General features: G+C 60.1%; 67 protein-coding genes (2 of these 67 cut by a window edge). 39 read left to right on the top strand and 28 right to left on the bottom strand.

Going from position 1 to position 54,159, the window contains the following annotated elements:
• The 20 genes from ACQAYK_RS01935 to ACQAYK_RS01840 form a co-directional block, all read left to right on the top strand.
• Positions 1 to 507, top strand: the 3' portion of a protein-coding gene (locus ACQAYK_RS01935) for an LPS-assembly protein LptD (RefSeq protein WP_215871528.1). Its footprint begins 1,635 nt before the window's first position; 507 of the gene's 2,142 nt are visible here — the last part of the coding sequence; the start codon falls outside the window, past its left edge; it ends in the stop codon at positions 505 to 507.
• A complete protein-coding gene (locus ACQAYK_RS01930; protein ID WP_215871529.1) occupies positions 507 to 1,916 on the top strand; it encodes a peptidylprolyl isomerase in 1,410 nt (469 codons plus the stop codon). The genes ACQAYK_RS01935 and ACQAYK_RS01930 overlap by 1 nt, the downstream gene beginning before the upstream one ends.
• Position 1,917: 1 nt before the next feature.
• Positions 1,918 to 2,754, top strand: a complete 837-nt coding sequence (locus ACQAYK_RS01925) for an ABC transporter permease (protein WP_215871530.1) — start codon at positions 1,918 to 1,920, stop codon at positions 2,752 to 2,754.
• 43 nt (positions 2,755 to 2,797) lie between these two features.
• The gene (locus ACQAYK_RS01920) at positions 2,798 to 3,040 is read left to right on the top strand and encodes a BolA family protein (protein WP_226827529.1); all 243 of its coding nucleotides are present in this window, start codon (positions 2,798 to 2,800) and stop codon (positions 3,038 to 3,040) included.
• A gap of 28 nt (positions 3,041 to 3,068) precedes the next feature.
• A complete protein-coding gene (gene grxD / locus ACQAYK_RS01915) occupies positions 3,069 to 3,389 on the top strand; it encodes a Grx4 family monothiol glutaredoxin (RefSeq protein ID WP_215871531.1) in 321 nt (106 codons plus the stop codon).
• A 9-nt stretch (positions 3,390 to 3,398) separates the two neighbouring features.
• The gene (murA, locus tag ACQAYK_RS01910) at positions 3,399 to 4,673 is read left to right on the top strand and encodes a UDP-N-acetylglucosamine 1-carboxyvinyltransferase (RefSeq protein WP_215871532.1); all 1,275 of its coding nucleotides are present in this window, start codon (positions 3,399 to 3,401) and stop codon (positions 4,671 to 4,673) included.
• Positions 4,670 to 5,317: an ATP phosphoribosyltransferase gene (hisG, locus tag ACQAYK_RS01905; RefSeq protein ID WP_215871533.1), complete on the top strand. Its 648-nt coding sequence runs from the start codon at positions 4,670 to 4,672 to the stop codon at positions 5,315 to 5,317. Before murA ends, hisG begins: the two co-directional genes overlap by 4 nt.
• On the top strand, positions 5,314 to 6,612 hold the full coding sequence (gene hisD, locus ACQAYK_RS01900; protein WP_215871534.1) for a histidinol dehydrogenase: 1,299 nt from the start codon (positions 5,314 to 5,316) through the stop codon (positions 6,610 to 6,612). The genes hisG and hisD overlap by 4 nt, the downstream gene beginning before the upstream one ends.
• On the top strand, positions 6,609 to 7,679 hold the full coding sequence (hisC, locus tag ACQAYK_RS01895) for a histidinol-phosphate transaminase (protein ID WP_215871535.1): 1,071 nt from the start codon (positions 6,609 to 6,611) through the stop codon (positions 7,677 to 7,679). Before hisD ends, hisC begins: the two co-directional genes overlap by 4 nt.
• On the top strand, positions 7,676 to 8,272 hold the full coding sequence (gene hisB, locus ACQAYK_RS01890; protein ID WP_215871536.1) for an imidazoleglycerol-phosphate dehydratase HisB: 597 nt from the start codon (positions 7,676 to 7,678) through the stop codon (positions 8,270 to 8,272). The genes hisC and hisB overlap by 4 nt, the downstream gene beginning before the upstream one ends.
• The gene (hisH, locus tag ACQAYK_RS01885) at positions 8,269 to 8,940 is read left to right on the top strand and encodes an imidazole glycerol phosphate synthase subunit HisH (protein ID WP_215871537.1); all 672 of its coding nucleotides are present in this window, start codon (positions 8,269 to 8,271) and stop codon (positions 8,938 to 8,940) included. Before hisB ends, hisH begins: the two co-directional genes overlap by 4 nt.
• A gap of 16 nt (positions 8,941 to 8,956) precedes the next feature.
• Positions 8,957 to 9,697 (top strand): 1-(5-phosphoribosyl)-5-[(5-phosphoribosylamino)methylideneamino]imidazole-4-carboxamide isomerase, encoded by a 741-nt coding sequence (hisA, locus tag ACQAYK_RS01880; RefSeq protein ID WP_215871538.1) that lies wholly within the window; start codon positions 8,957 to 8,959, stop codon positions 9,695 to 9,697.
• On the top strand, positions 9,687 to 10,448 hold the full coding sequence (gene hisF, locus ACQAYK_RS01875) for an imidazole glycerol phosphate synthase subunit HisF (protein WP_215871539.1): 762 nt from the start codon (positions 9,687 to 9,689) through the stop codon (positions 10,446 to 10,448). Before hisA ends, hisF begins: the two co-directional genes overlap by 11 nt.
• Before the next feature lie 36 nt (positions 10,449 to 10,484).
• Positions 10,485 to 11,168 (top strand): bifunctional phosphoribosyl-AMP cyclohydrolase/phosphoribosyl-ATP diphosphatase HisIE, encoded by a 684-nt coding sequence (gene hisIE, locus ACQAYK_RS01870; protein WP_215871540.1) that lies wholly within the window; start codon positions 10,485 to 10,487, stop codon positions 11,166 to 11,168.
• 69 nt (positions 11,169 to 11,237) lie between these two features.
• Positions 11,238 to 11,471 carry a Sec-independent protein translocase subunit TatA gene (gene tatA, locus ACQAYK_RS01865; RefSeq protein ID WP_215871541.1) on the top strand — a complete coding sequence of 78 codons (234 nt, stop codon included), beginning with the start codon at positions 11,238 to 11,240 and terminating at the stop codon, positions 11,469 to 11,471.
• A 3-nt stretch (positions 11,472 to 11,474) separates the two neighbouring features.
• Positions 11,475 to 11,867, top strand: coding sequence for a Sec-independent protein translocase protein TatB (gene tatB / locus ACQAYK_RS01860; protein WP_215871542.1), 393 nt, complete (start codon positions 11,475 to 11,477; stop codon positions 11,865 to 11,867).
• A gap of 57 nt (positions 11,868 to 11,924) precedes the next feature.
• Positions 11,925 to 12,749 carry a twin-arginine translocase subunit TatC gene (gene tatC / locus ACQAYK_RS01855; protein ID WP_226827530.1) on the top strand — a complete coding sequence of 275 codons (825 nt, stop codon included), beginning with the start codon at positions 11,925 to 11,927 and terminating at the stop codon, positions 12,747 to 12,749.
• A 60-nt stretch (positions 12,750 to 12,809) separates the two neighbouring features.
• A complete protein-coding gene (gene glgB / locus ACQAYK_RS01850; protein ID WP_215871543.1) occupies positions 12,810 to 14,996 on the top strand; it encodes a 1,4-alpha-glucan branching protein GlgB in 2,187 nt (728 codons plus the stop codon).
• Positions 14,997 to 14,999: 3 nt separating this feature from the next.
• Positions 15,000 to 15,467: an NfeD family protein gene (locus tag ACQAYK_RS01845; RefSeq protein WP_215871544.1), complete on the top strand. Its 468-nt coding sequence runs from the start codon at positions 15,000 to 15,002 to the stop codon at positions 15,465 to 15,467.
• The gene (locus ACQAYK_RS01840; protein ID WP_215871545.1) at positions 15,431 to 16,384 is read left to right on the top strand and encodes an SPFH domain-containing protein; all 954 of its coding nucleotides are present in this window, start codon (positions 15,431 to 15,433) and stop codon (positions 16,382 to 16,384) included. The genes ACQAYK_RS01845 and ACQAYK_RS01840 overlap by 37 nt, the downstream gene beginning before the upstream one ends.
• A 28-nt stretch (positions 16,385 to 16,412) precedes the next feature.
• Here the strand turns inward: ACQAYK_RS01840 and pgl are convergent, their stop codons facing one another.
• Together pgl and ACQAYK_RS01830 are read right to left on the bottom strand one after the other, a co-directional pair.
• A complete protein-coding gene (gene pgl, locus ACQAYK_RS01835; RefSeq protein WP_215871546.1) occupies positions 16,413 to 17,114 on the bottom strand; it encodes a 6-phosphogluconolactonase in 702 nt (233 codons plus the stop codon).
• The gene (locus ACQAYK_RS01830) at positions 17,111 to 17,830 is read right to left on the bottom strand and encodes a VIT1/CCC1 transporter family protein (RefSeq protein ID WP_215871547.1); all 720 of its coding nucleotides are present in this window, start codon (positions 17,828 to 17,830) and stop codon (positions 17,111 to 17,113) included. Before ACQAYK_RS01830 ends, pgl begins: the two co-directional genes overlap by 4 nt.
• 109 nt (positions 17,831 to 17,939) lie before the next feature.
• On the opposite strand from ACQAYK_RS01830, the gene cysM reads away from it, so the two are divergent.
• From cysM to radA, 18 genes are all read left to right on the top strand, one after another.
• Positions 17,940 to 18,824 carry a cysteine synthase CysM gene (gene cysM, locus ACQAYK_RS01825; RefSeq protein WP_215871548.1) on the top strand — a complete coding sequence of 295 codons (885 nt, stop codon included), beginning with the start codon at positions 17,940 to 17,942 and terminating at the stop codon, positions 18,822 to 18,824.
• 2 nt (positions 18,825 to 18,826) lie between these two features.
• Positions 18,827 to 20,809, top strand: coding sequence for a hypothetical protein (locus ACQAYK_RS01820; RefSeq protein ID WP_215871549.1), 1,983 nt, complete (start codon positions 18,827 to 18,829; stop codon positions 20,807 to 20,809).
• Positions 20,810 to 20,812: 3 nt separating this feature from the next.
• A complete protein-coding gene (locus ACQAYK_RS01815; protein ID WP_215871550.1) occupies positions 20,813 to 21,490 on the top strand; it encodes a DUF1318 domain-containing protein in 678 nt (225 codons plus the stop codon).
• An 18-nt stretch (positions 21,491 to 21,508) separates the two neighbouring features.
• Positions 21,509 to 22,831: a 23S rRNA (uracil(1939)-C(5))-methyltransferase RlmD gene (rlmD, locus tag ACQAYK_RS01810; RefSeq protein WP_215871551.1), complete on the top strand. Its 1,323-nt coding sequence runs from the start codon at positions 21,509 to 21,511 to the stop codon at positions 22,829 to 22,831.
• Complete coding sequence (locus tag ACQAYK_RS01805; RefSeq protein WP_215871552.1) at positions 22,800 to 23,342, top strand: L,D-transpeptidase; 543 nt, start codon at positions 22,800 to 22,802, stop codon at positions 23,340 to 23,342. Before rlmD ends, ACQAYK_RS01805 begins: the two co-directional genes overlap by 32 nt.
• Positions 23,343 to 25,415, top strand: a complete 2,073-nt coding sequence (locus ACQAYK_RS01800; RefSeq protein ID WP_215871553.1) for an APC family permease — start codon at positions 23,343 to 23,345, stop codon at positions 25,413 to 25,415.
• Positions 25,399 to 26,436, top strand: a complete 1,038-nt coding sequence (gene nagZ, locus ACQAYK_RS01795; protein ID WP_226827534.1) for a beta-N-acetylhexosaminidase — start codon at positions 25,399 to 25,401, stop codon at positions 26,434 to 26,436. Before ACQAYK_RS01800 ends, nagZ begins: the two co-directional genes overlap by 17 nt.
• A 101-nt stretch (positions 26,437 to 26,537) precedes the next feature.
• Entirely contained in the window at positions 26,538 to 26,921 is a 384-nt protein-coding gene (gene rpsF / locus ACQAYK_RS01790; protein WP_215871554.1) for a 30S ribosomal protein S6, read from the top strand.
• A 10-nt stretch (positions 26,922 to 26,931) separates the two neighbouring features.
• The gene (rpsR, locus tag ACQAYK_RS01785) at positions 26,932 to 27,210 is read left to right on the top strand and encodes a 30S ribosomal protein S18 (protein ID WP_215871555.1); all 279 of its coding nucleotides are present in this window, start codon (positions 26,932 to 26,934) and stop codon (positions 27,208 to 27,210) included.
• A gap of 24 nt (positions 27,211 to 27,234) precedes the next feature.
• On the top strand, positions 27,235 to 27,681 hold the full coding sequence (gene rplI, locus ACQAYK_RS01780; protein ID WP_215871556.1) for a 50S ribosomal protein L9: 447 nt from the start codon (positions 27,235 to 27,237) through the stop codon (positions 27,679 to 27,681).
• A gap of 24 nt (positions 27,682 to 27,705) precedes the next feature.
• The gene (dnaB, locus tag ACQAYK_RS01775) at positions 27,706 to 29,067 is read left to right on the top strand and encodes a replicative DNA helicase (protein WP_215871557.1); all 1,362 of its coding nucleotides are present in this window, start codon (positions 27,706 to 27,708) and stop codon (positions 29,065 to 29,067) included.
• A 67-nt stretch (positions 29,068 to 29,134) separates the two neighbouring features.
• Positions 29,135 to 30,442, top strand: a complete 1,308-nt coding sequence (locus ACQAYK_RS01770; RefSeq protein ID WP_483167771.1) for a paraquat-inducible protein A — start codon at positions 29,135 to 29,137, stop codon at positions 30,440 to 30,442.
• Positions 30,402 to 32,060, top strand: a complete 1,659-nt coding sequence (locus ACQAYK_RS01765) for a PqiB family protein (protein ID WP_215871559.1) — start codon at positions 30,402 to 30,404, stop codon at positions 32,058 to 32,060. Before ACQAYK_RS01770 ends, ACQAYK_RS01765 begins: the two co-directional genes overlap by 41 nt.
• Positions 32,061 to 32,062: 2 nt before the next feature.
• Positions 32,063 to 32,662, top strand: a complete 600-nt coding sequence (locus ACQAYK_RS01760) for a PqiC family protein (RefSeq protein WP_215871560.1) — start codon at positions 32,063 to 32,065, stop codon at positions 32,660 to 32,662.
• A gap of 6 nt (positions 32,663 to 32,668) precedes the next feature.
• On the top strand, positions 32,669 to 33,379 hold the full coding sequence (locus ACQAYK_RS01755; RefSeq protein WP_215871561.1) for a hypothetical protein: 711 nt from the start codon (positions 32,669 to 32,671) through the stop codon (positions 33,377 to 33,379).
• Between the two features lies 1 nt (position 33,380).
• Entirely contained in the window at positions 33,381 to 34,394 is a 1,014-nt protein-coding gene (locus tag ACQAYK_RS01750; protein ID WP_215871562.1) for a lysylphosphatidylglycerol synthase transmembrane domain-containing protein, read from the top strand.
• A gap of 41 nt (positions 34,395 to 34,435) precedes the next feature.
• The gene (gene alr / locus ACQAYK_RS01745) at positions 34,436 to 35,539 is read left to right on the top strand and encodes an alanine racemase (RefSeq protein WP_215871563.1); all 1,104 of its coding nucleotides are present in this window, start codon (positions 34,436 to 34,438) and stop codon (positions 35,537 to 35,539) included.
• Entirely contained in the window at positions 35,536 to 36,891 is a 1,356-nt protein-coding gene (radA, locus tag ACQAYK_RS01740) for a DNA repair protein RadA (RefSeq protein ID WP_215871564.1), read from the top strand. Before alr ends, radA begins: the two co-directional genes overlap by 4 nt.
• A gap of 12 nt (positions 36,892 to 36,903) precedes the next feature.
• On the opposite strand, the gene ACQAYK_RS01735 is transcribed toward radA, so the two are convergent.
• Complete coding sequence (locus ACQAYK_RS01735; protein WP_483167770.1) at positions 36,904 to 39,756, bottom strand: bifunctional diguanylate cyclase/phosphodiesterase; 2,853 nt, start codon at positions 39,754 to 39,756, stop codon at positions 36,904 to 36,906.
• Between the two features lie 240 nt (positions 39,757 to 39,996).
• Entirely contained in the window at positions 39,997 to 40,449 is a 453-nt protein-coding gene (gene ssb / locus ACQAYK_RS01730; RefSeq protein ID WP_215871565.1) for a single-stranded DNA-binding protein, read from the bottom strand.
• Between the two features lie 81 nt (positions 40,450 to 40,530).
• On the opposite strand from ssb, the gene uvrA reads away from it, so the two are divergent.
• Entirely contained in the window at positions 40,531 to 43,344 is a 2,814-nt protein-coding gene (gene uvrA / locus ACQAYK_RS01725) for an excinuclease ABC subunit UvrA (protein ID WP_215871566.1), read from the top strand.
• A gap of 41 nt (positions 43,345 to 43,385) precedes the next feature.
• Here uvrA and rplQ read toward each other — a convergent pair whose 3' ends face one another.
• The 24 genes in view from rplQ to rplV are tightly spaced (at most 44 nt apart) and all read right to left on the bottom strand, a layout consistent with a single transcriptional unit that may run on beyond the window.
• Entirely contained in the window at positions 43,386 to 43,757 is a 372-nt protein-coding gene (gene rplQ, locus ACQAYK_RS01720; RefSeq protein ID WP_215871567.1) for a 50S ribosomal protein L17, read from the bottom strand.
• 32 nt (positions 43,758 to 43,789) lie between these two features.
• Positions 43,790 to 44,800 (bottom strand): DNA-directed RNA polymerase subunit alpha, encoded by a 1,011-nt coding sequence (locus ACQAYK_RS01715; RefSeq protein WP_215871568.1) that lies wholly within the window; start codon positions 44,798 to 44,800, stop codon positions 43,790 to 43,792.
• 22 nt (positions 44,801 to 44,822) lie between these two features.
• Entirely contained in the window at positions 44,823 to 45,449 is a 627-nt protein-coding gene (gene rpsD, locus ACQAYK_RS01710; protein ID WP_215871569.1) for a 30S ribosomal protein S4, read from the bottom strand.
• Between the two features lie 18 nt (positions 45,450 to 45,467).
• Positions 45,468 to 45,863, bottom strand: a complete 396-nt coding sequence (gene rpsK / locus ACQAYK_RS01705; RefSeq protein WP_215871570.1) for a 30S ribosomal protein S11 — start codon at positions 45,861 to 45,863, stop codon at positions 45,468 to 45,470.
• 18 nt (positions 45,864 to 45,881) lie between these two features.
• The gene (gene rpsM, locus ACQAYK_RS01700) at positions 45,882 to 46,238 is read right to left on the bottom strand and encodes a 30S ribosomal protein S13 (protein ID WP_215871571.1); all 357 of its coding nucleotides are present in this window, start codon (positions 46,236 to 46,238) and stop codon (positions 45,882 to 45,884) included.
• 44 nt (positions 46,239 to 46,282) lie between these two features.
• Positions 46,283 to 46,396: a 50S ribosomal protein L36 gene (gene rpmJ, locus ACQAYK_RS01695; RefSeq protein ID WP_215871572.1), complete on the bottom strand. Its 114-nt coding sequence runs from the start codon at positions 46,394 to 46,396 to the stop codon at positions 46,283 to 46,285.
• 11 nt (positions 46,397 to 46,407) lie between these two features.
• Entirely contained in the window at positions 46,408 to 46,626 is a 219-nt protein-coding gene (infA, locus tag ACQAYK_RS01690) for a translation initiation factor IF-1 (RefSeq protein ID WP_215871573.1), read from the bottom strand.
• A gap of 4 nt (positions 46,627 to 46,630) precedes the next feature.
• Complete coding sequence (locus ACQAYK_RS01685) at positions 46,631 to 47,281, bottom strand: adenylate kinase (RefSeq protein ID WP_215871574.1); 651 nt, start codon at positions 47,279 to 47,281, stop codon at positions 46,631 to 46,633.
• Positions 47,282 to 47,283: 2 nt separating this feature from the next.
• Complete coding sequence (gene secY, locus ACQAYK_RS01680; protein WP_215871575.1) at positions 47,284 to 48,621, bottom strand: preprotein translocase subunit SecY; 1,338 nt, start codon at positions 48,619 to 48,621, stop codon at positions 47,284 to 47,286.
• Positions 48,622 to 48,623: 2 nt separating this feature from the next.
• Positions 48,624 to 49,061, bottom strand: coding sequence for a 50S ribosomal protein L15 (rplO, locus tag ACQAYK_RS01675; RefSeq protein ID WP_215871576.1), 438 nt, complete (start codon positions 49,059 to 49,061; stop codon positions 48,624 to 48,626).
• Positions 49,058 to 49,243 (bottom strand): 50S ribosomal protein L30, encoded by a 186-nt coding sequence (rpmD, locus tag ACQAYK_RS01670; protein WP_215871577.1) that lies wholly within the window; start codon positions 49,241 to 49,243, stop codon positions 49,058 to 49,060. The genes rplO and rpmD overlap by 4 nt, the downstream gene beginning before the upstream one ends.
• On the bottom strand, positions 49,236 to 49,769 hold the full coding sequence (gene rpsE / locus ACQAYK_RS01665) for a 30S ribosomal protein S5 (protein WP_215871578.1): 534 nt from the start codon (positions 49,767 to 49,769) through the stop codon (positions 49,236 to 49,238). The genes rpmD and rpsE overlap by 8 nt, the downstream gene beginning before the upstream one ends.
• A gap of 13 nt (positions 49,770 to 49,782) precedes the next feature.
• Positions 49,783 to 50,136 carry a 50S ribosomal protein L18 gene (rplR, locus tag ACQAYK_RS01660; protein ID WP_215871579.1) on the bottom strand — a complete coding sequence of 118 codons (354 nt, stop codon included), beginning with the start codon at positions 50,134 to 50,136 and terminating at the stop codon, positions 49,783 to 49,785.
• A gap of 11 nt (positions 50,137 to 50,147) precedes the next feature.
• Positions 50,148 to 50,672, bottom strand: a complete 525-nt coding sequence (gene rplF, locus ACQAYK_RS01655; protein ID WP_215871580.1) for a 50S ribosomal protein L6 — start codon at positions 50,670 to 50,672, stop codon at positions 50,148 to 50,150.
• A gap of 9 nt (positions 50,673 to 50,681) precedes the next feature.
• Positions 50,682 to 51,077, bottom strand: a complete 396-nt coding sequence (gene rpsH / locus ACQAYK_RS01650; RefSeq protein ID WP_215871581.1) for a 30S ribosomal protein S8 — start codon at positions 51,075 to 51,077, stop codon at positions 50,682 to 50,684.
• A 7-nt stretch (positions 51,078 to 51,084) separates the two neighbouring features.
• The gene (locus ACQAYK_RS01645; protein WP_215871582.1) at positions 51,085 to 51,270 is read right to left on the bottom strand and encodes a type Z 30S ribosomal protein S14; all 186 of its coding nucleotides are present in this window, start codon (positions 51,268 to 51,270) and stop codon (positions 51,085 to 51,087) included.
• 13 nt (positions 51,271 to 51,283) lie between these two features.
• On the bottom strand, positions 51,284 to 51,826 hold the full coding sequence (gene rplE, locus ACQAYK_RS01640) for a 50S ribosomal protein L5 (protein ID WP_215871583.1): 543 nt from the start codon (positions 51,824 to 51,826) through the stop codon (positions 51,284 to 51,286).
• A 14-nt stretch (positions 51,827 to 51,840) separates the two neighbouring features.
• A complete protein-coding gene (gene rplX / locus ACQAYK_RS01635) occupies positions 51,841 to 52,161 on the bottom strand; it encodes a 50S ribosomal protein L24 (RefSeq protein WP_215871584.1) in 321 nt (106 codons plus the stop codon).
• 9 nt (positions 52,162 to 52,170) lie between these two features.
• Positions 52,171 to 52,539 carry a 50S ribosomal protein L14 gene (gene rplN / locus ACQAYK_RS01630; RefSeq protein ID WP_215871585.1) on the bottom strand — a complete coding sequence of 123 codons (369 nt, stop codon included), beginning with the start codon at positions 52,537 to 52,539 and terminating at the stop codon, positions 52,171 to 52,173.
• On the bottom strand, positions 52,536 to 52,811 hold the full coding sequence (gene rpsQ / locus ACQAYK_RS01625; protein WP_215871586.1) for a 30S ribosomal protein S17: 276 nt from the start codon (positions 52,809 to 52,811) through the stop codon (positions 52,536 to 52,538). Before rpsQ ends, rplN begins: the two co-directional genes overlap by 4 nt.
• Positions 52,808 to 53,005, bottom strand: coding sequence for a 50S ribosomal protein L29 (gene rpmC / locus ACQAYK_RS01620; RefSeq protein WP_215871587.1), 198 nt, complete (start codon positions 53,003 to 53,005; stop codon positions 52,808 to 52,810). Before rpmC ends, rpsQ begins: the two co-directional genes overlap by 4 nt.
• The gene (gene rplP, locus ACQAYK_RS01615; RefSeq protein WP_215871588.1) at positions 53,002 to 53,418 is read right to left on the bottom strand and encodes a 50S ribosomal protein L16; all 417 of its coding nucleotides are present in this window, start codon (positions 53,416 to 53,418) and stop codon (positions 53,002 to 53,004) included. The genes rpmC and rplP overlap by 4 nt, the downstream gene beginning before the upstream one ends.
• An 11-nt stretch (positions 53,419 to 53,429) precedes the next feature.
• Positions 53,430 to 54,092, bottom strand: coding sequence for a 30S ribosomal protein S3 (rpsC, locus tag ACQAYK_RS01610; protein WP_215871589.1), 663 nt, complete (start codon positions 54,090 to 54,092; stop codon positions 53,430 to 53,432).
• Positions 54,093 to 54,103: 11 nt separating this feature from the next.
• Positions 54,104 to 54,159 carry the end of a 50S ribosomal protein L22 gene (rplV, locus tag ACQAYK_RS01605; protein WP_215871590.1) on the bottom strand. It continues 277 nt past the right edge of the window, so only the last 56 of its 333 coding nucleotides appear in the window; its start codon lies off the right edge, out of view — the gene reads right to left on this strand; its stop codon occupies positions 54,104 to 54,106.

The raw sequence follows: 54,159 nt of genomic DNA, 5'->3' as shown, positions 1-54,159 counted from the left end.
CGACAGATCGACCTTGCCGGCAATATCGTGGCGCAGAACAGCCGTTCCAATTATTTCTGGCAGGCCCAGTACGCTCCCTTGGCCAATCTCAATTTCCTCGCCAGCTCCGAAACCGACTCCGACTGGCAGCGTTTCGAGCGCATGGATTTCCGCGCGCAATGGTTGGCCCACAATGGGACCGTGCTCAATCTCGATTATCGCTATACGCGCAACTACGTAGATCAGGCGGGCGTCTCTGCAGCGCTTCCCATCGGCAAGCAGTGGCGGGTTCTGGGCAGCTACCAATACGATGTTCAGGATAACAAGCCCTTGGAGCAGCTGGTCGGGATCGGCTATGATGGCGGTTGCTGGACGGCTCAACTGATGATGTTCCACCAGATTCTACTGGGGGGGCAGACGAACAACGCCGTCTACCTGGAAATCGTGCTGCGCGGTTTGACCAGCATTGGCAATAGTTCCAACGGTTTCCTCGATCAATATGTGCCCGGCGCCAGCATGGAGTTCTGATGTCTCGATACCGCTCTGCCCTTTTCCTCGCCGCTTTGGCTAGCAGTTGCTCTGCCTGGGCCGCAACCCCTTTCGTCAACCGGGAGACACTCCTGGCTGCTCCACCGCCCCCGCAGTCGCGGGTCTTTTCTGCTCGCTCCACGGTGGCAGCGCAAGCCGCGCCCCTGCCACAGAACCTCGACACCCTCAACAAGGTAGTGGCAGTGGTGAACGAGCAGATCATCACCTCGCTGCAACTCAATCAGAAGGTCGGCGCCATCAAGGCACAACTGCAGCAACAGGATCCCGGCCAGTTGCCGCCGGATGCGATTCTGCGCCGTCAGGTGCTGCAACAGATGATCCTGCAGGACATCGAGGTGCAGATGGCCAAACGCATGGAGATCAACGTCGATCAGGCCACGCTGGACCAGGCCATTGCCAATATCGCCCACAGCAACAACCTGACCCCCGATCAGCTGCGCGAGGCACTGACCCAGCAGGGACAGTCCTGGTCGGAGTTCGAGGACAATCTACGTGAACGGATCCTGGTGGACCGTCTGCAGCAACAAGAGGTCGAGGCGCGGGTGCATCTCGGAAAAGACGAGATTCAGACCTTTGCTCGCCAGCTCAAACAAACTGCAGGGGTGAGTTTTGAATTGCAGCAGATCTTCCTGCCCTTGCCCGGAGACCCCAGCCCGGATGCCGTGACTCAGGTGCGCCAGGACATCGAGCGCGTGCACGAGCAACTGGTAAACGGCGCCAGCTTCACCCGTCTGGCCACCGAGGTCAGCGCTGCCCGCGATGCCCTGCAGGGCGGTCGCCTGGGCTGGATCAAGGCCGCCGAGCTACCCAGCGCTGTCACCCAGGCCCTACTCAAACTGCAGCCTGGCGATATCAGCCCGGTGATCCCCAGCGCCACCGGTTATCACATTTTCAAGCTCCTTGATGTCAAGCATCAAGAGCCGTCGGTGACGGAGGTCAAGGCAGCGATGATCGTGTTGCACGCCGGCAAAGGGATTGAGGAGCAGGAGGCACAATCCCAGGCCAAGGACATCGAGTCGAGCCTACAATCGGGGGTAAATTTCAGCGCACTGGCTCGGCGCTACAGTCAGGATCGTGCCACCGCAGCCAATGGTGGCGAATTGGGCTGGGTGGCACCGGGAAGCCTGCCAGACGAGCTGGAACGCGCGTTGATGAGCTTGCCGGTGGGCAATGTCAGTGCCCCCATCCAAATCGGCGATGCCATCTACATCGTGCAGTCGCAAGGCCATCGCGAGGCTGCCCTGAGTGATACGCAGCTGGAGTCGGTCGCGCGCATGCAGCTGTTCAACCGCACCGTTCGCGAGCGTATGGAAGAGTGGCAGCGGCGCATCCGGGACGGCGCCTATGTCGAAATTCTCGACCCGGATCTGCGCTTGCGCAACGCCTGAGATGAATAGCTCCGTTTCGACTGGAAAGGCGCAACAGAGTCCAGAGTCGCTCCTGGGACACCGGCCTTTGCCTGCTATCGCCTGGACACCGACCTGGACCCTGTTTCGCAAAGAGGTCTTACGTTTCGCCCGCGTCTGGTTACAGACAATTGCCGCGCCCTTGGTTACCACACTGCTGTATCTGCTGGTTTTCGGTCATGCCCTGGGGGGGCACATCCGTATCTACCCTGGGGTCTCCTACATCGCCTTCATCGTTCCCGGTCTGATGATGATGTCGGTGCTGCAGAATGCCTTTGCCAATAGTTCTTCCAGTCTGATTCAGGCCAAGGTGACGGGCAACATCATTTTTCTTCTGCTCAGCCCGCTGCGGCCGACGGAGATCTTTTTGGCGATGACCGCAGCGTCCATCGTCCGCGGTATCGTCGTGGGATTGGCCATCCTGCTACTGGCCCTGCTGTTCCTCCATCTACCCCTGCAACATCCAGTCTGGATATTGCTGTTTACCGTCTTCGGTGCGGGAGGAATGGGAGCGCTGGGCATCATCGCCGGGCTTTGGGCAGAAAAATTCGACCAGATTGCCGGCTTTCAGAATTTTCTGATCATGCCTTTGACCTTTCTTGCCGGGGTGTTCTATTCCGTGCAGTCGTTACCGGGGATCTGGCGTCACCTGTCCATGGTCAATCCTTTCCTCTACATCGTCGATGGTTTCCGTTACGGTTTCTTTGGCGATGCCGACGTCTCGGTCTGGGCTTCTCTCGCCGTCGCTCTGGCCTTTTTTCTACTCAGTTCTGCGGTCGCCTGGCGCCTCCTGGCCAGCGGGTACAAGCTGCGTCCCTGAGCGACGGGATCACAGACACGACAATTTCAGGTAAGATGAAAAAATGATGCAAGCAGATACGATCCGTTCCCTCATCGAGTCCGGTCTTCCCGGCGCCGAGGTGCATGTATACGGTGACGATGGCGCCCATTTCGAGGCCGTGGTCATCGCTGGGCAATTTCAGGGCCAGAGCCTCGTCAAACGGCACCAGACAGTGTATTCCTGTCTGGGCGAGCGCATGCGTGAGGAAATCCACGCCCTGCAGCTACGCACCTTGACCCCCGACGAAGCTGCGGCTCGTTCCTGATTTTTTCACTCTCATTCGAGGTACAGTCATGGCCGACATTCAAGACATTATCCAGGATCAGGTAAGTAAGCACCCCATCACCCTCTACATGAAGGGCAATCCGCGGGCGCCGCAGTGTGGCTTTTCCGCCCGCGCAGTGCAGCTCCTGCAGCAGGCGGGCGTGAAAGAGCTCTTCACCGTCGACGTGCTCGCTGACCCGCAGATCCGCGACGGTATCAAGAAATTCTCCAACTGGCCGACCATTCCGCAGCTCTATATCAATGGTGAATTCGTGGGTGGCTCCGACATCATGACCGACCTGTTCCAGCAGGGCGAGCTGCAGAAGCTGGTCAGCAAGGTCCAGGGCTGACGCAACACCGTGGACAAGCTGCTCCTGCGTGGTAATGGCCCCCTGCGTGGTGAGTTGCGGATCTCGGGGGCCAAAAATGCTGCCCTGCCGTGCCTGGCAGCGAGCATCCTGGCGCGGGAGCCGGTTGGCCTGCGCAACATTCCGCACCTGCGCGACGTCACCACCACTCTCGAGCTTCTGAGTTGTCTGGGCGCTCGGGTACTGGTGGACGAGCAGCTGGGGGTGGAGATCGATCCGCGCAGCGTGCATTCCCTGGTGGCACCCTACGAACTGGTGAAGACGATGCGCGCCTCGATCCTGGTACTCGGGCCGTTGCTCGCTCGGTACGGAAGCGCCGAGGTCAGTCTGCCCGGCGGCTGTGCCATCGGCAGCCGTCCCGTCACCGTGCACCTCAACGGTCTGCAGGCCCTGGGCGCGGAGATTCGCCTGGAGGATGGCTTCGTCAAGGCGCGGGCGCAGCGACTCCGTGGGGCCTCCATCGTGATGGAAATGGTTTCCGTGACCGGCACTGAAAACCTGCTGATGGCCGCGACTCTGGCGGAAGGTCATACGCGCATCGAAAATGCCGCGCGCGAGCCGGAGGTAGTGGATCTGGCGCGCATGCTCACTGCCATGGGGGCTCGAATCAGCGGTGCCGGGACCTCGGTGATCGAGGTGGAGGGAGTGGATTCCCTGCACGGCTGCGAGCACCAGATCCTCCCCGATCGCATTGAAACCGGTACCTATCTCGTCGCAGCGGCCATGACCGGAGGCGATGTCTTTTTGCGACGTACCGATCCGCGTCTGCTTGACAGCGTCTTGGCCAAGCTACGCGAGGCGGGCGCGGAACTACAGGAAGACGGCGATGGCATTCGTCTGCGTATGCAGCAGCGACCACGCGCCGTAGACATTCGCACCGCCCCCTATCCCGCCTTTCCGACCGATATGCAGGCGCAGTTCATGGCCCTGGATGCCATCGCCGAAGGTAGCGCAAAGATCACCGAAACCATCTTCGAAAACCGCTTCATGCACGTTTCCGAGCTACAGCGTCTGGGGGCGCATATCGACAGCGACGGCAAGACGGCGGTGGTACGCGGTGTGCCCCGCCTGCAGGGAGCGCCGGTCATGGCTACCGATCTGCGCGCCTCGGCCTGTCTCGTTCTGGCCGGTCTGGTTGCCGAAGGCGAGACCCTCATCGATCGCATCTATCATCTCGATCGCGGCTACGAGGTGATCGAAGAAAAGCTGGGCGCCCTGGGGGCAGATATTCGACGGGTACGAAATCAGAGCGGAAAGGCGGCATGAACGACAGTCTCACCATTGCCCTGTCCAAGGGGCGCATTCTCGAAGAGAGCATTCCACTCTTTGCCGCGGCCGGTATCGAGCTGGCCGAAGACCCCGACAAGTCGCGTAAGCTGATCCTGCCGAGTACTGATCCGCAGGTGCGCTTTCTCGTGATCCGCGCCAGCGACGTTCCCACCTATGTCAGTTGGGGCGCGGCCGACCTCGGTATTGCCGGCAAGGATGTGCTCCTCGAGCAGGAGAATCTCGCCCTCTACGAACCTCTCGACCTGCGCATTGGCGTCTGCCGCATGTCGGTAGCGGAGCCTGCCGCCTTGGCTGCGGGTGACCGACCGGAAAGCTGGGAACGCGTCCGCATCGCCACCAAATATCCGAAAATCACCAAGCGCTTCTTTCAGGCGCGCGGTATCCAGACGGAAATCATCAAGCTCTATGGCAGCATGGAATTGGCGCCGCTGGTGGGTCTGGCAGACCGCATCGTCGATCTGGTCTCCACCGGACGCACTCTGCGGGAAAATGGCCTCGTCGAGGTGGAGGAGATCATGCCGATCTCCAGCCGCCTGGTAGTCAACCCGGCAGCCATGAAACGCAAGGGTAAGGCCATCGAGGATCTCATTCGCAAACTGGAAGCGGAGATTGGGCAATGAAGCGTCTCGACACCCGGCAAGAGGATTTTGCAGCGACCTTTGCCGCTCTGCACGGCTGGGAGGCCAGCGGAGATCAGCAGGTGGAAGAACGGGTGCGGGAGATCCTGCAGGCCGTGCGCAAACGCGGCAATGCCGCGCTGCTGGAGTATACCGCCCGCTTCGATCGCCTGGAGCTGGCCGACGCTGCGGCCCTGGAAATCCCACTGGGCGATTGCGCCGCTGCCCTGGCGGCCTTGCCAGCAAAGGGGCGCGCTGCTCTGCAGGCCGCCGCCGAGCGGATTCGGGAGTATCACCAGCAGCAGCTCGTGCCGAGCTGGGAAATCACCGATGCCTTCGGCAATCAGCTCGGCCAGCGGGTTCTGCCTCTGCAGCGGGTCGGGATCTATGTGCCAGGGGGCAAGGCGGCCTATCCCAGCTCGGTACTGATGAACGCCCTGCCCGCCAAAGTGGCCGGGGTGCAAGAAATCATCATGACCGTGCCCACCCCAGGCGGGGAGGTCAATCCCTGGGTCTTGGCTGCCGCTGCCGTAGCCGGGGTCGATCGCGTCTTTCGCGTCGGTGGCGCGCAGGCCGTAGCCGCCCTCGCCTATGGTACCGAGTCGGTGCCGGCAGTCGACAAGATCGTCGGCCCTGGCAACATCTACGTGGCTACCGCCAAGCGAATGGTCTTTGGCAAGGTCGGCATCGACATGATTGCCGGCCCGAGTGAAATCCTGGTGCTCAGTGACGGCTCGGCACCCGCCGAATGGCTGGCCTGGGATCTGCTGTCGCAGGCAGAGCATGATGAGATCGCCCAGAGCATCTTCATCACCTGGGACGCCGCCCACCTGGAGGCGGTGGCCAGCGCCGTCGACAAGGCCCTGACGGAACTCGATCGTGCCCCCATCGCCCGCACGAGTTGGCAGAATCGCGGGGCCCTGATCCTTGCCCGCGATGCGTTGGAGGCCTGCACCCTGGCCAATCAGGTGGCACCAGAACATCTGGAACTGGCCGTAGAGGAACCGCGGGCCCTGCTGCCGCAAATTACCAATGCCGGCGCGATCTTCCTGGGCATCCATACCTGCGAGGCCCTTGGGGACTATGTGGCCGGCCCCAATCATGTGCTGCCTACCGGCGGCAGTGCCCGCTTTTCATCGCCCTTGGGGGTCTATGACTTCATCAAGCGTACAAGCCTGATTGAAGCCAGTCCCGCGGGAGTGACCGAGTTAGCGAGCCTCGCCAAGACCCTGGCCGAGGCCGAGGGTTTGACGGCGCATGCGCGTTCGGCCGCAGCACGGATTCAGAGCGGCCAATGAGCACAAGATCCCTGCAGGAACAACTACTGCGTCCGGCGCTACTCGCAAGCCACGCCTATGCGGTTGCCGAGAGCGCGGGCTTGATCAAGCTCGATGCCATGGAAAATCCCTACGGCCTGCCCGACAGCCTGCGCAGCGCCTGGCTGGAAAACCTGCGGGAGGCCGAGCTCAACCGCTATCCCACGCCGCGCCCGACGGAATTGTTGCATGCCCTGGCCGAGCACGGGGGTATCCCGGCGGGCATGGAGCTCATGCTCGGCAATGGTTCCGATGAGCTGATCCAGATTCTGATCAGTGCCGTAGCCGGTGCCGGACGACCGATCCTGGCCGTCGATCCATGCTTCGTTATGTATCGTGTCATCGCCGAACAGCAGGGACTCGTCTATCACTCCGTGCCCCTGGATGACAACTTTCAGTTGGATCTCCCAGCCTTTCTGGACGAGATGGCGCGCCGCAACCCGGCCATTGTCTTCCTCGATTGGCCGAACAACCCCAGCGGACAGATGCACCCCGTGGAAAGCCTGGAAGCCATCTGTGCCGGGGCGCCCGGCCTAGTGGTGGTCGACGAGGCCTATCACGCCTTCAGCGAGGAGAGCTTTGCCGGACATCTCGGACGCTGGCCGAATCTGCTGCTTCTGCGCACCCTCTCCAAAGAGGGGCTGGCCGGGCTGCGTCTGGGCTATCTCGCTGGCCCGAAGGCCTGGATTCGGGAACTCGACAAGCTGCGTCTGCCCTATAACATCAACATCCTCACGCAAAAGAGCATCGCCTTCGCCCTGCAGCACGCCGAAGTCTTGGCTTTGCAGGCGGCAGAGATCCGCGCCCAGCGCGAGGTCGTCCTGCAGCGCCTACAGGAGCTGGGCGTGCAAGTCTGGCCCAGCCGCGCCAATTTCCTGCTCTTTGCCGTACCCGGTCGCGCCGCTGCCATCCACTCGGGACTGAAAGAGGCCGGGGTACTGATCAAGGCCTTTACAGGACATCCCCGCCTCGGTGACTATTTGCGTGTGAGCATCGGCACACCCACCGAAAATCGCACATTTCTTGCTGCCCTGGAAAAATTGCTATGAGCCGTGTTGCGGAAGTCCGTCGTGATACCCTCGAAACCCAGATCGCCGTGCGTCTGGACCTGGATGGCTCAGGTCAGGTCAAAATGCAGACCGGTCTGCCTTTTCTGGAGCACATGCTGCACCAGATCGCTCGCCACGGTCTCTTTGATCTGCAGATCGAGGCACACGGCGATCTTGCAATCGACGCGCACCATACCGTTGAGGATATCGGCATCACCCTGGGGCAGGCCTTTGCCCGGGCGGTGGGGGACAAGGCCGGCCTCACCCGCTATGGCCATGCCTATGTCCCCCTCGACGAAGCGCTATCAAGGGTAGTGGTAGATCTCTCCGGACGTCCAGGGCTGGTTTACGCGGTCGAGTTTCCCCGTGCCCAGATTGGCACTTTCGATGTCGACCTCTTGCATGAATTCTTTCAGGGCTTCGTCAATCATGCCCAGGTCACCCTGCATCTCGATGCCCTGCGCGGCAACAACGCCCACCACATTGCCGAGACCCTCTTCAAGGCCTGTGGCCGGGCGCTGCGCATGGCAGTCAGCGCCGATCCACGGGCTGGGGACAGCATTCCCAGCACCAAAGGGACCCTGAATCGATGAGTTATCGCAGTTCCGTCGGTATCGTTGACTATGGCATGGGGAATCTCTACTCGGTAGCCAAGGCGATTGAGCATCTGGGGGGCAAGGCAGTGATCAGCGCCAAACCCAACGAATTGGCCGCCTGCGATCGCCTCATCTTCCCCGGCGTAGGGGCCTTTGGTGATTGCATGGCGGCCCTGGAAGAACGTGAACTGGATGAATTTCTTCGCATTGCCGCGCAGAACCGGCCCTTTCTCGGCATCTGTCTGGGTATGCAGGCCTTGATGGAATCCAGCGTCGAACATGGTGAACACACCGGTCTCGGTATTTTGCCAGGCCAAGTCCTGCCCTTCCCTGAAGAGGCGCTGCAAACTCCGCAGGGACAGCCCCTGAAGGTTCCGCACATGGGCTGGAATCAGCTCCACCAGCTGGTACCCCATCCTCTCTTTGCCGGCGTCCCGCAGGATGCCCATTTCTATTTCGTGCATTCCTTCTATGTCGAGCCGGCGCATCCCGACCTACTCGCTGCCTTTGCCGACTACGGCTTTCCTTTCTGTGCAGCGATTGCCGCCGACAATCTCTTTGCCCTGCAGTGCCATCCGGAAAAGAGTGGCACCGCGGGCCTGCGCTTGCTGGGCAATTTTTTGGAATGGTCTGGCGAGTGCGGCAGCGGCTGCGAGATTGGGTAAAAATGGAGAGAAGAGCATGTTGTTGATACCTGCCATCGATCTCAAGGGCGGTCATTGCGTGCGGCTGCGGCAAGGGCGCATGGATGACGATACCGTCTTTTCCGAGGATCCTGTGGCTACCGCCCAGCGCTGGGTGGAGGCCGGGGCGCGGCGCCTGCACATCGTCGATCTCGACGGTGCCGTCAGTGGAGAACCGGTGCATGCCGAGATCATCGGGGAAATCTCCCGCACTTTCCCCGACCTGGAAATTCAGGTGGGCGGCGGCATCCGTAGCGAAGAGCAAATCGAACGCTACATCCTTGCCGGGGTAAACTTTGTCATCATCGGTACGCAGGCGGTCAAGGCGCCAGGTTTTGTTGCCGAGGCAGCGCTGGCCTTTCCCGGACATATCATTGTCGGCATCGATGCCCGCGATGGCAAGGTGGCCACCGAGGGCTGGTCCAAGCTCTCGCGGCATGACCCCATCGACCTCGCACAACACTTTGCCAACGATGGCGTCGAGGCCATTATCTACACCGACATCAGCCGCGACGGCATGCTGAGCGGCCCCAATATCGAGGCCACGGTTGCCTTGGCGCGCAGCATCCCAGTGCCGGTGATCGCCTCAGGAGGCATCGCCAACCTGGAGCAGGTGCTCGCGCTACAGGCCCATGAAGAAGACGGCATCCTCGGCGCCATCAGCGGGCGTGCCATCTATGAAGGCACCCTCGATTTTGCCAGTGCTCAGCGCCGCTTGGATGCAGGCCATGCTCAGTAAGCGCATCATTCCCTGCCTCGATATCGACCAGGGACGCGTGGTCAAAGGGGTGCAGTTTCTTTCCCTGCGCGATGCCGGCGATCCGGTCGAGACCGCTGCTCGCTACAACGCCGAGGGCGCCGACGAACTAACCTTCCTGGACATTTCTGCCAGCCACGAAGGGCGGCAGACCATGGCCGATGTGGTGGCGGCGGTCGCCGCCGAGGTCTTCATTCCCCTGACGGTGGGTGGTGGCGTGCGCAGCGTCGACGACGTCCGGACCCTACTACTGGCAGGGGCCGACAAGGTCAGCATCAACAGCGCGGCGGTCGCCAAGCCCGAGCTGGTGCAACAGGCGGCGCAGCGCTTTGGCAATTCCTGCATCGTAGTGGCCATCGATGCGCGCCGTAGTGGCGAGCACTGGGAGGTCTTTACCCATGGCGGACGCCGTCCCACTGGGCTCGATGCCATAGCCTGGGCCCAACGTATGGCCACCCTCGGTGCCGGCGAGATTCTGCTGACCAGCATGGATCGTGATGGCACCGGCGAAGGTTTCGACATCGAACTGACCCGCGCCGTGGCCGATGCCGTGCCCGTGCCGGTCATCGCCTCGGGTGGGGTAGGCAAGATCGAGGATTTTGCCGCCGGTATCGTGCACGGCCATGCCGATGCCGTGCTCGCTGCCAGTGTCTTCCATTTTGGCCAATTCCGCATTGCGGAAGTGAAAAATACCCTGGCGCTGCAGGGCATTCCCATGCGTCTGGATGCCTGATGCATCCGCGAAGCGCCCGTTTGCGTAGAGAAATTTATGGATAATCAGTACGAAAATCTGCTTGCTGCAGTGCACTGGAATGAGCAGGGCCTGGTTCCTGCCATTGCCCAGGATGCGCGCAGCGGACAGGTATTGATGCTCGCCTGGATGAATGCCGAGGCCCTGCGCCTGAGCCTTGCGGAGGGGCGTGGCATTTACTGGTCGCGCTCGCGTCAGGCCCTATGGCGCAAAGGCGAAAGTTCTGGGCATGTGCAGCATTTACAAAGCATTCATCTGGACTGTGATGGGGATACGCTGCTCTTGCGCGTACTGCAGGAGGGCGCTGCCTGTCACACTGGGGCCGTCACCTGTTTCTTTCGCGACGCTGGCGAAGAGGGTTGGCAGGACAGCAGCCCGCCCGGGGGCAGCGTGCTCGACACGCTGCAGGCCACCATTCAGCGCCGACGCCAGTCCGACCCAGGACAGTCCTACGTGGCCAAACTGCTCCATGGGGGCCGCGATCGGATCCTGAAAAAGGTGGGGGAAGAAGCGGCAGAATTCCTCATTGCCTGCAAGAATCCTGAGGCGCAACCGGTGCTTGGCGAGGCTGCGGACTTGCTGTTCCACCTCTTGGTGGCGCTGGAGGAACGAGATTTGCATATTGATGAGGTATTGGGCGAGCTGCAACGCCGCGAAGGGATGTCCGGTCTGGTCGAAAAGGCATCGCGCAAGTCGGCTTGACGCTGTTCCATTACTTGACTATGGTCAAAAGAGTATCGCCGCATCGTCCCGCATGGGAAGGAGATCAGTATGGGCGCTTTCAGTATCTGGCATTTGATTATCATCCTGTTGATCGTGGTAGCCCTCTTCGGCACTGCCAAGCTGCGTAACGTAGGCTCCGATCTGGGTTCGGCCATCAAGGGCTTCCGCTCTGCGGTCAAGGAAGAAGAGGAAAAAAAGAAAGAAAAAGAGGCTGCCATCGGGCATACCATCGAGGCCGAGGTCAGCCCGAAGACCGAACAGGAAAGTATTCACCACGGCTAAGCCATGTTTGATTTCAGTTTTGGCGAACTCGCTCTTCTCGCAGTCATTGCCCTATTGGTAGTCGGGCCGGAAAAATTGCCCGAGTTGGCGCGTACTGCGGGTAAATGGGTGGGCTACTTCCGGCGCACGGTGAACAACGTGCGCTCGGAAGTGGAACAGCAGTTGCTGCTCGACGAGATGCGTAAAGAGGCGGAGAAACTCAAGGGCTATGCCAATGAGCCACTGCAGGAAGTGGAAAAGTTCAAGGCGAGTATCGAGGAGCCTCTGTTGGCGACGGAGGAACCAAGTACGGTAAGTGCTGAGTCTGGTTCCGAGGTGGCAGAAGGCGAGCCAGAAGTGACGCTACCGTCCGGGAGCAGCGGTCCCTCCCGTCCTCAGGGTCAGATCCTGCACTGATGACCCTCCCCGGGGTACTGCTACCCCTGCCGACACCCTGATAGCCCCTGGAATTTCATGGCGAGTGCAGACAAACTGAACGAGTCCGCAGAAAATACCTTCATCGGCCATCTCCTGGAGCTGCGTCGCAGAGTGCTATTTGCGGTCATCGCACTCTTCGTGGGTTTCCTGGTCTCCTATCCCTTCGCCCAGCAGATCTATGGCATTCTTGCCCAACCATTGATTTCGGTCCTGCCCAAAGGCAGCCATCTGATCTACACCAGCTTGCCCGAGGTCTTTCTGACCTATGTGCAGCTATCGCTCATTTCCGGTTTTATTCTCGCCCTGCCGGTCATTCTGTACCAGTTCTGGGCCTTCGTCGCGCCGGGTCTCTATACCCACGAACGGCGAGTTTTTTTTCCGATTCTGTTCACTTCCCTCGCGTTATTCGTGGCGGGTATCGTTTTCGCGTATTTCGTTGTCTTTCCCAATGCCTTTCGCTTCTTTGCCAGCTTTTCCGGAAACGACATCAGCGCCATGCCCAAGGTCAGTAATTATCTGGCGCTGATCGTCAAGTTTTCCCTGGCCTTTGGCCTCGCCTTTCAGATTCCGATTCTGGTGGTGGTACTGGTACAGATCGGCGTTCTGCAGCTCGATACCCTGCGGCGTGGGCGGCGCTATGCCTTCCTCGTTTGCGCCATTGCCTCGGCCATCCTCAGTCCGCCGGATGTCATGTCGATGGTCCTACTGATGATCCCCATGTACATGCTGTTTGAAATGGGGCTGCTGTTTTCCGCCTATTTTGAACGTCGACGTGCCCGCATGGCTCGCCATGCGCCGGAAGAGGAGATCGACCCCGAGCGCGCCATGAAGGATGCCGAGGATAGTTTCCGCGACGACTAGCGCGAGACTTTTCCTTCCTCTGTGCTATGCTGCCCGAAAGATGCCCGAGGGAGGTGACCGATGGTGACCGAGATGCTGAGCATGAACACCAGTGACGTAGACGCCATTCTCGCTGCACGTCATCACGATCCCTTTGCCTTCCTCGGCCAACATCCTGTGGGCAACGGTTGGGTACAACGGGCCTACCTGCCCCATGCCCAACAGGCGGAGCTGTTGCCCAAACGCGGCAAGGCGCGTCCCATGCACTGCGTAGCCGCGGGCGGGATCTTCTTCTGCGAATCGAGCACGCGACTGGCGCAACCCTACCGCTTGCGTTGGCAGGATGGCGCCGGAAATTGGCACGAACAGCATGACCCGTACAGCTTCCAGCCGGTGCTCGGCGAGATGGACATCTACCTCTTCGGCGAGGGTCGCTGGCTGGATGCGTACCGTAGCCTGGGTGCGCATCGACGCCAATGCGAAGGGATCGACGGAGTTTTTTTCGCCGTCTGGGCGCCCAACGCCGAACGCGTCAGTGTGGTGGGCGATTTCAACGTCTGGGACGGTCGTATCCATCCCATGCGCGCGCGCGGCCAGAGTGGTCTCTGGGAGCTTTTCCTGCCGGGGCTCAGCGCGGGCGCTCTCTATAAGTTCGAGCTCCGTCATCGGGATACCGGCAATGTCTTCGTGAAGACCGACCCCTATGCCCAGAGCTTCGAAGCACGCCCGAAAACCGCTGCGCGCGTAGTCGAATCCCAACATCAGTGGCAAGACCAAGCGTGGCTGCAAGACCGCGCCGAGGCAGACTGGCAGGCAGCGCCCATGAGCATTTACGAGGTGCATCTCGGTTCCTGGCGGCGCCATGCCGATGGCAGCTTTTGCAGCTATAGCGAGATCGCCGCAGAACTGGTCGCCTACTGTAAGGAAATGGGCTTTACCCACCTGGAGCTGCTGCCCGTCATGGAGCATCCCCTGGATGAATCCTGGGGCTACCAGGTCAGTGGCTACTTTGCCCCCACCAGTCGTTTTGGCAGTCCAGACGAGTTCCGTGCCTTCGTCGACCATTGCCATCAGCAGGGCATCGGCGTGCTGCTCGACTGGGTACCCGGGCATTTTCCACGCGACGACTGGGGGCTGGCACGCTTCGACGGTACGGCCCTCTACGAGCACGCCGATCCGCGCGAAGGCGAGCACAAGGATTGGGGCACCTATATCTTCAATTTTGGGCGCAACGAGGTGCGCAACTTCCTCCTCAGCAATGCCCTCTACTGGGCTGAAGAGTTTCACATCGACGGCTTTCGCGTCGACGCCGTCGCCTCCCTGCTCTACCGCGATTACTCCCGCAAGGAGGGCGAATGGATCCCCAACCAGTATGGCGGACGGGAAAATCTGGAGGCGATCGACTTTCTGCGCGAGCTGCACGTCGCCCTGCACGAACGGCATCCGGGAATCCTGAGCATTGCCGAGGAATCCACCGCCTGGCCCATGGTCTCCCGCCCCACCTACCTCGGCGGTCTGGGATTCTCCATGAAGTGGAACATGGGCTGGATGCACGACACCCTGAGTTATCTGCAGCTCAATCCCATCCATCGCCAGTATCATCACGATGCCCTGACCTTCAGCCAGCTCTATGCCTACACGGAAAACTTCGTCCTGCCGCTCTCCCACGACGAAGTCGTACATGGCAAAGGTTCCCTCCTCGACAAGATGCCCGGTGATACCTGGCAGCGTTTCGCCAATTTGCGCCTGCTCTTCAGCTACCAGTTCGCCCATCCCGGCAAGAAACTCAATTTCATGGGCAACGAATTCGGCCAGGGTCGGGAATGGGATAGCGGTTCTGCCCTGGACTGGGGGCTATTGGACGTCGATTGGCACCGAGGTGTTCGGCAGATGTTTCGCGATCTGAATCGCCTGCACCAAGACATCGCCGCCTTGCATGAACAGGACTTTCAGCACGAAGGATTTCAGTGGATCGATTGCCACGACGCCCGGCAATCGGTTCTGAGCTTTCTGCGCTGGGACCGTAACGGCGATTTTGTGGTCGTCGTCTGCAACTTTACGCCCGTGCCGCGCGAGCAGTATCGCATTGGCGTACCTCGCGCCGGGACCTACCGAGAGATCTTCAATAGCGACGCCGCTGCCTACGGCGGCAGCAATATGGGCAATCCGCCGCAGGACAGTGAGGCATTGTCCTGGTCCGGGCTCCCGGCCAGCCTGTCGCTGACCCTGCCACCGCTGGCAGCGGTCTACCTGCGATGCGGTGACTGAGCCGTGCTCCTGCTCTACCTGATCATCGCCGTGGTCGCCGGTCTGGCAGAGCTCTTTACCGGTACCTTCTACCTCGCTGCGGTCGCCATCGCTGCCCTGATCGCCCTTCTCGCCGGTTTTTTCCTGCCACATATCACTCTGCACTGGGTCTTTCTTGGCAGCAGTGTGCTCCTCATTATCGCCAGTGCCTGGCTGCGCCATCGGCTGGCGCGCAAAGCCAGCGGCGTCGACGACCTCGATCTCGGCCAGGCGGTGGAGGTGCTCCGTGGTCCCGACGCCCAGGGCCGCTACCGGGTCCGCTATCGTGGCAGTGAGTGGCCGGCAGTACTGGAAGAAGGCAATACTGCCTGTCCCGGCGCCGCCGCGCTCATCGTCGCGCATGAGGGAAATCTTTTGCACATTGCCGTCGTTCCACCATCGTCCAGGGAGTCGCTATGCCTACCACCCTCCTCAGCATCGTCGTCGTCCTGATCGTCGTCTTTTTTGTACTGCGGGCCACGATTCGCGTTGTGCCACAACAACGCGCCTGGGTGGTCGAACGCCTGGGCCGCTATCACCTCACCCTGCAGCCCGGCCTCAATGTCATCGTTCCCTTCATCGACCGCATTGCCTATCGCTTCGATATGCGCGAGCTGCCCATGGAGGTGCCGGCCCAGGTCTGCATTTCCCTCGATAATACGACCATGACCGTCGACGGGGTGCTTTACGTGCAGATCACCGATGCCGTCAAGGCCGCCTATGGCTCCAGCAACCCCTTCACTGCCGTGGTGCAACTGGCGCAGACGAGCATGCGCTCGGAGATTGGCAAGCTGCATCTGGATGCCGCGCTTTCCTCGCGGCAACTCCTGAATGCGGCGGTGGCCGAGGCGGTGGATGAGGCGGCGCTGAATTGGGGTGTCAAGGTACTGCGCTACGAGATCAAGGACATCACCCCTCCAGCGGAAATCATTCGCGCCATGGAGCTGCAGATCACCGCCGACCGGGAAAAGCGCGCCATCATTGCCAAATCCGAAGGACAGCGGCAGCAACAGATCAATACCTCCGAAGGACAACGACAGCAGGAGATCAACGTCGCCGATGGGCGCAAGCAGGCGGAGGTCTTGCGCGCCGAGGGCGAGGCGCAGGCCATTGCGCTGGTGGCCGAAGCGACCGCCAAGGCGATTGCCACCATCGGCGCCGCCGCCCGCGAGCCGGGCGGTATCGAGGCCCTGCAGATGCAGCTCGCCAAGGATTACATCGAGAAATGGGGCAATCTGGCCAAGGCCAGCACCAACCTGGTGATCCCTGCCGATCTCGGCAACGTCGGTGCCCTGGTCTCCACAGCTCTTGCCATCGTGCAGAAAAACACTGGACCGGCGACCAATTCCGTGGGTGGCAATAATAGCTGAGGACCCGCTAACCCTCTTCGGGCACTTGCTAGGTTTCGTAGCGCACAGCAGGTGCGCCCCAGGCGGCAGCGTCCAGCCAAACATCGAAGCCGGCGCCCACTCGAGCGGCAGGGAGATCTTCCCCGACCCGCCAACGCTGGATGGCGGGAGCCTTAGCGGCACCGGTTATGACGAAGAACAGGGCGCGTGTCTGGCGCAATCTCGCAGCACTGAGAGAAACACGATCGGCGGGCGGTTTGGGGCTGTGGTGCACCGGCAGGACAGCCGGGGCATCGGGCGCGAAGCCCTGCTCCTGGCCGGGGAAGAGACTGGCGCAGTGACCATCCTCGCCCATTCCCAGTAGCACCAGATCAAAACGCTGCGCCGGGAGCAGGTGAGTGTAGGCGGTCGCTGCGGCCTCCGCACCCAACTCCGCAGGAATGGGATGATGTTGCCGGGTGGGAATCGGAGATTTTGCCAGGAGCGTGTCCTGTACCAGTCGCGAGTTCCGCTCCAGGTCGTCTGGCGCCAGACAGCGCTCGTCACCATAGTAGAGATGCCAATGCTGCCAGCTGGCGCCGAGACGTGGCAGGACTTCGTAAGCGGCCTTGGGGGTATGCCCACCGGCAAGGACCAGGTGAAAGGCTCCACGGGCGGCGATGGCCTCGACGGCCATGCGCGCGATGGCAGCCGCCAGACGTTCCGCGAGCTGGCCGGCGTCGGGATACAGATGCCAGACGGGGACGTTCATGCGACCGCGGTACCCAGCAAATGACCGATCAAGGTCGTGGCACCCAGAGACAGCGCACCCCAGATCAGCACGCGAATGGCCCCACGCCAGACCGATGCACCGCCAGCCCAGGCCGCCAGCCCCCCCAAGATGGCAAGCAAGACCAGGGTCAGGACATAAAGCACTGGCAGGAGTGCGACCGCTGGCGCCAGAAGAACCGCCAGGATCGGAAAGATGGCCCCCAGGGAAAAGGAGAGCGCAGAAGCCGCAGCGGCTTGCGCCGGCCGGGCAGCGGCCACCTCCGTCAACCCCAGTTCGTCACGGGCATGGGCGGCCAGGGCATCATGCTGCATCAACTGCGCCGCTACCTGGCGCGCGAGAGGCTCGTCCAGGCCGCGCTGCATGTAGATATGGGTGAGTTCCTGCAGTTCCAGCTCTGGATTTTTGTGAATCTCACGAGCCTCGATGGCAAGGTCGGCGGCCTGGGTATCGGCCTGGGAGCTGACAGAGACGTACTCCCCCGCCGCCATGGAGAATGCCCCAGCCACCCAAGCAGCCACCCCCGCAAGCAGCAGAGCGTGTGTGCCTGCCTGCCCAGCAGCGACACCGGTCAGCAGGGCCGCGGTGGACAGCAGACCATCATTGGCACCCAGCACACTGGCGCGCAACCAACCGATCTGGGTATGGTGATGATGCTCATGGTGATGCACCGGTTGCACCGCAGCATTGGTACTCATTGGCATGGATCCCTCGCTTGCTCTTTACAATTATCATAGTCAGACGCAGCGCTTGGGTCTACGGGCAGGCAGTGCTAGCCTAAGCGATGCTGACAGGAGAGAAAATGCGATGAGCGGCTTGGCAGATTTTGTTGGTAATACCCCGCTGTGCGAATTGCGGCGGCTGAGTCCCAATCCACGGGTGCGGATCTTTGGCAAACTGGAGGGAAACAACCCCGCCGGTTCGGTAAAGGATCGCCCCGCCCTCAACATGATCCGCTGCGCGCTGGAGCGGGGCATGATCCGGCCGGGAGACCGTCTGGTGGAAGCCACCAGTGGCAATACCGGCATCGCCCTGGCCATGGCGGCCTCTGTCGAGGGCCTGAAAATCACGCTGATCATGCCGGAAAACATGAGCATTGAGCGGCGGCAGGTGATGCGCGCCTTTGGTGCAGATATCGAGCTCACTCCAGCCGAGGCGAGCATGGAAGGGGCCATCGACCGTGCCCGCGCCATGGTCGACGCTGGCGAGGCGATCATGCTCGACCAGTTCTCCAACCCCGACAATCCTGACGCGCATGCGCGGACGACGGGTCCGGAAATCTGGCGCGACAGCCGTGGGCAGATCACCCATTTCGTCTCGGCGATGGGGACGACCGGCACCATCATGGGTACCAGTCGTTACCTGCGCCAAGTCCACCCAGCCATACAGATTGTCGGGGTGCAGCCTGCCGCCGGCGCCAAGATCCCAGGGATCCGGCGTTGGCCCAAGGAGTACGTGCCCAAGATCTACCAACCCGAATTGGTCGATCAGGTCATCGATATCGGCACGGAGGAGGCGGAGGAAATGACCCGCCGACTGGCACGCGAGGAGGGCATCCTGGCGGGCATCTCCTCCGGCGGCGCGGTTGCTGCCGCCTTGCGGGTAGCCGAGACTCTGGAGCAGGGCTTTCTGGTGGCGATCATCTGCGATCGCGGCGACCGTTATCTGTCCACCGGGGTCTTTCCCGCTTAGGAATGATCGGTCCGGCGCCGGCCACGGTCCTGGAAATCCGCGCGGCGAGCCTGAGCGGCCCGCAGTTGCAGCTGCATAATTTGCAGATTCAGGCGCAGGGGACGAGTCCTCATGACCTGCACTGGCAAATCCAAACTCGCGCCGAGCAGGGTTCCAGTCCCATGCACTGGGAGACCTTGCAGGCGCAGGGGCGACTGCATTCCCACTCCGGAATCGACGAACTGCAGGTGCAGGCAAGCGTTCAGGCCAGTCCCCTGGGAAACCTGCAGGTACGCGGCCAGGGAACTGTCGGCAAAAGCGGCGGGCAACTGCGACTTCAACTCCAGGGCCAACAGATCGGCGTCTGGCACGGTTGGTGGCGAAGTGCAGCGCAAGGGAGCTGGTCAGCCCGTCTCACAGGAGGGGGCAATGCCCAGTACCTGTTACAAACGGTACTCCCGAAAGTCTGGCATCCCCAAGGGACGTTACGGGCACAACTCACTGCGCGGGGAGTAAACTGGACCAGGCTGCACGAGGCAGCCCTGCAGGCCTCCCTCAACAGGCTGCAGTTCAGCAGTCCCAGCGGGCTGCAAGCGGCCCAGGACGGCGTCTTGCATCTACGTACCCAGATCGGGCAGCGAAAGGGCATCTGGCGGGGGCAATCCACCTTGCAGTGGCGCGCTGGCGCGGCGCTCTGGAGTCCATGGTACGTGAGCGCACCCGCCGCAGGAGTCACACTGCGAGGAAACTGGCAATATGGAACGCAGGGCTGGCGGATAGCAGAAGCCACGCTGCGCTGGCCGGAGATGGGGCAGGCACGCTTTTCTGTGGTGGCCAGCGCCAGCGCTGCAGCGCCAGAGTTTCACTTGCAGGAAGCGACTTTGGCAGTGCAGCCATTATGGCAAACCTGGCTGCGTCCAATACTCCCGAATAGCGGTTTGGCCCATCGACTCGAGGCAAGTGGCATACTGAAGATTTCCGGGAGCTATGCCGCTGGCCTCGACAAGCTGCGCTGGCAGCTCGAGGATGGCAGCCTGCGCGATCCGCAGGGCCAATTCACCCTGCAAGACCTGCGCTCCAACGGCACCTGGCAACGGCAGGGAGGCGAGTCCGAGGCCGAACTGCGGTGGCTCTATGGTGGCTTTTATGGTATCCCGTTCGGGCCCCTCGATGCCCAGTTTCTGCTACGCAGCCATGTCGCCGAACTGCGTGCACCAGTCGCGCTTTCCGTGTTGGGTGGTCGCGTCCATATTCAGCACTTGCAGGCCAGCTGGCGGGACGGTTCGCCCAGCTTCGTTCTCGGTGGCGGGGTCGATCACATTCAGCTGGGTTCTCTCACCCGCACTTTTGGCTGGCCGCACTTCACCGGCACCCTTGATGCCGAGATTCCGCAATTGCGCTATCAGCAGGGCGCTCTCAGCACCAGCAGCGTGATGCGTGCCCATGCCTTTGGGGGCGAGATCAGCATCGACGGACTCTCCGTGACGGGTCTCTTTACCCCCGCTCCCCTCCTGCAGACCAGCATTCGTCTGCAAAATTTGCAACTCAAACCGCTCACCGACGTCTTTCCGGTGGGTTACATCAGCGGCGTGCTCGATGGCAGCATCCAGCATGTCACGCTGCTGGATTGGCAGCCGGTGGCCTTTGATGCGCGCATCGCGACCCGTCGCACCTCCGGTATCCCGCAAAAAATCAGTGCTGCCGCCATCGAAAAGCTGACCAAACTGGGAGGCGGTGGCATCAGCAGCTTTTTCCAGAATATCTTCTTGCGGTTTTTTCATACGTTTTCTTATGCCAAACTGGGCTTCGGGGTAGATTTGCGAGATGGAGTCGCGACCTTATCGGGGGTAGCCAATACCGAAGATGGTGGATTTTATCTGCTCCGGGGCCAGGGACTGCCGCAGGTGAACATCATCGGCTACAATCGGCGCAGTAACTGGCAGGAGCTGCTCAGCCGCCTGCACGCCGTCATGGAAGGTAAGGCCCAGGTTGCCACAGGAGACTAACGGGTGAACGCTTATCGATTTCGACACGGCCTTCGGGTCCTTCTCGTTCTGGGTCTTTCTCTGACCCTGGCGGCTTGCGTGACGGTCAACATCTATTTTCCGGCTGCTGCTGCACAAAAGCTGGCGGATCAGGTCGTCGACCAGGTCTACCACGCCGCCCAGCAAGGGCGGGTGGACATCCAGACCGAGCCCCAGACCAAGGCCACCGCGCCGGCGGCTTCGGCAGCGCCCAGTGCCTGGCAGCAGCCGCAGGAACGGCATCCCGGTCAAATTCTCGGGTATTTGACCAATGTCGCGTTCCGTTCTGTCAGCAGTACAGCGCATGCAGCCGCCAATCTGGATGCCTCCAGCCCTGCCGTGATTGCCGCCAAGGCCAACGTCGAAAATCAGGCGCGCAATTTGGGTCCGTACTTTGCCAGTGGCGCCATTGGCTACACCAGTAATGGACTCGTCGCCATCCACGATGCCGCGGCGGTGCCTCTGGCGCAGCGCGGCGCGCTGGCGGGACTGGTGGCAGGCTACAACTCTGCCCTGCAAAATCTTTATGCGCAGATTGCTGATGCCAACGGCCATCCCGAATGGGCCAGTCAGATTCAGGATAGCTTTGCCCGTGCCTGGATCGCAAAGGCCCCCGCAGGCTACTGGTACCAAGGCCCCAGTGGTCAGTGGCAACGCAAGTAACGTCCTCTTTTTCCGCTCATGACTCGTCCCAAGCCCATACGCGGCACAGCGCCCTGTACTCTGCGGATTGACTCCCTGGATGGGGAGGGGGTGGGCGTTGCTCGGGCCGACGGCAAAGTCACTTTCGTCGCCGGTGCCCTGCCAGGGGAAGAGATCGTAGCGCAGGTCTACGAAGGCACTCCGCGTTACGATCGTGCCCGCTTGCTGGAGGTGCAGCGGGCCGCATCACAACGGGTGACGCCTCGCTGCCCCCATGCCGGAGTCTGCGGCGGCTGCAGCCTGCAACACCTGGAAGCGTCGGCACAGATAGCGGTCAAACAACGGCATCTGGAAGAACAACTCTGGCAGATCGGCAAGGTGCGGCCGGAGCGCATTCTGCCACCCATTGCCGGGCCGAGCTTCGGCTATCGCCGCAAGGCTCGTCTCTCGGTCCGGGTGCCGGCCACGCGCGGGGTATTGGTGGGCTTTCGCGAATACCATTCCAGCTATGTGGCAGAAATGGAGAGCTGCGCGGTACTTGATCCCCGAGTGGGAGAACGGATTCTCGACCTGCGCGCGCTGATCGCGCGCTTGCACAACCCGCGCATCATTCCGCAAATCGAGGTGGCTTGCAGTGACGAAGTTGCAGCACTGGTGTTTCGCCATCTGGAGGCGCTGCCCCCCACGGATGAGGAATTGCTCCGCCTCTTTGGACAGACCCATAACCTGCAGATCTGGTTGCAGAGTGCGGGACCCGATAGCCTGCGTTGCATCAGCGAGAGCGATCCCCAGGCATTGTTCTACGACTTGCCGGAATATGACGTCCGCCTCGCCTTCTCTCCTCTCGTCTTCACCCAGGTCAACGCCAGCATCAATCCGGTCCTCGTCCACCGCGCCCTGGCGCTGCTCGATCCCCAAGTGGGGGAGCACATTGCCGATCTTTTCTGCGGTCTGGGGAATTTTACCCTGCCCATCGCGCGCGCCGGGGCGAAGGTTCTGGGGATCGAGGGAGAGCGTCGCCTGACGGCCTTGGGCAGCGCCAACGCGGCAGCCAATGGCCTGGCGGAGCGAGTGGAATTTCGCTGCGCAGACCTTGCCCAGGAGAGTCTCGATGAAGTGCTGGCCGGACACCCGGTGCGCAAACTTCTTATCGATCCTCCGCGCAGCGGCGCCATCGAGATCCTCAAGGGCATCGGTCCCACCATCGAACGTTTGGTCTATGTGTCCTGCAATCCGGATACCCTCGCTCGGGATGCCGGATATCTGGTGCAGCAGCTTGGCTTTCGTTTGCGCTGCGCAGGCGTCGTCAACATGTTTCCGCATACCGCCCATGTCGAGTCCGTCGCCCTCTTTACCCGCTGAGGCGCCTGCGCACTGGCTCTGGGTGCAGCCGGCCCGGCAGCGTCTGCTGGAGCTGCGCGGCAGTGCAGTGTCGGCAGAGTGGCCCGTATCCACCGCTCGCGCCGGTCTCGGCGAGGAGATCGGCAGCGGCAAGACCCCGCGCGGTTGGCATTATGTGCGCGCCCGCGTCGGCGCAGGGCTGCCGGCAGACGCGGTGCTGCGCGGGCGGCGCTGGCAAGGCGAGCGCTGGCAACCTGGCGCCACCCTGACCGACCCGATTCTTGCCCGCCTGCTCTGGCTCTGTGGCCTGGAACGGGGACGCAACCGGGGCGGTCAAGTCGATACCTTTCGCCGCTATATCTACCTGCATGGCACGGCAGACGTCGAACATCTGGGCCAAGCCGTTTCGGCGGGCTGCATCCGCCTCGATCCCGCTGCCATCATCGATCTTTTTTCTCGCTCCCCCGCGGGCCTACCCGTGCTCATTGCTGACACCTTCGGGTCATACCCCCGGCCGAACAGGAGAACCTGAATGGCACGTTTTCGCTTTCCCCATTTTCAGCGCGCGGTCAATGTTTTCAATCCGCATCTCTTCGAAAATCTCTCTCTGGCCGCCTTTCTCGCCTGGGTAGGCCTTGGTTCCGACGCCCTATCCTCCTCGGCCTACGGCCCACCGGAAATCTATTATGCCCTGCACGGTCATGAATATTTGTCGGTAGTCCTCGCGATAGCCATTCCGGTTACGGTATTCATCATTGCGGCGGGTTACAAACAGGTCATTGCCCTCTTCCCCGAGGGTGGTGGCGGGTATCACACCGCCACTACCCTGCTCGGGCCCCTGGCTGGTTTGGTCAGCGGCGCCGCACTGATTGTCGACTACATCCTCACCGCCGCCATCTCGGTGGCCTCCGGTACCGAGGCAGTGCTCAGCATCCTGCCCGCGAGCTGGTACCAGGAGCGCATATTACTGGATCTGCTGGTGCTGCTGTTCCTGATCTTCCTCAATTTGCGCGGCATGAAGGAGTCGATCAAGATTCTCTTGCCGATCTTTGTCGGCTTCCTGATCAGCAACGGGATCATCCTGGCCTGGGGCCTGCTCAGCCATGCCGGCGACTTTCCCCACATTGCGCTGGCAACCGTCCATGGGGTGCAACAGGACAGCATGAGCTATGGCTGGATCTTCATCATTGCCCTGTTACTGCGCGCGTTCAGTCTGGGCGGTGGCACCTATACGGGTCTGGAAGCCGTCGCCAACGGCGTGCACATCATGCGCGAGCCGCGGGTACAGACCGGCCAGCGGACCATGACCCTGCTGGCCACCTCGCTGTCGCTGGTTGCCGGCAGCCTGATATTTCTCTATCTGCTCTACCACGCCGAGGCCCGCGCCGGGGAAACCCTGAATGCCGCGCTGTTCCACAGCATCACCGCCAACTGGCAGGGCTTTGGCATCCATTGGGGCAATTGGGCCACCCTGCTCGCCCTGCTGACCGAGGGACTGCTTCTCTTCATTGCTGCCAATACCGGTATCATCACCGCTCCCATCGTCATGGCCAACATGGCCGTCGATCGCTGGTTACCGGAGCGATTTTCCTATCTCTCCGACCAGTTCGTCTCGCGCAATGGCATCCTGCTCGTCGGCTTCGCGTCGATTGCCATTCTTCTGGCCACCCAAGGCCATGTGCGCATCCTGGTGGTGCTCTACAGTATCAACGTGTTCATTACCTTCACCTTGACCATGGCGGGCCTCAGTCGCCACTGGTTTGCCCAGCGCAAGGGCAACAAGCCATGGCTGGGCAAACTGATCATCAGCGTACTCGGCCTGATTGTCACCGGTTCCATTCTGGTCATCACCGTCTTTGAAAAATTCGACGCCGGCGGCTGGTTTACCCTGCTCATCACCAGCGTGGTAATTTTGCTCGGTTATTTCATTTATCGTCATTATCGTTCCATCAGCAAACGTACCCGCGAGCTGGACGAAACCATGCTCGACGTCGTCCCGGAAAACATGGAACCCGGACCGGCGCTGCCCCTCGACCCACGCGCCAGTACGGCAGTATTCTTCGTGAGCCGATTCGATGGCGTCGGCCTGCATACCCTGCTCACCGCGCACCGCATGGTCAAGGGCTTTGTCAAAAACTATGTGTTCCTGCTGGCGGGCATCGTCGGTCAGGGCGAGTTCAAAGGCATGGAGGCGGTCGAGCAACTCAAGGTGTACACCGAAGCCGAAGCCAATCAATACATCGCCTACTGTCGCGCGCAGGGCATGGCGGCCACCTGGTTTGCCACCTATGGCACCGACCGCATTCAGGCCATGGAAGATCTCGCCAGTGCGGCAATCCGCTATTTTCCCAATAGCATCTTTTTTGCCGGACGGGTCATCGACTCCAGTCAGAACAGTGCATTGTGGAGCATCCTGCACGATGAAGTGTCGTTCATCATCCAGGATCGTCTCCAGAAAGATGGTTTCAGCATGATGATCGTCCCCGTCCATGTGCACGGCATGCCCAACAAACTCCCCTCCATTTCCCTGCCTATCGAGATGCCGCCGGATATGGAACTGATACAACCGGAAAAAAAGGGGGAGGAAAATGCCAAATCCAGCTGAACTCCCCCTTGGCCCCCTGATGATCGACATCCCCGGCCCAACCCTTGGAGCGGAGGATCGCGAGCGACTGCTGCATCCAACGGTGGGTGGCGTCATCCTCTTTGCGCGCAACTGTGTCAGCCATAGCCAGGTGCGGGAACTCTGCGACGAGATTCACGCCCTGCGCCAGCCGGCGCTCCTCGTCGCCATCGATCAGGAAGGGGGGCGAGTGCAACGCCTGCGCGATGGTGTCACGCGTTTTCCGCCCCAGGCCAGCCTCGGACTCGTAGCCGATCGCGAGGGACTGGATCGGGCCCGCACGCTTGCGGAAATCTGGGGCGAGCTGTTGGGATACGAACTCCGACAATTGGGCATCGACATCGACTTCACGCCGTGTATCGATCTTGCCTCCGGTGTCTCTGCTGTGATCGGCGATCGTGCCTTGCACAGCGATCCGCACATTGTTGGTGAGCTGGCAAGCCATCTCTGGCAGGGGATGGACCGTCAGGGCTTGACCGGTGTAGCCAAACATTTTCCCGGTCACGGTGGTGTGGCAGCAGATTCCCATCATGAGCTTCCCATCGACCCCCGCCCGCCAGAGGCGTTGGCAAGCGATCTGCGTCCCTTCCGGCGCCTGGTCGCGGCCGGTATTCCCGCCATCATGCCGGCGCATGTGCGCTATTCTGCCGTGGATGAGGCCCCGGCCGGATACTCGTCCTACTGGCTGCGCGCGGTATTGCGCGGTGATCTCGGTTTTACCGGAGTCATTGTCAGCGACGATCTCAGCATGGCGGGTGCCCTCGCGGTCGGCGCGATCAGCGAGCGCGTCGATACTGCCCTCGCCGCCGGTTGCGAGATGCTGCTGATCTGCAATGATGCGGCCACCGCCAATCAGGCCATGCAACACTGTCTGACCTGCGCTTTACCGGCGTCGCGCCTCGGTGTTTTGCGCGGTCAGGAAGGCCAGCTCGATCCCGAGCGCTACGCCACTTACCGTGCCGAGATCGACAAGCTCCGGGAGCGCAGCAGCAAGCCCTTGTAATTCCTCTGTCAGCGCGTAGAATACGCGTTCCCCCTTTGTGGTGGTCAACTCCTTGTTCGGACGATGGGCGTCCGGACTCTATGATCCGTAAGGAGAATGCATTGCGGCATTATGAAATCGTGTTTCTGGTCCACCCTGACCAGAGTGAGCTGGTACCCCAGATGATCGAGCGCTACCGCGGAATGATCGAGGGCGACGGCGGGCAGATTCATCGTTTGGAAGACTGGGGTCGCCGTCAGCTTGCGTATCCCATCAAAAAGGCCCATAAGGCACACTACGTTCTCATGAATGTGGAGTGCAGCGCAGCCGCCCTGGCCGAGTTGGAAGACGCCTTCCGCTTCAGTGATGCCGTATTGCGCCACCTGACCCTGGCACGCGACGAAGCCATCACCGAGGCATCGCCCCTGGCACGCGACGAAAGCGATCGCCACGAGCGCAGCAGCGATGAAGAGCGAGCAGACAGCATTCCAGCAAGCGTAGAGTAAGGAACCGAAAATGGCATTTCATAAAGACAGAGATAGAGACAGAGACAATGATGGTGATCGCCGCGGCGGCGGTGGCTTTTCGCGGCGGCGCAAGACCTGCCGCTTCAAAGCCGAAGGCGTCAAGGAAATCGACTATAAGGACCTGAAAACCTTGCAGGCTTTCGTCGGCGAAACGGGCAAGATCGTACCTAGCCGGATCACCGGCACCAGCGCCCTCTACCAGCGGCAACTGGCAACCGCCATCAAGCGCGCGCGCTTCCTGGCACTGCTGCCCTACGTCATCCGCTAAGCCGCTGGCGACAAGGACAAGATCATGAAAGTCATTTTATTGGAACGCATCAACAAACTGGGCCGCCTTGGGGATGTCGTCGAGGTTCGCCCCGGCTACGGACGCAATTTTCTGGTCCCCCAGGGCAAGGCAGTGGTCGCCACGCCCAGCAATTTGGCCGATTTTGCCGAGCGTAAGGCGCAGCTGGAAGCAGTCGAGGCCGAGCGCCTACAGGCGGCGCGGGTACGGGCCGAGGCCCTGGCAGAGACCGTTCTGCGCATTGCCCTGCAGGCGGGCGAAGACGGGCGCCTCTTTGGCTCCGTGGGTCATCATGAGGTCGCACGGATGCTCGAAGAACTGGGTCATACGGTGAACCATGGCGAGGTGCGTATGCAGGAAGGCCCCATCAAGCGCACCGGCGAATATCCGGTACGTCTGCATCTCCACCCCGAAGTCGAGATCGACATCCAGGTCGTCGTCGAACGCGCCTGATTTCGCGCGTCCAGAGGCAGAGCAATGGCGGCCCATCTGGACCCGGAAGTCAAGGCAACCCCCTACTCCCGGGAGGCCGAGCAGTCGGTCCTCGGGGGCTTGTTGATCGACCCGGAAGCTTGGGAGGCGGTCAGCGAGGCCCTTGCCGTCCACGATTTTTACGAGCGTCGTCATCAAACCATCTTCGCCGCGGCTGCGGAAATCTGTAATGCCGGCAGCGAACTCGACGCCGTCACCCTTGCTGAGCATCTCGAGGCCCGCGAGCTCCTTGCCGAGGTGGGCGGCCTCACCTACCTGATCGAACTCGCCAACGCCACCCCCAGTGCCGGCAATATCCTAGCCTACGCGCGTATCGTACGCGAACGCTCGGTCCTGCGCTCGCTGCTCCGTGCCGGCCGCGAGATCGCCGATCTGGCCTATCGCCCCGAAGGGCGGGAGGCGCGTCTGCTGCTCGACGAGGCAGAGCGCAAGATTTTTGAGCTGGCACAAGGCGAAGATCGCGGCGGCGCCCATTTTCAGCAAATCAAGGAAGTCTTGCCCGCGGTCATCGATCGGATCGAACAGATCGCCAAGGAACGCAAGCAGATCACCGGACTGCCCACCGGTTTTGTCGATCTCGACGAAAAGACCTCGGGTCTGCATCCAGGTCAGCTGGTAATCGTTGCCGGCCGCCCGAGTATGGGCAAGACGGCCTTTGCCATGAACATTGCCGAGCACGTTGCCTGTGTCGAAAAACGCGCGGTGGCGGTATTCAGCATGGAGATGCCGACGGAAGAAATCGTCCTGCGTGCCCTTTCCTCGCGCGGGCGGGTCGATCAACACCGCCTGCGCAATGGCAGTCTCAATCGCGACGACTGGCCCCGCATTGCCCAAGCCGTCGGCGAACTGAACACCGCCCCACTCTTTGCCGACGACTCGGCCGCCCTCTCTCCTGCCGAGTTGCGCTCCCGCGCCCGACGTCTCAAGCGCGAGCATGATATCGCCTTGATCGTCGTCGATTATCTGCAGCTGATGCAGGTCCCCGGACGCGGCGACAACCGGGTGGCGGAAATCTCTGAGATCAGTCGTTCACTGAAGGCACTGGCCAAGGAGCTGGGTCTGCCCATCATTGCCCTCTCCCAGCTCAACCGCAGTCTGGAGAGTCGCACCGAAAAACGTCCGCAAATGTCGGACCTGCGCGAGTCCGGTGCCATCGAACAAGACGCCGATCTGATCCTTTTCCTCTATCGCGACGAGGTGTATCACAAGGACAAGGAAGAGGTGAAGGGATTGGCCGAGGTCATCATCGGCAAACAGCGTAACGGACCCATCGGGACCGTGCGCATGAGCTTTTTTGGCGAGTATACACGCTTCGAGAACTACGCACCCCTGGATGGCGAGGCCTGATCCCGGCAGGCAAGCCGATCCTCTGCTATGCTCAAAGCACTTGTGATCAAGAAAAGTGAGTGAGTCGATGAGCACTGTGCTCATGGGCAGCGCCGATGTCGATCCGCATGCCGAGCATGGATACCTTTGCTGTCCCGACTGCGGTCTGCTGCAAAAATTGCCCCGCACCGGTATCCGCGGGCTGAACACCTACTGTGGGCGCTGTGGCGCCACCCTGGAGCGCACTCGCGGGCGCAGCATCAATGCTGCCCTGGCCATGTGCCTGAGCGCCTTGTTCCTGCTGCTGCCAATGAATCTTCTTCCGTTTCTGACGGTAGATATTTTTGGCGTTCATCACACCAGTATCGTCTACTCCGGCATTGCCGGGATTGCGGCCCAGGGCTGGCCAGTGGTTGCCGTCATCCTGGCACTGGAACTCATCATCCTGCCTTTTTTTCGCTTCGGCTTTTTGGCCACGGTCTTGCTCGGCATCTATCACGACTATCATCATCCACATCTGGGGAAGCTCTTTCGCTGGTCGGAACGCCTTGATCAATGGGCCATGCCGGATGTCTTTCTCATTGGCTGCGTCATCGGCTATGGCCGGGTCGCTCCGTTTCTGCCCATCAGTATCGGAATCGGTGGTTATTGCGTCCTTGCCGTTTCTTTTCTCACCTTGCTGACCCGTGCGAGTCTCGATCGACGCGAAATCTGGCGGCGTATTGGCCCTTGCTGCCAGCATCTCGAAGAAGGGGTGGAGTACGTCGGTTGCCCCTTTTGTGGTCTGCCGCATCCCAAGGCGGAGGCGGAGGGTCAACCTTGCCGCCGTTGTGGCGAACGGGTCTGGCGCTATCGGCCGGACACCGGGATACGCGTCCTGGCACTGACCCTTGCGGGGTTCTTCTGCTATCCCTTTGCCTATCTTTACCCCATGGAGAGCAATTACCAACTCGGCAGTCTGCAGGGCTACTCCATCATGACCGGGGTGCACAAGCTGATCCAGGCGAATTTTTATGTCTTTGCGGCCATCATCTTTCTTGCGAGTGTGCTTACCCCCTTTCTGAAACTGTTTGGTCTGAGCTGGTTCCTCATCTCTATACACGGCCACTCGCAGCGCTGGCTACGTGGCAAGACCATGCTCTTCCGGGTCATTCGTCAGATCGGTCGCTGGTCCCACATCGATGTCTTTACCGTCGCCGTCTTTCTGCCCCTCATGCATCTTTCCGGCTTGCTGGCGGTGTACGTGGGAAAGGCGTTACCCTTCTTCCTTGCCGTTGTCGTAATCACCATGTTTGCCACCGAGATCTTCGATCCCCGCCTACTCTGGCAAAAGGTCGATGAACAACAGGAACAAGATGAGTCAGTCTTCGTCAACACCGCAAGCGCAGAATCGTAAACCCCGCTGGCCAGGTCTGATCTGGGCAGTGCCGGTCGCCGCACTGGCGATTGTCGGTTGGCTCGCCTTGCGGAGTTATCTCGACCAAGGGCCGACGGTTACCGTGGAGTTTCCCACCACCGGCGGGATCAAGGCCGATCACACCTCGGTGAAATTTCGCGGAGTGACGGTTGGTCAGGTCACCGGTACCCGACTGGCGAAGTCCTTGGAACAAATGTCCGTCACCATCCGCTTCGACCCCTACATGGCCGGACATCTGGGCAAGGGGACGCGCTACTGGATTGCCGGCAAGGAAGTCAGTTTCAGCGATCTGAGTTCCCTCAAATCCCTCATTGCCGGGCCCTATATTGGCGTGGATCCGCATCCCGGCGCGACGGTGCACAAGGTGGTGGGACTGCGCCAGGAGCCGGTACTCAAAAGTGAGCCGAAAGGTCTGACGCTCATTCTGCAAAGCGATCATTTCAATATCGTACAGCGCGCGGCTCCCATTTTTTATCAAGGGATGCAGATTGGTGAGGTGCGCGGCAAGGCACAGGCTCCGGATGGTGACGGCTTCCGTATTTACGCCTTCATCTCGCAAAAATATCTGCATCTGATCAACGCCCGCAGTCGTTTCTGGAACTCGGGCAACGTTCGCTTCACTCTCCTTGGCAAAGACCCTGGCCTGCATCTACCGCCCAGCAACGCCATTCTCTCTGGGGCCGTCTCGGTATTCACACCAGAGTCAGGAAAACCGGCTACGGAAAACATGCAATTCCATCTCTATCCCAGCGCGCAGGCAGCGCGCTGGGCACCGCGCAGCAATGCCGTGTTCTACCAGCTGGTACTGCCGGGAGGACCACAGGGTCTGGCGAGCGGAGCTGCTGTGCACCTGGAAGGAGCTCGGGTGGGCACAGTTACCGCCGTCGACATGCACTACGATCCGCAGCGCAAGGCCCTGCAGACCGATGTGCAATTGGCGCTCGAACCGCAGCGCATTCCTCTGGCCAACGCCCAATGGGATGAACGCAATCCACGCCCCCAGATGGACGCGATGCTGCGCGCTCTGATCGCTCAGGGACTGCGCGCCGAAATGCAGCAGAACCCGCCTCTCGTAGGCAATCCGGAGATTTCCCTGGTCATGCTTCAGCACCCCAAAGCGGCGACTCTGGCTGCTGGCAATCCACCTCAGATTCCTTTTGTGGAAGGAGGAAGTCTCGCTGGAACGCTGGCTCAGGTCGATGGCATCCTGCGGGAAATCCATGCACTGCCCCTACCGGAGATTGCCAAGAATCTGCAAATCACGACGCAGCGGATCGCTGCCCTCAGCCAATCGGAAAAAACGCAGGAGACGCTCCGCCATCTTGCTGCGGCAACGCAGCACCTGAATGCCATTCTCGCATCCGGCCAAAAGCAGTTACCGGAAACACTGCAGCATCTGCGTGCCGCGAGTGCGCAGGCAGAGCAGGCCTTGCAGGCGGCACACGGTCTATTGGCAGCTGAGGGCAGCGCCGGTAATGCACCGGAATCCAGTACCCTGCCGCGCACGCTATATGAACTCAGCCGCGCCGCCGCCTCGCTGCGTTCCCTGACTGACTATCTCGATAGCCACCCCAATGCCCTATTGATCGGGAAATGACCATGGCCTGGATCCGTATCTGTTTTCTTCTGGTTTTCACCCTGCTCCTCAGTGCCTGCGCCAGCACCCCAACACAGTATCTGAGTCTGAACGCGCAGGGTTCGCCCCTACCCACTCAGCCACTGACAGAGAAGCACCGCCTGTTGATCGTCGATCACGTACAGATGCCCGCCAGTATCGATCGCCTCTATCTTACCCGCCGCAGCGGCGACAATGGCATGGAGGTGTCCGGGCATGTGCGCTGGATCGCGCCGCTGGGCGGCATGACGCAGCGCGTGTTGACGGAGGATCTGCGTCGGCGCCTACCCGATCTTACCGTGCTGCTTGCCGGTTCCCCGGTACCCAGTAACACGCGACCCATCCATCTGCAGGTGCAGGTACAGGAATTTCTCCCGACGAGCAACGGCAGCGTGCTGCTCGATGCCGATTACTTCCTGCTCGATGCCGCTGGCCATGTCGAATATGCTGGACATTTTCACCAGCGCATCGCTGCTGACTCGACTGCAACGGCGCAGGCACAGGCCATGAGTCACTGTATTGCGGCATTGGCGCAGGAGATTGCGCGACAGCTCTCGGCGGTACAGCGCGCGCCTACCCATTAGCACAACATGGCGAGTCAGTTACGCGAGGGCCCACTGGCCACAACGGAGGCCGTCAAGCTCCAGGGCGGGGAGTGTCAATACCAGTTGCGTCCGTTACGCATCAGCGATGCGGCGGCTGTACGACAGATCTGTTGCGACACCGGCTTTCTGGGAGAGCCGATCGAGCCACTCTGCGGTGACCGTGAACTTTTCGCGGCGCTCATGGTTAATCCGTACCTGGAGTACGCCCTGGACTGGGGCCTGGTCGCCGAGCAGAACGGACAGATCATTGCTTATCTCCTGGGTGCACCACCAGATTTCGACGCTTCGGTCTTTCGCGTGGCCGCCCAGGCAACCCTGAAGATGCTCGGGCGAGCGGCCGCCGGAAGCTATCGTGCGCAGCCACAAACCCTGCATTTTCTCAACTGGCTACTGTTCCGCAGCTATCGCGAGCGGCCATTGCGGCCCACCCATGCCGCGCACATGCACTTCAATGTGCAAAGTCCCGAGCGGGGACACTTTCTGGGTCTGCATCTCTGGCAACAATTTGAAGCGCTACTTCGCGCGCGTGGCGTTCCGCACTACTATGGAGAACTCTTTTCCTGGCCAGGACATCGCCCCGAGCGTCCCTACCGACGCTATGGTCTGCAAGTCTACGATCGCGTGCCGAGTAGTCTTTTCGACTATGCGAGCGAACTGGAAGTGGAGAATATCTGCGTGTACAAGCGCATGGATTGAGATGAACGTCAATCTGCGTTTCTGGCTGGTTCTCCTCCTCGCAATCGCCATCTCCCTGGTACCGATCTGGTATTTCATGAATGGCCAGGCCATCCATCTGATCAGCGAAATCCGTCCGCAACTACTGCTGGGACTGACGGCACTGATGCTTTTGAGCTGGCTGGCCGAGGCGCTGCGCCTGCAGCTGATCTGTGCCGGCGTTGCGCTGCGCATTCCGCTGCGCAGTGCCCTGCCGCTGGTCATGGCTGCCGAATTTGCCGGGGCGGCAACGCCCGCCGCCTCAGGCATGGGGGCCGCCTACCTCGTCTTTCTCTACCGGCGTGGCCTGAACGTTGGTACGGCAGCAGCAGTTCTGCTCGCCATCGCCATCACCGATCTCCTCTTCATGATTGCCATCTTTCTTTTTTCCCTACTGTACCTCCTCTTTTTCCAGAACTCTTTGCCTGACGTGCGCATCATTCTCTGGCTGGCGTTGATCACCTTTGGCACTGCCGCTCTCTTGTTTGCGATCTGGCATTTCGAGCGTCGACGTATCATTCGCGGCATCGATCGAAGGTTTCTTCGCTTCTCCTGGTATCAACGCTACCGCCAACGCATTGCATTGTTCTTTTCGCGCTTTCTGAAGTCGCTGGAACTGCTGCGCGCACTTCCCTGGCGCCAACGAGGTAAAATTTTTCTCAGTGCGGCCGGCTACTGGACACCGCGCTATCTGGTCCTCTGGGCATTGATGCAGTATGTCGGCGGACACGTGAGTGTACCCTACATCATCGTCAGTCAGACCTTGCTCAACCTGACCTCGCAGCTCAGTTTTCTGCCTGGTGGCGCGGGCAGTGTCGGTGCCGCCTACGGCCTGCTCTTCGGCACCAGCCTGTCCCAGACCGACATTGCTTTCAGTCTCCTCGGTTGGCGTCTATTCACCTATTACTGGTATCTCTTCATCGGCATGCCGTGGTTTTTTTATGAATGGGGCTGGGGCAAAGATCACCCTGGCAAACATCAGCGGAAAAGCGCTTAACTCCCAAGACGGGCAGGGTTCCCCCTTGCTATCATTGCCACATGAGTCGCCCCAACCAAGTGGAAATCTCTGCCTCGGCCCTTGCCCACAATCTGGCGGTGGCGCGTCGCGCCGCGCCCCACGCGCGGGTAATGGGCGCCATCAAGGCCAATGCCTACGGCCACGGCGCAGCATTGGTCGCCACGCTTCTGGCGGAGGCCGGGATTGACGCTTTTGCCTTGGCCAGCATCGAAGAGGCGGAGGAACTCCAGAGCTTGCAGCTCCGCCCCCGTTGCACCGCCCTGGCCGGCCCTTTCTCCGCAGGAGAGATTCCCTTGGCTGCGGCGCATGGGCACCGCTTGGTATTACAGAATTTCGCCCAAGTGGCCTGGCTGCGGGAGAGCCGCTGGCAGGAGCCACTGGAGGTCTTTGTCAAATTCGACAGCGGTATGCACCGGCTCGGCTTTTCCCATGACGAGTTGGCGCAAGTGTTTGCCCAATTGCGCGCTGGTGTCGGTGGACCCCTGCGGATTCTCGGTCTGCTGAGCCATCTGGCCCGCGCCGATACCCCGGAAGACCCCTACAATGCCGAGCAGATCCGTGCCTTTCACGAGGCTTGCACGACCTTCGGCCCGCATACCGCCGGAGAGCACTCGCTGCCCAACTCGGCGGCCATCCTCGCCCTGCCGGGGGCGATCACTCCCTGGATACGACCGGGCCTGCTGCTCTATGGCCTGAGCCCCCTCCACGCGCGCAGCGCCGCCGACCTTGATCTGCGGCCGGCATTGCGCTGGCAGAGCGAGATCATCGCCGTTCGTAGGCTGCGCGCCGGGGACTGGCTCGGCTACGGTGCCAGCTGGCAAAGCCCGCGTGATTGCCGCGTGGGAGTGATTGCCTGCGGCTATGGCGACGGGCTAGATCGCCGCCTGGGATTGCAGGAGGCCCCGGTGCGGGTGAAGGGCCAGCCGAGTCATCTGCTCGGGCGGATCAGCATGGATCTCGCGTTCGTCGCGCTGGATGGCATAGCGGCCGACATTGGTGATCCGGTGCAGATCTTGGGGGGGCCCGAGCTGCCTCTGGAGGACTGCGCCGAACAGCTCGGTACCATCTCTTACGAAATCGGCACCCGCATCGCCCAGCGGGTACCCAGGCTGCGTGTGCCGTGAGTCGCGAGCGGAGTCTCTACGTCTGCCAGGCCTGCGGCGCCAGCAGCCCCAAGTGGATGGGTCGCTGTGGGGAATGCGGCGCCTGGAACAGCCTGGTGGAAGAGCGGCCAGCGGCGACTCCCAAAGGTAACCGCGGCAGCAGTGCCTATGCGGTGGCCAGCCCACCGCAGCGTCTAGCGGCGGTACCCGTTGCCACCATCCGCCGGCAGGGTACCGGCTTGCAGGAACTCGACCGCGTCCTGGGCGGGGGCATCGTGCCAGGGGCGGCAATCCTCCTCGGGGGAGAACCCGGCATCGGCAAATCGACCTTGTTGTTGCAGAGCGCCGCCGGCATGGCGCAAAACGACTCCGTACTCTATGTCACCGGCGAAGAATCGGCGGCGCAATTGGCCCTCCGTGCCCAGCGTCTGGGAATTGGCGATCTCGCCATCGAGGTCCTGGCGGAGAACCACCTGGAAAGCATCGAAGCCCAGCTTGCTCAGCAACGTCCGCAGGTATTGCTGATCGACTCCATTCAGACCCTATTTACTGAAAATCTCCAATCCGCACCGGGTTCTGTCGCCCAGGTGCGCGAATGTGCGGCGCGCCTGGTGCGTCTGGCGAAAACCCAGGACATCAGCCTGTGGATGGTGGGGCACGTGACCAAGGAGGGGGCGATTGCCGGTCCTCGGGTATTGGAACACATGGTCGATACGGTGCTGTATTTTGAGGGGGAAGCCGGCAGCCCCTATCGTATCGTACGCGCGATCAAGAATCGCTTTGGCGCCGCCAATGAGCTCGGCGTCTTTGAGATGCAGGAAAAGGGCCTGGAGGAAATCAGCAACCCCTCGCGTCTGTTTCTGAGTCAGCACCAGCGGCCGGTTCCCGGCAGCATCGTCCTGCCCACTCAGGAAGGCAGCCGTAGCCTGCTGGTGGAGGTACAGGCGCTGGTCACCCCCAGCCCTCTGGCAAACCCCCGCCGGGTCGCTCTGGGTCTCGATCCCAATCGTCTGTCTCTGCTGTTGGCCATTCTCCATCGGCATGGCGGAAGTTTCTTGTTTGACCAGGATGTCTTCGTCAACATCGCCGGGGGGGTGCGCGTACTGGAACCGGCCGCCGATCTGGCCGTTGCCCTGGCGGTCCTTAGTGCCTTTCGCAACGAACCGGTAGCGGAAGGTTTGGTGGCCTTTGGCGAACTGGGTCTGGCGGGGGAATTGCGTCCGGTAGCCAACGCCGAGAGTCGCCTGCGCGAGAGCGAAAAACTCGGATTTCATCACGCCATCCTGCCCCAGGGAAAGACACCCCCCAGTGCCATTCGCCTGCATCCCGCCCGCTCCCTGGCCGACGCGGTACAGTCGGCCTTTGGACACTAGACAGTGGGCCGGTCAGGCCGGTTGTTGTGCACGCAACCAGAAAGCATCGAGCAGGGCGGTAGAGAAACGCCGATGGCAGTCCTCCACGGCCGACCAATCTGCATCTCGCACTTTTCCATTTTCTATCCGCAAACAGCCGATCAAGGCATGATATTCCTGGTGCAAGGTCATCAACATGGCATCTGGAGCCAACCCCAACTGTTCCAATCGACGCTCCTCGGGACAGGCATGGGCGTTGGCCATTACCTGAAAATCAACGATTTCAGGGTGCAGCTCCAGCGTCTTTTCGAGAATATCGAAATGCGAGATATGTTGAGCATATAGCCCGAGAAAACTCACTGGGATGTCGCGGTCATCCTGCAAGCTACGCTCCAGGAATTCGTGCAACATGGGCACCGGCATTGGACGAGCAATTGCGTAGCCCTGAAAATAGCGGACACCCATCTCCATCAAGGCATCACGAATCGCATCGCTTTCCACCCCTTCGGCCACCAAGTCGATATGCAGCCCCTTGGTCAAACCCAAAACCGACTGTACGAAACGCAGATCCTGGGGGCGATCCTCCAGACAACGCACAAAGCCCTGATCCAGCTTTGCCTTGTCTACCGGCAACTCTTTCAGGCGCAAAAGGGAAGAATACCCACTACCGATATCATCCAACGCCAAGCGAAACCCCATCGCTTTCAAATCGAGAAGGTGATCCGTCGCTATCTGACGATCGATAAAGTCGTGATTTTCCAGAATCTCCAGCGTGATACGTGCGGGATCTACGCGGAAGTCGTCCACGATTCCCTTTATCGCATATATGCAGGCAGTACCCAGTACCTGGGGATCGATGTTGACCGATACCCAGTAGACCTGCCCCTCCCGCTCGAGGGCCTGCAAATCGAGGATGGCCTTTCGCAGCATCTGCTCCGTTAAAGAAAAAATATCTTTTTCGGTGAGCTGCCCCAGGAAGTCACCCGGTCCCCAGACCTTGCCGTCCTCATCCACCAAACGTGCCAATGCCTCCAAACCAACGACCCGTTTCGCTCGTTGATCCCAAATCGGCTGGTACCAGCTTTGCAAGCCGCCGGCGCGAAAGAGCATCCGCAATGGATAGAGGCTCTGGGCACTTTCGTCTGGGCTCCAGAATGCCCACGGTGCATTCCGAGTTTCCTTGTTGCGCTTGGATTCGAACATCGCCTGATCGGCTTCTCGCAGCAGTAACTCCAGGTTACTGTTGGCAGAGAGTGGATAAATACTCACTCCCATACTCACCTGAATATGAATCTGCTCACCCGATTCCAGCACTAATGGCTTTTCCACCGCAGAGTTGACCTTGCGCAACACACTCTCCAGCTGGTCAACATCACGCAACCCTTCGAGCAGCAGAATGAACTCGTCACCACCGATTCTGACGACGCCATCCGAGTGTCGCAACGAATCCTGCAAACGCTGCGCGAGCCGCTGCAACACGGCGTCACCACGGTCATGTCCAATGCGATCGTTGACTTCCTTGAAGTCGTCCAGATCGAGCACGACCAGGGCCAAGAGACGTTCACTATGGTCTGCCCGGGCGCGCGCTCGGGGCAGTTCTTCCTCCAGTGCCCGTCGGTTCATGAGACCCGTCAACGGATCGTGCAGTGCCATTTTCTCCAGCTCGGCCTCACGGGCCTTCTGATGGGTAAGATCATGGAAGTAACCAATATAGTTGGTTACTTCTCCCGCGTTGTTGCGCACCGCCCGAATCTGGAGAAATTCGGGGAACAAGTCACCATTTTTCCGACGATTCCAGATTTCTCCTTGCCACTCGCCGTCCCGATGCAGCTTTTCCCACATCCGCTCGTAAAAATTACCGTTCTGTAGCCCGGAGTGCAGAATCTGTGGCGTCAGCCCCAAGACGTCACTTTCGGCATAACCTGTCAGCCGCGTAAACGCCTGGTTCACGCGCACGATGCGCTGTTCCGCATCGGTTATCATGATGCCTTCCTGGGCCTCGAACACCTGTGCGGAAAGACGCAGTGCCTCGCGCTGCCGGCGCTCCTCGCTGATATCCCGCTGCACGCTCACAAACTGGGCCAACTGCCCCTGCTGGTCGCGTATTGGATTGATCGACAGTTGGTTCCAAAATGAACTGCCATCTTTGCGATAATTGAGAATTTCTCCGCTGTAGGCTTGTCCCGCATCCAGGTGTTGGCGTATCCGCGCGACGGTTTCGGCCGCAGTCTTTGGCCCCTGTAAGATGCGGCAATTCTTGCCGATCAGTTCGGCCAGACCGTAGCCCGTTATCTCGGCAAATGCGTTGTTGAAATACAGTATGTTTTGCTCTGCATCCGTCAGTAGTACACCCTCACTGATCGAACGCAATGCCGCGGCAAAGCTGCGATCCCGTCCATCCACGGAGGGCTGGAAAAGGAATTGCGCGACTACTGCGGCAATTCCCTCCAGCAATCTCTCCTGCTCTGTTGTCGGCGTACCTTCCCGAAAACTGGTGAGGGCAAAGCTGCCAACTGCCTGGCCGAGAGGATCTCGAATCGGTACCGACCAGCAGGCGCGGATCTGCAACGCACGGGCAAGTTCGTGTAGCCGCAGCCAACGCTCGTCTTGGGTTGCATTGTGCACCAAAACCTTCTCACCGCTGAGAACGACGCTGACACAGGAGCCGTTGCCTTCGATCACACGCAAGCCATCGAAGCGCTCCCGCAGTCCTTCAGGAAGACTGGGCCCGGCGTACAGGCGGAGCTCCCCTTCCCTTCCCAGCAGCATTACTGTCGCCAGCGCACCGGGAACGATGCGCTCGGCAAGCAGGCATAAGGATTCAACCAAAGGCAAAGCGGATTCTGCTGCCTCGGGCACCACTGGATTACACGATAAACCGCGCACTCTACGGAACTCCTACTCCCACCACTCACCCTTTTCTAAAGGGCTAAAATCGTTTTTCACGACGACCAAGAAACAGAAAGACCCGTCCGTCACCCTGTAGGGATATAGACGAGCCTACCGAACATTCAATATGATACGCCGATTCGCGATGGACGCAACTTTACAATAACCTATCAAGATTTTGACCCAGCGGCAGGCGAGACCTTGCGCTATTTGTTTACCTATCCTAAAAATCACACCTCAGAACGGTATGTCATCATCTTCAAACTGCTCCACCGGAGGGCGCGAAGAGCTCTTGGCCGCGCTTTGCGGAGCAGCATAGCTTTCTTGCTGACCGTCGTCGAAGTTTGCGGTGCCGCCACCGCGCCCGCCCACCAGTTGCAGGCGATCACCCACAATCTCGGTAGTATAGCGCTCCTGGCCTTCCTTATCGGTCCATTTGCGCGTCTGCAGGCGTCCCTCGACGTAGGCCATGCTACCTTTTTTCAGATATTCACCAGCGATCTCTGCGGTGCGCCCAAACAACACCACGCGGTGCCACTCCGTGCGCTCCTGGCGATTGCCCTCGCGATCCTTGAAGGTTTCCGACGTGGCCAGATTGAGATTGGCAATGGCCCCGCCGCTGGGCTGATAGCGCATCTCGGGATCACGCCCCAAGTGCCCGAGTAGTATGACTTTATTCACTCCCGCCATGATTTCTCTCCTGATGACCGGGGACGCGCGTCCCGATAGCCCGTATACTATCCCATTCTGACGGCCAACAAAGCAAACGGCATGGATCATATCGAAATTCGCGGTGCCCGCACGCACAATCTCAAAAATATCAGCCTGCGCCTGCCCCGCGATCAACTCATCGTGATTACCGGCCTCTCCGGCTCTGGCAAGTCCTCGCTGGCCTTCGACACCCTCTACGCCGAAGGGCAGCGCCGCTATGTGGAGAGTCTTTCGGCCTATGCGCGGCAGTTTCTTTCCCTGATGGGCAAGCCCGATGTCGATGCCATTGAGGGACTGTCGCCTGCCATTGCCATCGAACAGAAATCGACCTCCCACAATCCGCGCTCCACGGTTGGTACCGTCACCGAAATTCACGATTATCTGCGCCTGCTCTATGCCCGCGTGGGTACGCCGTGGTGCTGTGGCGAACCGATTCAAAGCCAGAGCATCGCCCAGATGCTCGATCAGATCCTCAGCTGGGAGAGTGGAACCCGCATCCTGGTTCTGGCTCCCGTACTCCGCGATCGTAAGGGCAGCCACGAGGAGATTTTCCAGGGATTACGCGCCCGTGGTCTGGTGCGCGCGCGCGTCGATGGACAACTCTGTGAGCTGGAAGAGCCCCCGGTGCTGGATCCCAAACGCAAACACCGCATCGAAGCGGTGGTCGATCGCCTGATTCTGCGCGACGATGTTCGGGGACGTCTGGCAGAATCGCTGGAGAGCGCGATGGCCATGGGTGACGAGGAGGCGATCGTGGTCAATCTGGACGAAGAAAAGGAACATTTTTTCTCTGCCCGCCACGCCTGCCACCAATGTGGCCGATCCTTCCCGGCCCTCGAACCCCGGCTCTTTTCTTTCAACAACCCGGCAGGCGCTTGCCCTCGTTGCGATGGGCTCGGTGAAATCAACATCTTCGATCCCCAATTGATCATCCCCAACCCAGCGCTGAGCATTGCCGATGGTGCGATTGCGCCCTGGCGACAACGCCAGAATGATATGCATCCAGTGTTGCACGCCCTGGCCCAACGCCTGGATTTTTCTCTGGAAAGCGCCTGGAAGGAACTACCTGATACGGTGCAGGATATTCTTCTGCACGGTTTCTCCGAGCCCTTGGCGATCCGTGGACGTAACGGCAAAGCGGAAACCCAGCGTTTCTCCGGAGTCATCCCCGTCCTGGAAAAACGTCTGCGCGAAACGCAATCGCAACTGTTACGCGAGGAGATCCTGCGCTTCATGGGGCGCCTGCCCTGCCCCGACTGCGGCGGTAGTCGCCTGCGTTCCGAGGCGCGCATGGTGCGCGTGGGTGCACTCGCCGTGCACGAGTTTTCCGCCCTGTCGATCGGCAAGGCCGTGCGCTCTATCGAAGATCTCCAGCTTGCTGGCAAGGAAGCGGTCATCGCCGAGCGGATCCTCAAGGAGATCCATGATCGCCTGCAGTTTCTCATGGACGTCGGGCTCGACTACCTGACCCTTGATCGCTCCGCCGAGACCCTGTCCGGTGGCGAAGCACAGCGCATTCGTCTCGCCTCCCAAATTGGTGCCGGCCTGGTCGGCGTCATGTATGTTCTGGATGAGCCTTCCATCGGCCTGCACCAACGGGACAACGATCGCTTGCTGCAGACCCTGAAACGCCTGCGCGATCTGGGCAACACCGTAATCGTGGTCGAACATGATGAGGATGCCATCCGCGCCGCCGATTATCTGGTCGATATGGGCCCCGCTGCTGGCGTGCATGGCGGCGAGGTGGTGGCCAGCGGTCATCCGGCAAGCGTGGCCCGTAGCGCCGCTTCCCTAACCGGGAAATACCTGCGCGGAGAACTTTGTATCGCCACGCCCGAACGTCGCCGTCCGCCAGACAACGAGCGGATCTTACGGCTCGTCGGCGCGCGTGGACACAATCTGCGCGACGTAACTCTGGAAATCCCCCTCGGGCTCTTCACCTGTGTCACCGGGGTCAGTGGATCCGGCAAATCCACGCTGATCAACGACACCCTTTTCCCGGCCTGCTCTCGCCGGCTGATGAACAGCCATCTCACCCCCGCCCCATATGAGCAGCTCCTCGGCTTGGAGCATCTCGACAAGGTCATCTCCATCGATCAAAGCCCCATCGGCCGCACCCCGCGCAGCAATCCGGCGACCTATAGCGGGCTGTTCACTGCCGTGCGGGAGCTCTTTGCCGGCACCAACGAGGCCCGCGCGCGCGGCTATGGGCCAGGTCGTTTCAGCTTCAATGTGAAAGGTGGGCGCTGCGAGGCCTGCGAAGGCGAAGGCGTCTTACGGGTGGAAATGCACTTTCTCCCCGACGTCTATGTCGAGTGCGACGTCTGTCACGGACGGCGCTACAAACGCGAGACCCTGGAGATCCACTACAAGGGAAAGTCCATCCACGATGTGTTGCAGATGACGGTCGAGGAGGCTGCGGATTTTTTCGCCGCCGTACCAAGTATCGCCCGTAAACTAGGAACCTTGCTCGACGTAGGTCTTGGTTATATTCAACTGGGTCAGTCCGCGACCACCCTTTCTGGCGGCGAGGCGCAACGGGTGAAGCTCGCGCGCGAGCTTTCCCGTCGGGACACTGGTCGCACCCTCTACATCCTCGACGAACCGACCACCGGCCTGCACTTTCACGATATCGCGATGTTGCTGAGCGTACTACAGAAGCTCGTTGACGCCGGTAACAGCGTGGTGGTCATCGAGCACAATCTCGACGTCATCAAAAGCGCCGACTGGCTGGTAGATCTCGGACCGGAAGGCGGCAGTGGAGGGGGTCAGATCATCGCCAAAGGCACTCCGGAACAACTGATTACGGCGCAACATTCCCATACCGGCCACTATCTGGCACGACACTTGGCAGTAGAAGCAGAAAAGGGCTGAGAGCCGCCAGGCTCCCAGCCCCGTTGCGGGACGCCGCCCCGTCAGGAAGCGCTGGCTTCGCGATCCACCAGCTCAACGATTGCGAGCGGCGCGTTATCACCCGCACGAAACCCGTACTTGACGATACGCAGATAGCCACCAGGCCTTGCCTTGTAATGCGGGCCCAGTTCATCAAAGAGTTTGACTACCGCCGCGCGATCACGAAGACGAGAAAACGCCAAACGCCGCCGCGCCACCGTAGGCTCCTTGGCCAGGGTAATCATCGGCTCGGCAAAGCGCCGCAGTTCCTTGGCCTTGGGTAAGGTGGTGACGATGCGCTCGTGCGCAAAAAGCGAGACCATCATGTTCGCGAACATTGCCCGCCGATGGCTGCTGTTACGATTCAGTTTTTTTCCACTATTGCCATGACGCATGACGTCACACTCCCCAAATAAAAAGTAACGACTCAGTCTGCCTCGACGGCATCTTTATTACCCAGCGGTGGTAAGCCCTCGGGCGGCCAATTCTGCAGCCGCATCCCCAGAGATAGGCCCTTGCCGCCCAAGATTTCCTTGATCTCTGTCAGAGATTTGCGACCAAGATTCGGCGCCTTCAAGAGCTCATTTTCCGATTTCTGCACCAGATCACCGATATAGAAGATATCCTCGGCCTTGAGACAATTCAGCGAACGCACGGTCAACTCGAGATCATCCACCGGCCGTTCCAGCAGAGGCATCAGATCCTCGACCACAGCAACTTTCCCCAGCTCTTCTACGGCGGGCATTTCGCCGCCAACAAACACGTCCAACTGCTGCCGGAGTATGCGGGCCGCCTCCTGAATGGCAGCCAAGGGCTCGATTGTCCCATTGGTTTCGACGTCAAGAATCAGGCGATCAAGGTCGGTACGCTGTTCCACCCGGGCACTCTCTACCTGAAAACTGACACGACGCACCGGGCTAAAGCTGGCATCGAGAGCCAGCACACCGATCCGCTTTTCGTGATCACGCAAGCGCGTCGCGGCCGCCTGATAGCCGCGACCAAAGTCGAGACGCAAATGCATCACCATCTCGACGTCCCGGGTAATGGTCGCGATAACGTGCCCTGGATTCGCTACCTCGACTCCATGCTCGGCGACGATATCGGCGCCGGTGACGGGCCCCGGTCCGCGCTTGCGCACGGTAATGGTCTGCGACTCCTGACGGTTACTACGGATCGCCAGCTGCTTCAGATTCAGGAGAATATCCACGACATCCTCCTGCACCCCTTCCAGACTGGCGTATTCGTGCAGGACGCCCTCGATTTCGACCTCGGTAACTGCAACCCCTTTCAGCGAGGAAAGGAGGATCCGCCGCAGTGAATTACCGAGAGTGTGCCCAAAACCACGTTCTAGAGGACCCAAACTGACGCGGGCGGAATGCGCACCGGTCGTTTCGATTTCGTAATTCTGCGGACACAACAGCTCGCCAACTTCAGCCATAAATAATCCTCGTTGCTCCGTATTACTTGGAGTAGAGTTCCACCACCATCTGCTCGTTCAAATCCTGCGGCATTTCGTCGCGCACAGGGACGGCCTTGATAGTGGCACTGAGTGCCTTGGAATCGACGCTGAGCCACTCGGGGAAGCCACGACCTTCTGCTGCCTCTACAGCGCCCAGAATACGTGCATGTTCCTTGGCAACAGCGGTAACCGCTACGACATCACCGGCCCGAACCTGATAAGAAGGAATGTCCACTCGCTTGCCGTTGACGGTAAGGTGGCCATGCCGCACCACTTGGCGCGCCTCAGCACGCGAAGAGCCAAAGCCAGCGCGATAGGCAATATTGTCCAGCCGCAATTCCAGGAAACGCAAAAGCAGCTCACCGGTCACGCCCTTTTTCTGAGAAGCTGCAGCGAAGTAGCGCCGGAACTGCCCCTCGAGAATACCATAGACACGTCGCACCTTTTGCTTTTCACGCAACTGCGTACCGTATTCACTGACGCGCCCACGGCGCTGCCCGTGTTGACCCGGCGCATAGGCACGGACCACAACTGGACACTTATCAGAAAAACACTTTTCACCCTTCAGAAAGAGCTTGCCACCTTCGCGCCGGCATTGACGGCAACTGGGGCCGGTATATTTAGCCACTACCTACCTCCAAAAAAATCAAACACGCCGCTTTTTGGGCGGACGGCAGCCATTGTGTGGGATCGGCGTCACGTCGCGGATGCTAGTGATGCGAAAACCAACGGAATGCAGGGCACGTACCGTGCTCTCTCGCCCGGGTCCCGGCCCACTCACCTCGACATCGAGGTTCTTCAGACCGTACTCTTGCGCCCGGCGACCGGCGTTTTCCGCGGCGACCTGAGCGGCAAACGGGGTACTCTTCCGCGAACCGCGGAAGCCGGACCCGCCTGAGCTGGCCCACGCCAGCGCATTGCCCTGCCGGTCGCTGATGGTAATTATGGTATTATTGAAGGAGGCGTAAATATGCGCGACGCCATCCACAACGTTCTTCTTGACTTTCTTCCGTACGCGCACATTCGTCTGTGTCTTAGCCATGCTATCGATCCTTCAGCTTCAGCGGGCGATGGGCTTCGCCGGACCCTTACGGGTACGTGCGTTGGTTTTGGTCCGTTGACCATGTACTGGGAGACCGCGGCGATGACGGATACCGCGATAGCAGCCGAGATCCATGAGCCGTTTGATGCTCATGGTGACTTCCCGGCGCAGGTCGCCTTCGACCACATACTTACCGACCTCGGTGCGAATGCGCTCGAGCTCGCCTTCGCTAATATCTTTTACGCGAACCGCGGTATCGACCTCTGCCGCCGCAAGAATGTCGCGGGACCGAGTGGCTCCAATGCCGTAAATATACGTCAAAGCGACACCAATCTGCTTGTTGTTCGGAATATTGACACCAGCAATGCGGGCCATTCCCTACTCCTTCCCATTCATCATAGTCAACCCTATCACCACACTCATCCCTGCCGCTGCTTATGCCGCGGTTCGACGCAGATCACCCGAACGACACCGTTACGCCGGATGATTTTGCAATTACGGCAAAGTCTTTTCACCGATGCCCGAACTTTCATGGAACGCCTCCTTACTTGGCGCGATAGGTGATGCGCCCCTTGCTCAGGTCGTAAGGCGTCATCTCCACAGTGACCTTATCTCCAGGCAGAATCCGTATGTAGTGCATACGCATCTTCCCAGAGATGTGCGCATTGACCACAAAACCATTTTCCAGACGCACCTTGAAGGTTGCGCTTGGTAGGTTTTCTATGACTTCTCCCTGCATTTCGAGAGTGTCTTCCTTGGCCATCCCTTTACCTCAACAAAACCCGAATACGGTCGGTGACCGCCGCACTGCTACCGGTGCCATCCACCTCAGCGTACCCGGCCCGAGCGCGGTAGAAAGAAACCAGCGGCGCCGTCTCGGCTGCGTACACCGCCAGCCGATGCCGAATTACCTCAGGCTGGTCATCGTCGCGCTGAAAGAGTTCTCCACCACACCGGTCGCATCGTCCCGCAACTTTTGGTGGCTGGAAACGCACATGGTAAATGGCACCACAGTTGCGACACACACGCCGCCCGGACAGTCGATCGACGATTTCTTCATCATCAAGCACGATGTGCAGGACATGCGCAATCGCAACGCTGCGAGCCAGCAAATGGTCGAGCCCTTCAGCCTGCACCACCGTGCGTGGGAAACCGTCGAATACAACTCCCTTCTGCGCGTCGCACTCCTGTAGCCGCTCCGACACAATGCCCAGTATGATCTCGTCACTGACCAAAGCGCCTGACTCCATCACTGCCTTGGCCCGTTTACCCATCTCGCTGCCGGCAGCAACAGAGGCGCGGAGCATATCACCAGTCGAAACATGAGGCAAGCCCAACTCAGCGGACAACACCTTGGCCTGGGTACCCTTACCGACCCCCGGGGCGCCGAGTAGGATAATGTGTCCAGCATACGTCATGGTTATCGCTTACCTTGCTGGCCGCTCTTGCGCAGCAAACCTTCGTACCGATGAGTGAGCAAATGGCTCTGGATCTGTGCCATCAGGTCCATCATAACGACGACGACGATGAGCAGGCTGGTACCACCAAAGTAAAACGGCACGTTGTATTCCGTGATCAGGAACTCTGGCAACAGACACACCACGGTGAGGTAAATAGCTCCCCACAGAGTGAGACGGCTCAAGACGCGATCCATATACTTTGATGTCTGCTCTCCCGGCCGCAGTCCGGGAACGAAGGCACCGGACTTCTTCAAGTTATCTGCCGTTTCCCGCGGATTGAACACCATAGCCGTGTAGAAAAAGGCAAAGAATACGATGGCAATAGTGAATACCACATCGTACAAGGTGGTCCCGGGACTCAACGCCTGTCCAATCCGAGCCAACCACTCCATGCCAGGCACGTTGGCAAACCAGCCGGCGAGGGTAGCAGGTAGAAGCAGGATGCTGGTAGCGAAGATCGGCGGAATCACCCCGGACATGTTCACCTTGAGGGGCATGTGGGTGCTCTGACCGCCATAAATCTTGCGTCCTACTTGCCGCTTGGCGTACTGAATTGGGATACGTCGCTGTGCGCTCTCCATAAAGACGACGAAGGCGAGAACCACCAGCGCCAAGACAAAAATGGCCAGAGCAAAGAGCGGCTGAAACTGCCCGGTACGCACGAGCTCCAACATGGTGGCGAGGGCCTGGGGCAGACCAGCTACGATCCCCGCAAATATGATGAGGGAGATACCGTTGCCAATGCCTCGTTCCGTGATCTGCTCGCCCAGCCACATCAAGAATACGGTGCCCGCCGAAAGAGTGATTGTAGTGGTAAAAAGAAACAGTGGACCGGGGTCGATCACCACCGGTACCGAGCCGCCGTGCATCTTCTCGATGGCAACGGCAATGCCTAACCCTTGCAGGAGAGACAATACAACCGTGGCGTAGCGAGTGTATTCGGTAATTTTCCGGCGCCCGGCTTCCCCCTCCTTTTTCAGCTCCTCCAGCTGCGGGATGACCGCCCCGCCCAACTGAAAAATGATGGATGCACTGATATATGGCATGATGCCCAACGCAAAAACCGTGAGTCGCGATAGCGCGCCTCCGGAAAACATGTTGAACATACCGAGAATGGTTCCCTGTTCCTGGTGGAAAAAGGAAGCCATTGCCGCAGGATCGATACCGGGAACGGGAATATGGGCGCCGATGCGGAAAACCAACAACGCCCCCAGCAAGAAGAAGATTCGCCGCCGCAATTCCGCAATGTTGCCCGCACCCTGCGCGGCATTGCTCAGTACGCCGAGGGTGTTGGCCATTGTTATTCCTCTACCTGACCGCCAGCGGCCTCAATGGCCTGCCGCGCGCCGGCGCTGACACGCAGGCCTTTGACGGTGATCGCGGCTTCCAGCTTGCCCGTCCGGATGACTTTGATCTGATCGACATCACCGCGGACAAAGCGGCGCAAGCGCAGAGCCTCGGCATCTGCTACACCGCTAATCGCAGCGCTGGCGAGCATGTCGAGGGTCACTTCGACCACCACCGAAGCACCAGCATTGCGAAAACCACGTTTCGGGATACGCCGCTGCAAAGGCATCTGCCCACCCTCAAAGCCGACCTTGTGGTAGCCACCAGAACGAGCGTGCTGTCCCTTGTGTCCCCTTCCCGCGGTCTTGCCGAAGCCGCTACCAATGCCACGACCGACCCGCACACGCTCCTTCTTGGCGCCTGGCGCAGGTGCAATGGTATTCAATTTCATGACTGTTCTTCCCAACGTAAGAGATACGGTATTTTCTGAATCATACCGCGAACCTCAGGAGTATCACGGAGTTCCACGCTGTGACCGGTACGTCGCAAGCCCAGGCCACGAACCGTAGCGCGGTGCTTTTCCGTTATCCCGATCAGACTGCGGACCAAGGTAATGCGCAGGGTCTTACTCATTTTCCGACCCTCCATGTTCGCGAATTTCCCGCAAGGTCTTGCCACGCTTCATGGCGATGGACTGAGGACTCGCCAGTTTGGAAAAGGCATCGAAGGTTGCGCGCACGACATTGATGGGATTATTGGATCCCAACGATTTGGCCACCACATTGCGTAACCCCACCGCCTCACACACCGCGCGCATGGCACCGCCGGCGATGACCCCGCTACCCTCAGAGGCCGGCCGAAGAATAACCCGGGCCGCGCCATGACGCCCTTCCACCGGAAACGGGATGGTGCCCCGCATCAACGGCACATGGGTAAGGTAACGACGGGCCTGATCGGTGGCTTTTTGGATACCAGCAGGCACTTCCTTGGCCTTGCCTCGTCCAAAGCCAACCTTTCCATCTCCGTCACCCACTACCATCAAGGCGGCAAAGCCAAACTGGCGCCCACCCTTGACCACCTTTGATACGCGGTTGATGTGGATGAGCTTTTCCAACATTCCATCACTCGGCTGTTGGCTTTCGCGATTCTCTCTTGCCATTGTCAATACTCCGTCAGAAGGACAGGCCGCTTTCGCGTGCTGCCTCGGCGAGGGCTTTTACCCGACCGTGGTAGCGATAACCGCTGCGGTCAAAAGCCACCTCGGTAATCCCCAGACCTTTGGCCTTTTCTGCGACGCGCTTACCGATGAGGGCCGCGCTATCGGTACTACCACCGTTTTTGATGGTACCACGCACATCTTTCTCCAACGAAGACGCCTGGGTAAGCACCCGCCCCTGGGCATCGTCGATGATTTGCGCGTAGATATGCTTGCCGGAACGATAGACCGCCAAACGCAGCTTGCCCTGTCCGGCGATGCGGGCGCGGGTCTTTTTGGCCCGACGCAACCGACTGATATTCTTGTCCATTGCTGATCCCCTCACTTCTTCTTGGCTTCTTTGCGCCGGACTTGCTCACCGGCATAGCGCACGCCCTTGCCCTTATAAGGCTCCGGCGGCCGATACGCGCGGATATCCGCCGCCACCTGCCCGACCATCTGCTTATCCACGCCGCGGATGACGATTTCCGTCTGCGTCGGCGTCTCGATAGTGATCGACTCGGGGACCGGATACTCGACCGGGTGGGAGAATCCGAGACTCAGGCCCAGCGTCTTACCCTTGGCCTGCGCTCGATAGCCGACGCCGATGATTTCCAGCTTGCGCTCAAAGCCCTGGGACACGCCATGGACCATATTGGCGAGCAACGCACGAGTGGTGCCCGCATGATGCACAACATCCTCTTGCCAATTGATACTCGCTCTGTCGCCCTCGACGTGAATTTCGACACCGTTTTGCAGGGCCATGGCGAGCTGCCCCTTGGGGCCCTTCACCGTGACTTGACCGGCGTCGATGCGAACCTCGACGCCCTTGGGCAAACTGACTGGTTGTTTCGCTACGCGTGACATGCTTCCCCCTTACGCGACGACGCAGAGCACTTCGCCGCCGATACCCTCGGCTCGCGCGGCGCGGTCGGTCATGATACCGCGCGACGTGGAGACGATGGCGATACCGTAGCCGTCGCGCACCCGTGGCAGCTCTTGCGCACCGCGGTAAATACGCACACCGGGACGACTAATCCGCCGAATCTCGGAGATCACCCCTTCCCCTGCATAATACTTCAAGGTAATCCGCAGGCTGGGATGACCGGCAAGGATATCGTCTGCGACTTCCGCGATGTAGCCTTCGTCCAGTAATACCCGAGCGATCGCCCGTTTCAGCTTGGACGCTGGGATCTGGACAGAATTCTTGCCCACTGCCTGCGCGTTACGAATGCGCGTCAGCATATCTGCGATAGGATCTGTAATGCTCATCTTTCCCTCACCAACTGCTCTTCACGATGCCGGGGATGTTGCCGGCCGAAGCATGCTTCCGCAGGCAAAGACGGCACAGTCCAAACTTGCGATAGTAACCATGGGCGCGCCCGCAAAGCTGGCAGCGGTGGTAGGCGCGTACGCGAAATTTCGGCGCCCGCGCTGCCTTGGCGATCATCGATTTCTTTGCCATAACTCTGCTCTCCTCAGGCGCGGAACGGCATTTTGAAAGCCTTGAGCAAGCCCAGGGCCTCCGCATCGTTCTTGGCAGTGGTCGTAAAGGTCACGTCCATTCCTCGCAGTCGGTCGATTTTGTCGTACTCGATCTCCGGGAAAATGATCTGTTCCTTTACCCCCATCGAATAGTTTCCCCTGCCATCGAAGGATTTCGGCGACAGGCCGCGAAAATCCCGGATGCGCGGGATGGCAATACTCACCAGGCGATCCAGAAATTCGTACATGCGCTCACCACGCAAGGTCACCATGCAGCCAATCGGATAGCCGTCGCGAATCTTGAAGGCCGCAACAGACTTCCGCGCTTTGGTGACGATCGGCTTCTGGCCAGCGATCTTCGTCATATCACCAACGGCAGCTTCGAGCACCTTCTTGTCGCCGACTGCCTCACCGACCCCCATGTTGATGGTGATCTTCTGCAGGCGCGGAACCTCCATGACGCTCTTGAAACCGAACTCCTGAATCAGCCGCGGTACGATCTGATCCTTGTATACTTTTTGCAACCGTGCTTCCATTTCTACCTGCCCCCTCAATGCTTCGCCAGCTGTTCGCCGTTGCTTTTGAATACGCGAACCTTGCTGCCATCGGCGAGGAACTTGAAACCAACGCGGTCGGCCTTACCCGTAGCCGGGTTGTAAATCGCGAGCTTGCACAACTGCACCGGCGCTTCCTTCTCTACGATGCCGCCACCGTTACCCATGCGATCCGGGCGTTGATGCCGCTTGATCATATTCACTTTTTCCACGATGGCGCGGTCTTCCTCGGGCAACACGTGCAATACCTTGCCACGCTTGCCCTTGTCCTTACCGCTGAGCACCACCACTTCATCGTCTTTGCGAATCTTGCTCATGCTCAACTCCTACAACACTTCGGGCGCGAGCGAAATGATCTTCATGAAATTGGCGCCACGCAGCTCGCGGGTGACCGGGCCAAAAATACGCGTGCCAATCGGCTGCAACTGGTTGTTGAGCAGCACCGCAGCGTTGTTGTCGAAGCGGATCACCGACCCGTCCTCGCGCCGAACGCCCTTGCGGGTACGCACAATGAGGGCATTGTATACATCACCCTTCTTGACCTTACCGCGCGGTGCTGCGTCCTTGATGCTGACCTTGATGACGTCGCCAATATCCGCGTAGCGCCGGTGCGAGCCGCCGAGAACCTTGATGCACATCACCTCGCGGGCGCCGCTGTTGTCCGCCACGGCTAGCCGACTCTGCATTTGAATCATGATGCGACTCCTTCCGCAATGGCATGCCCAACTACCGACACCAGGCGCCAAGTCTTGGTCTTGGAAATCGGCCGGCATTCTTCGATGCGCACGGTATCACCGATCTGGCAACTGTTGTCCTGATCGTGAGCGTGGAATTTCTTCGACCGCCGTATGTACTTTTTGTACAGGGGGTGCTGGATACGACGTTCGACAAGGACGACAATGGTCTTATCCATCCGATTGCTGACCACGGTGCCCACCAGACTCCGAGGATTCTGTTCTGTGCTCATTGGCTCACCTTCGCCTTCTTCGTGATCTCGGTACGTATCCGTGCTATGTCGCGACGCACGCCGCGCAGGCGGGCGCTGTTCGCTAGCTGCCCGGTGCCATGTTGCATACGCAGTTTGAATTGCTCTTCGAGGAGCGCAAGCAACTGGGTCTGACACTCAGACGCCGATAGCTGGCTCAAGTCTTGTCCTTTCATCCCATCACCCGCCGTTCTACCACAATGGTCTGCACCGGCAGTTTGGCAGCTCCGAGCCGCAGGGCCTCGCGTGCTACCTCTTCCGTTACACCTTCCATTTCATACAAAACCTTACCGGGCTGAATCAACGCCACCCAGTATTCCGGGTTTCCCTTACCCTTACCCATACGCACTTCCGCTGGTTTTTTGCTGATCGGCTTGTCGGGGAAGATCCGCACCCAGATCCGTCCACCACGGCGCACATGACGGTTGATGGCTCGCCTAGCGGCCTCGATCTGCCGCGCCGTGACGCGCCCGCGCGTCGTCGCTTTGAGACCATACTCACCAAAGCTCACTTTGCTGCCGCGCGTGGCGAGGCCGCGATTACGACCCTTGTGCTGTTTGCGAAACTTGGTCCGTTTTGGTTGCAACATCACCGCTCTCCTTACTTCTGCGCGGCAGCAACGCTAGCTGCGCTGCTCCATTCGAGAATTTCGCCCTTGAAGATCCAGACCTTGACGCCGATAATCCCATAGGTCGTCTTGGCCTCGGCGAAGCCGTAGTCGATGTCTGCGCGGAGGGTATGCAGAGGAACGCGTCCCTCGCGGTACCACTCGGTCCGCGCGATCTCCGCACCGCCCAGGCGCCCAGCACAGTTGATCCGCATTCCCTGAGCGCCAAAACGCATCGCGTTGGTAACGGCACGCTTCATTGCCCGGCGGAACATGACTCGCCGCTCCAACTGCTGAGCCACGTTCTCGGCGACCAGCTGGGCATCCAGCTCTGGCTTGCGAATCTCTTCGACGTTGACGTGCACTGGAATCCCCATGCGCTTTTGCACTTCCGCACGCAGATTCTCAATATCCTCGCCCTTCTTGCCGATGACTACCCCGGGCCGCGCCGTGTGCAGCGTGATACGCGCACTGCGCGCGGGCCGCTCTACGGTGATATCGGAGATCGCCGCACCACTCAGGCGCTTGCGAATGAAATCACGGATACGGATATCTTCGAGCAATTTGTCTTTGAAATCTGCCTTTCCGTACCAGCGCGAGTTCCAATTCTTAATGATTCCCAGACGCAGTCCGATTGGATTCGTTTTCTGACCCATGTTTTCCTCGCTTACTGTTCGGCTACGACAATGGTGATGTGGCTGGTGCGCTTCAAAATCCGCGTGC

This window comes from Acidithiobacillus sp. AC3, assembly GCF_050261095.1.
GTDB lineage: Bacteria > Pseudomonadota > Gammaproteobacteria > Acidithiobacillales > Acidithiobacillaceae > Igneacidithiobacillus > Igneacidithiobacillus copahuensis.
The sequence above is the reverse complement of the archived record's forward strand: the minus strand, read 5'-3'. Positions and strand labels throughout refer to the sequence as shown.

Bases quoted from the DNA above. Each gene is read 5' to 3' on its own strand.
- hisG (WP_215871533.1), top strand. From the start codon at position 4,670: ATGAACGACAGTCTCACCATTGCCCTGTCCAAGGGGCGCATTCTCGAA.
- rplO (WP_215871576.1), bottom strand. From the start codon at position 49,061: ATGAAATTGAATACCATTGCACCTGCGCCAGGCGCCAAGAAGGAGCGT.
- uvrA (WP_215871566.1), top strand. From the start codon at position 40,531: ATGGATCATATCGAAATTCGCGGTGCCCGCACGCACAATCTCAAAAAT.
- hisF (WP_215871539.1), top strand. From the start codon at position 9,687: ATGCTCAGTAAGCGCATCATTCCCTGCCTCGATATCGACCAGGGACGC.
- ACQAYK_RS01820 (WP_215871549.1), top strand. From the start codon at position 18,827: ATGATCGGTCCGGCGCCGGCCACGGTCCTGGAAATCCGCGCGGCGAGC.
- hisH (WP_215871537.1), top strand. From the start codon at position 8,269: ATGAGTTATCGCAGTTCCGTCGGTATCGTTGACTATGGCATGGGGAAT.
- ACQAYK_RS01765 (WP_215871559.1), top strand. From the start codon at position 30,402: ATGAGTCAGTCTTCGTCAACACCGCAAGCGCAGAATCGTAAACCCCGC.
- rplR (WP_215871579.1), bottom strand. From the start codon at position 50,136: ATGGACAAGAATATCAGTCGGTTGCGTCGGGCCAAAAAGACCCGCGCC.
- rpmJ (WP_215871572.1), bottom strand. From the start codon at position 46,396: ATGAAAGTTCGGGCATCGGTGAAAAGACTTTGCCGTAATTGCAAAATC.
- hisB (WP_215871536.1), top strand. From the start codon at position 7,676: ATGAGCCGTGTTGCGGAAGTCCGTCGTGATACCCTCGAAACCCAGATC.
- tatA (WP_215871541.1), top strand. From the start codon at position 11,238: ATGGGCGCTTTCAGTATCTGGCATTTGATTATCATCCTGTTGATCGTG.
- ACQAYK_RS01805 (WP_215871552.1), top strand. From the start codon at position 22,800: ATGTCGAGTCCGTCGCCCTCTTTACCCGCTGAGGCGCCTGCGCACTGG.
- hisIE (WP_215871540.1), top strand. From the start codon at position 10,485: ATGGATAATCAGTACGAAAATCTGCTTGCTGCAGTGCACTGGAATGAG.
- rplE (WP_215871583.1), bottom strand. From the start codon at position 51,826: ATGGAAGCACGGTTGCAAAAAGTATACAAGGATCAGATCGTACCGCGG.
- ACQAYK_RS01685 (WP_215871574.1), bottom strand. From the start codon at position 47,281: ATGACGTATGCTGGACACATTATCCTACTCGGCGCCCCGGGGGTCGGT.
- ACQAYK_RS01760 (WP_215871560.1), top strand. From the start codon at position 32,063: ATGGCCTGGATCCGTATCTGTTTTCTTCTGGTTTTCACCCTGCTCCTC.
- rplI (WP_215871556.1), top strand. From the start codon at position 27,235: ATGAAAGTCATTTTATTGGAACGCATCAACAAACTGGGCCGCCTTGGG.
- pgl (WP_215871546.1), bottom strand. From the start codon at position 17,114: ATGAACGTCCCCGTCTGGCATCTGTATCCCGACGCCGGCCAGCTCGCG.
- ACQAYK_RS01925 (WP_215871530.1), top strand. From the start codon at position 1,918: ATGAATAGCTCCGTTTCGACTGGAAAGGCGCAACAGAGTCCAGAGTCG.
- ACQAYK_RS01920 (WP_226827529.1), top strand. From the start codon at position 2,798: ATGATGCAAGCAGATACGATCCGTTCCCTCATCGAGTCCGGTCTTCCC.
- dnaB (WP_215871557.1), top strand. From the start codon at position 27,706: ATGGCGGCCCATCTGGACCCGGAAGTCAAGGCAACCCCCTACTCCCGG.
- ACQAYK_RS01715 (WP_215871568.1), bottom strand. From the start codon at position 44,800: ATGGCTGAAGTTGGCGAGCTGTTGTGTCCGCAGAATTACGAAATCGAA.
- ACQAYK_RS01840 (WP_215871545.1), top strand. From the start codon at position 15,431: ATGCCTACCACCCTCCTCAGCATCGTCGTCGTCCTGATCGTCGTCTTT.
- rpsE (WP_215871578.1), bottom strand. From the start codon at position 49,769: ATGGCAAGAGAGAATCGCGAAAGCCAACAGCCGAGTGATGGAATGTTG.
- ACQAYK_RS01770 (WP_483167771.1), top strand. From the start codon at position 29,135: ATGAGCACTGTGCTCATGGGCAGCGCCGATGTCGATCCGCATGCCGAG.
- ACQAYK_RS01830 (WP_215871547.1), bottom strand. From the start codon at position 17,830: ATGAGTACCAATGCTGCGGTGCAACCGGTGCATCACCATGAGCATCAT.
- rpsH (WP_215871581.1), bottom strand. From the start codon at position 51,077: ATGAGCATTACAGATCCTATCGCAGATATGCTGACGCGCATTCGTAAC.
- tatC (WP_226827530.1), top strand. From the start codon at position 11,925: ATGGCGAGTGCAGACAAACTGAACGAGTCCGCAGAAAATACCTTCATC.
- nagZ (WP_226827534.1), top strand. From the start codon at position 25,399: ATGCCAAATCCAGCTGAACTCCCCCTTGGCCCCCTGATGATCGACATC.
- rlmD (WP_215871551.1), top strand. From the start codon at position 21,509: ATGACTCGTCCCAAGCCCATACGCGGCACAGCGCCCTGTACTCTGCGG.
- infA (WP_215871573.1), bottom strand. From the start codon at position 46,626: ATGGCCAAGGAAGACACTCTCGAAATGCAGGGAGAAGTCATAGAAAAC.
- hisA (WP_215871538.1), top strand. From the start codon at position 8,957: ATGTTGTTGATACCTGCCATCGATCTCAAGGGCGGTCATTGCGTGCGG.
- glgB (WP_215871543.1), top strand. From the start codon at position 12,810: ATGGTGACCGAGATGCTGAGCATGAACACCAGTGACGTAGACGCCATT.
- rpsK (WP_215871570.1), bottom strand. From the start codon at position 45,863: ATGGCTAAGACACAGACGAATGTGCGCGTACGGAAGAAAGTCAAGAAG.
- ssb (WP_215871565.1), bottom strand. From the start codon at position 40,449: ATGGCGGGAGTGAATAAAGTCATACTACTCGGGCACTTGGGGCGTGAT.
- ACQAYK_RS01750 (WP_215871562.1), top strand. From the start codon at position 33,381: ATGAACGTCAATCTGCGTTTCTGGCTGGTTCTCCTCCTCGCAATCGCC.
- rpsR (WP_215871555.1), top strand. From the start codon at position 26,932: ATGGCATTTCATAAAGACAGAGATAGAGACAGAGACAATGATGGTGAT.
- cysM (WP_215871548.1), top strand. From the start codon at position 17,940: ATGAGCGGCTTGGCAGATTTTGTTGGTAATACCCCGCTGTGCGAATTG.
- secY (WP_215871575.1), bottom strand. From the start codon at position 48,621: ATGGCCAACACCCTCGGCGTACTGAGCAATGCCGCGCAGGGTGCGGGC.
- rpmD (WP_215871577.1), bottom strand. From the start codon at position 49,243: ATGAGTAAGACCCTGCGCATTACCTTGGTCCGCAGTCTGATCGGGATA.
- rpsQ (WP_215871586.1), bottom strand. From the start codon at position 52,811: ATGAGCACAGAACAGAATCCTCGGAGTCTGGTGGGCACCGTGGTCAGC.
- alr (WP_215871563.1), top strand. From the start codon at position 34,436: ATGAGTCGCCCCAACCAAGTGGAAATCTCTGCCTCGGCCCTTGCCCAC.
- rplX (WP_215871584.1), bottom strand. From the start codon at position 52,161: ATGAGCAAGATTCGCAAAGACGATGAAGTGGTGGTGCTCAGCGGTAAG.
- ACQAYK_RS01800 (WP_215871553.1), top strand. From the start codon at position 23,343: ATGGCACGTTTTCGCTTTCCCCATTTTCAGCGCGCGGTCAATGTTTTC.
- ACQAYK_RS01930 (WP_215871529.1), top strand. From the start codon at position 507: ATGTCTCGATACCGCTCTGCCCTTTTCCTCGCCGCTTTGGCTAGCAGT.
- rplQ (WP_215871567.1), bottom strand. From the start codon at position 43,757: ATGCGTCATGGCAATAGTGGAAAAAAACTGAATCGTAACAGCAGCCAT.
- rpsC (WP_215871589.1), bottom strand. From the start codon at position 54,092: ATGGGTCAGAAAACGAATCCAATCGGACTGCGTCTGGGAATCATTAAG.
- rplP (WP_215871588.1), bottom strand. From the start codon at position 53,418: ATGTTGCAACCAAAACGGACCAAGTTTCGCAAACAGCACAAGGGTCGT.
- tatB (WP_215871542.1), top strand. From the start codon at position 11,475: ATGTTTGATTTCAGTTTTGGCGAACTCGCTCTTCTCGCAGTCATTGCC.
- rplF (WP_215871580.1), bottom strand. From the start codon at position 50,672: ATGTCACGCGTAGCGAAACAACCAGTCAGTTTGCCCAAGGGCGTCGAG.
- hisC (WP_215871535.1), top strand. From the start codon at position 6,609: ATGAGCACAAGATCCCTGCAGGAACAACTACTGCGTCCGGCGCTACTC.
- ACQAYK_RS01755 (WP_215871561.1), top strand. From the start codon at position 32,669: ATGGCGAGTCAGTTACGCGAGGGCCCACTGGCCACAACGGAGGCCGTC.
- grxD (WP_215871531.1), top strand. From the start codon at position 3,069: ATGGCCGACATTCAAGACATTATCCAGGATCAGGTAAGTAAGCACCCC.
- rplN (WP_215871585.1), bottom strand. From the start codon at position 52,539: ATGATTCAAATGCAGAGTCGGCTAGCCGTGGCGGACAACAGCGGCGCC.
- rpsM (WP_215871571.1), bottom strand. From the start codon at position 46,238: ATGGCCCGCATTGCTGGTGTCAATATTCCGAACAACAAGCAGATTGGT.
- hisD (WP_215871534.1), top strand. From the start codon at position 5,314: ATGAAGCGTCTCGACACCCGGCAAGAGGATTTTGCAGCGACCTTTGCC.
- rpmC (WP_215871587.1), bottom strand. From the start codon at position 53,005: ATGAAAGGACAAGACTTGAGCCAGCTATCGGCGTCTGAGTGTCAGACC.
- ACQAYK_RS01645 (WP_215871582.1), bottom strand. From the start codon at position 51,270: ATGGCAAAGAAATCGATGATCGCCAAGGCAGCGCGGGCGCCGAAATTT.